54 protein-coding genes, 4 tRNA genes and 1 pseudogene (1 of these 59 running past the window's edge) are annotated in these 55,999 nt (G+C 63.3%); 22 read left to right on the top strand and 37 right to left on the bottom strand.

Features of this window, described 5'->3' with window-relative positions; all coding sequences use genetic code 11:
- Positions 1 to 114: 114 nt before the first annotated feature.
- Complete coding sequence (locus P5705_RS01110) at positions 115 to 1,629, bottom strand: YdgA family protein (protein ID WP_277459100.1); 1,515 nt, start codon at positions 1,627 to 1,629, stop codon at positions 115 to 117.
- 669 nt (positions 1,630 to 2,298) lie between these two features.
- On the opposite strand from P5705_RS01110, the gene P5705_RS01105 reads away from it, so the two are divergent.
- The 4 genes and pseudogenes from P5705_RS01105 (at position 2,299) to P5705_RS01095 (ending at position 7,767) form a co-directional block, all read left to right on the top strand.
- Positions 2,299 to 3,651, top strand: coding sequence for an APC family permease (locus tag P5705_RS01105; RefSeq protein ID WP_277459099.1), 1,353 nt, complete (start codon positions 2,299 to 2,301; stop codon positions 3,649 to 3,651).
- A gap of 66 nt (positions 3,652 to 3,717) precedes the next feature.
- Positions 3,718 to 4,926, top strand: a pseudogene (locus tag P5705_RS26285) (HAMP domain-containing protein); the annotation flags it as partial.
- Positions 4,927 to 5,028: 102 nt separating this feature from the next.
- Positions 5,029 to 5,784 carry a methyl-accepting chemotaxis protein gene (locus P5705_RS26280; protein ID WP_431196910.1) on the top strand — a complete coding sequence of 252 codons (756 nt, stop codon included), beginning with the start codon at positions 5,029 to 5,031 and terminating at the stop codon, positions 5,782 to 5,784.
- A gap of 216 nt (positions 5,785 to 6,000) precedes the next feature.
- Entirely contained in the window at positions 6,001 to 7,767 is a 1,767-nt protein-coding gene (locus P5705_RS01095; protein ID WP_277459096.1) for a phosphoethanolamine transferase CptA, read from the top strand.
- A 90-nt stretch (positions 7,768 to 7,857) separates the two neighbouring features.
- Here the strand turns inward: P5705_RS01095 and P5705_RS01090 are convergent, their stop codons facing one another.
- The 5 genes from P5705_RS01090 to P5705_RS01070 form a co-directional block, all read right to left on the bottom strand.
- A complete protein-coding gene (locus tag P5705_RS01090; protein WP_277459201.1) occupies positions 7,858 to 8,436 on the bottom strand; it encodes a CatB-related O-acetyltransferase in 579 nt (192 codons plus the stop codon).
- Positions 8,437 to 8,524: 88 nt separating this feature from the next.
- Entirely contained in the window at positions 8,525 to 9,409 is an 885-nt protein-coding gene (locus tag P5705_RS01085; protein WP_277459094.1) for a glycosyltransferase family 2 protein, read from the bottom strand.
- Positions 9,410 to 9,568: 159 nt separating this feature from the next.
- Positions 9,569 to 10,915, bottom strand: coding sequence for a TolC family protein (locus P5705_RS01080; protein ID WP_277459093.1), 1,347 nt, complete (start codon positions 10,913 to 10,915; stop codon positions 9,569 to 9,571).
- Complete coding sequence (locus P5705_RS01075; RefSeq protein ID WP_277459090.1) at positions 10,912 to 13,038, bottom strand: peptidase domain-containing ABC transporter; 2,127 nt, start codon at positions 13,036 to 13,038, stop codon at positions 10,912 to 10,914. Before P5705_RS01075 ends, P5705_RS01080 begins: the two co-directional genes overlap by 4 nt.
- Complete coding sequence (locus P5705_RS01070) at positions 13,035 to 14,291, bottom strand: HlyD family secretion protein (protein ID WP_277459088.1); 1,257 nt, start codon at positions 14,289 to 14,291, stop codon at positions 13,035 to 13,037. The genes P5705_RS01075 and P5705_RS01070 overlap by 4 nt, the downstream gene beginning before the upstream one ends.
- 251 nt (positions 14,292 to 14,542) lie before the next feature.
- Here P5705_RS01070 and P5705_RS01065 point away from each other — a divergent pair, with 251 nt between their 5' ends.
- Entirely contained in the window at positions 14,543 to 14,740 is a 198-nt protein-coding gene (locus P5705_RS01065) for a hypothetical protein (RefSeq protein WP_277459086.1), read from the top strand.
- Between the two features lie 124 nt (positions 14,741 to 14,864).
- Here the strand turns inward: P5705_RS01065 and P5705_RS01060 are convergent.
- The 18 genes from P5705_RS01060 to P5705_RS00975 form a co-directional block, all read right to left on the bottom strand.
- Positions 14,865 to 14,940 (bottom strand) — tRNA-Lys (locus tag P5705_RS01060).
- A 60-nt stretch (positions 14,941 to 15,000) separates the two neighbouring features.
- Positions 15,001 to 15,675, bottom strand: a complete 675-nt coding sequence (gene queC, locus P5705_RS01055; RefSeq protein WP_277459085.1) for a 7-cyano-7-deazaguanine synthase QueC — start codon at positions 15,673 to 15,675, stop codon at positions 15,001 to 15,003.
- A 10-nt stretch (positions 15,676 to 15,685) separates the two neighbouring features.
- A complete protein-coding gene (queE, locus tag P5705_RS01050) occupies positions 15,686 to 16,333 on the bottom strand; it encodes a 7-carboxy-7-deazaguanine synthase QueE (protein ID WP_277459084.1) in 648 nt (215 codons plus the stop codon).
- 160 nt (positions 16,334 to 16,493) lie between these two features.
- Complete coding sequence (gene ybgF, locus P5705_RS01045) at positions 16,494 to 17,303, bottom strand: tol-pal system protein YbgF (RefSeq protein ID WP_213657924.1); 810 nt, start codon at positions 17,301 to 17,303, stop codon at positions 16,494 to 16,496.
- Between the two features lie 6 nt (positions 17,304 to 17,309).
- A complete protein-coding gene (pal, locus tag P5705_RS01040) occupies positions 17,310 to 17,807 on the bottom strand; it encodes a peptidoglycan-associated lipoprotein Pal (RefSeq protein WP_008090230.1) in 498 nt (165 codons plus the stop codon).
- A 53-nt stretch (positions 17,808 to 17,860) separates the two neighbouring features.
- Positions 17,861 to 19,111: a Tol-Pal system beta propeller repeat protein TolB gene (gene tolB, locus P5705_RS01035; RefSeq protein WP_240063862.1), complete on the bottom strand. Its 1,251-nt coding sequence runs from the start codon at positions 19,109 to 19,111 to the stop codon at positions 17,861 to 17,863.
- A 47-nt stretch (positions 19,112 to 19,158) separates the two neighbouring features.
- Complete coding sequence (gene tolA, locus P5705_RS01030; protein ID WP_277459076.1) at positions 19,159 to 20,235, bottom strand: cell envelope integrity protein TolA; 1,077 nt, start codon at positions 20,233 to 20,235, stop codon at positions 19,159 to 19,161.
- Complete coding sequence (tolR, locus tag P5705_RS01025) at positions 20,235 to 20,687, bottom strand: protein TolR (protein WP_011535155.1); 453 nt, start codon at positions 20,685 to 20,687, stop codon at positions 20,235 to 20,237. Before tolR ends, tolA begins: the two co-directional genes overlap by 1 nt.
- A gap of 14 nt (positions 20,688 to 20,701) precedes the next feature.
- Positions 20,702 to 21,397 (bottom strand): protein TolQ, encoded by a 696-nt coding sequence (gene tolQ / locus P5705_RS01020; RefSeq protein ID WP_011535156.1) that lies wholly within the window; start codon positions 21,395 to 21,397, stop codon positions 20,702 to 20,704.
- A gap of 2 nt (positions 21,398 to 21,399) precedes the next feature.
- On the bottom strand, positions 21,400 to 21,852 hold the full coding sequence (gene ybgC, locus P5705_RS01015) for a tol-pal system-associated acyl-CoA thioesterase (protein WP_277459070.1): 453 nt from the start codon (positions 21,850 to 21,852) through the stop codon (positions 21,400 to 21,402).
- Positions 21,853 to 21,977: 125 nt separating this feature from the next.
- Positions 21,978 to 23,024, bottom strand: a complete 1,047-nt coding sequence (gene ruvB, locus P5705_RS01010) for a Holliday junction branch migration DNA helicase RuvB (protein ID WP_240063769.1) — start codon at positions 23,022 to 23,024, stop codon at positions 21,978 to 21,980.
- Complete coding sequence (gene ruvA / locus P5705_RS01005) at positions 23,021 to 23,638, bottom strand: Holliday junction branch migration protein RuvA (protein WP_027919956.1); 618 nt, start codon at positions 23,636 to 23,638, stop codon at positions 23,021 to 23,023. Before ruvA ends, ruvB begins: the two co-directional genes overlap by 4 nt.
- A 108-nt stretch (positions 23,639 to 23,746) precedes the next feature.
- Positions 23,747 to 24,271: a crossover junction endodeoxyribonuclease RuvC gene (gene ruvC, locus P5705_RS01000; protein WP_213657929.1), complete on the bottom strand. Its 525-nt coding sequence runs from the start codon at positions 24,269 to 24,271 to the stop codon at positions 23,747 to 23,749.
- A gap of 142 nt (positions 24,272 to 24,413) precedes the next feature.
- Entirely contained in the window at positions 24,414 to 25,166 is a 753-nt protein-coding gene (locus tag P5705_RS00995; protein ID WP_213657930.1) for a YebC/PmpR family DNA-binding transcriptional regulator, read from the bottom strand.
- A gap of 109 nt (positions 25,167 to 25,275) precedes the next feature.
- Complete coding sequence (gene aspS, locus P5705_RS00990; protein ID WP_277459066.1) at positions 25,276 to 27,051, bottom strand: aspartate--tRNA ligase; 1,776 nt, start codon at positions 27,049 to 27,051, stop codon at positions 25,276 to 25,278.
- A 94-nt stretch (positions 27,052 to 27,145) separates the two neighbouring features.
- Positions 27,146 to 27,367: an FmdB family zinc ribbon protein gene (locus P5705_RS00985; RefSeq protein ID WP_003254776.1), complete on the bottom strand. Its 222-nt coding sequence runs from the start codon at positions 27,365 to 27,367 to the stop codon at positions 27,146 to 27,148.
- A gap of 92 nt (positions 27,368 to 27,459) precedes the next feature.
- Positions 27,460 to 27,786, bottom strand: coding sequence for a ribbon-helix-helix domain-containing protein (locus tag P5705_RS00980; RefSeq protein ID WP_431196909.1), 327 nt, complete (start codon positions 27,784 to 27,786; stop codon positions 27,460 to 27,462).
- Between the two features lie 196 nt (positions 27,787 to 27,982).
- Positions 27,983 to 28,456 carry a Dps family protein gene (locus tag P5705_RS00975; protein ID WP_011535164.1) on the bottom strand — a complete coding sequence of 158 codons (474 nt, stop codon included), beginning with the start codon at positions 28,454 to 28,456 and terminating at the stop codon, positions 27,983 to 27,985.
- Between the two features lie 245 nt (positions 28,457 to 28,701).
- On the opposite strand from P5705_RS00975, the gene P5705_RS00970 reads away from it, so the two are divergent.
- Positions 28,702 to 29,292 (top strand): cold shock domain-containing protein, encoded by a 591-nt coding sequence (locus tag P5705_RS00970; RefSeq protein ID WP_277459060.1) that lies wholly within the window; start codon positions 28,702 to 28,704, stop codon positions 29,290 to 29,292.
- 19 nt (positions 29,293 to 29,311) lie between these two features.
- Here the strand turns inward: P5705_RS00970 and P5705_RS00965 are convergent, their stop codons facing one another.
- On the bottom strand, positions 29,312 to 29,518 hold the full coding sequence (locus P5705_RS00965; protein ID WP_011535166.1) for a SlyX family protein: 207 nt from the start codon (positions 29,516 to 29,518) through the stop codon (positions 29,312 to 29,314).
- A gap of 3 nt (positions 29,519 to 29,521) precedes the next feature.
- Positions 29,522 to 29,941, bottom strand: coding sequence for an HIT family protein (locus P5705_RS00960; protein WP_277459059.1), 420 nt, complete (start codon positions 29,939 to 29,941; stop codon positions 29,522 to 29,524).
- 775 nt (positions 29,942 to 30,716) lie between these two features.
- On the opposite strand from P5705_RS00960, the gene P5705_RS00955 reads away from it, so the two are divergent.
- The 3 genes from P5705_RS00955 to P5705_RS00945 all read left to right on the top strand — a co-directional run bounded on the left by P5705_RS00955 (position 30,717) and on the right by P5705_RS00945 (position 34,869).
- The gene (locus P5705_RS00955) at positions 30,717 to 32,021 is read left to right on the top strand and encodes an OprD family porin (RefSeq protein ID WP_277459057.1); all 1,305 of its coding nucleotides are present in this window, start codon (positions 30,717 to 30,719) and stop codon (positions 32,019 to 32,021) included.
- 157 nt (positions 32,022 to 32,178) lie between these two features.
- Positions 32,179 to 33,894, top strand: a complete 1,716-nt coding sequence (locus P5705_RS00950; protein WP_277459056.1) for a proline--tRNA ligase — start codon at positions 32,179 to 32,181, stop codon at positions 33,892 to 33,894.
- Between the two features lie 21 nt (positions 33,895 to 33,915).
- The gene (locus tag P5705_RS00945; RefSeq protein WP_277459053.1) at positions 33,916 to 34,869 is read left to right on the top strand and encodes a hypothetical protein; all 954 of its coding nucleotides are present in this window, start codon (positions 33,916 to 33,918) and stop codon (positions 34,867 to 34,869) included.
- 33 nt (positions 34,870 to 34,902) lie between these two features.
- Here P5705_RS00945 and dinB read toward each other — a convergent pair whose 3' ends face one another.
- Positions 34,903 to 35,961, bottom strand: coding sequence for a DNA polymerase IV (dinB, locus tag P5705_RS00940; RefSeq protein WP_277459198.1), 1,059 nt, complete (start codon positions 35,959 to 35,961; stop codon positions 34,903 to 34,905).
- A 211-nt stretch (positions 35,962 to 36,172) separates the two neighbouring features.
- On the opposite strand from dinB, the gene P5705_RS00935 reads away from it, so the two are divergent.
- The 5 genes from P5705_RS00935 (at position 36,173) to P5705_RS00915 (ending at position 40,876) form a co-directional block, all read left to right on the top strand.
- A tRNA-Met gene (locus P5705_RS00935) sits at positions 36,173 to 36,249 on the top strand.
- A 133-nt stretch (positions 36,250 to 36,382) separates the two neighbouring features.
- Positions 36,383 to 36,459: transfer RNA gene (locus P5705_RS00930), tRNA-Met, on the top strand.
- Between the two features lie 132 nt (positions 36,460 to 36,591).
- Positions 36,592 to 36,668, top strand: a tRNA-Met gene (locus tag P5705_RS00925).
- Between the two features lie 273 nt (positions 36,669 to 36,941).
- Positions 36,942 to 39,584: a bifunctional lysylphosphatidylglycerol flippase/synthetase MprF gene (mprF, locus tag P5705_RS00920; protein ID WP_277459052.1), complete on the top strand. Its 2,643-nt coding sequence runs from the start codon at positions 36,942 to 36,944 to the stop codon at positions 39,582 to 39,584.
- Entirely contained in the window at positions 39,584 to 40,876 is a 1,293-nt protein-coding gene (locus tag P5705_RS00915; RefSeq protein WP_277459051.1) for a virulence factor family protein, read from the top strand. The genes mprF and P5705_RS00915 overlap by 1 nt, the downstream gene beginning before the upstream one ends.
- A gap of 81 nt (positions 40,877 to 40,957) precedes the next feature.
- On the opposite strand, the gene P5705_RS00910 is transcribed toward P5705_RS00915, so the two are convergent.
- Positions 40,958 to 42,868: a potassium transporter Kup gene (locus P5705_RS00910; protein WP_213657938.1), complete on the bottom strand. Its 1,911-nt coding sequence runs from the start codon at positions 42,866 to 42,868 to the stop codon at positions 40,958 to 40,960.
- A 235-nt stretch (positions 42,869 to 43,103) separates the two neighbouring features.
- Between P5705_RS00910 and rimO the strand changes: the two genes are divergently transcribed.
- The 5 genes from rimO (at position 43,104) to tsaA (ending at position 47,025) form a co-directional block, all read left to right on the top strand.
- Entirely contained in the window at positions 43,104 to 44,435 is a 1,332-nt protein-coding gene (gene rimO / locus P5705_RS00905) for a 30S ribosomal protein S12 methylthiotransferase RimO (protein ID WP_248917017.1), read from the top strand.
- A gap of 85 nt (positions 44,436 to 44,520) precedes the next feature.
- Complete coding sequence (locus tag P5705_RS00900; protein WP_277459049.1) at positions 44,521 to 44,979, top strand: GNAT family N-acetyltransferase; 459 nt, start codon at positions 44,521 to 44,523, stop codon at positions 44,977 to 44,979.
- A gap of 121 nt (positions 44,980 to 45,100) precedes the next feature.
- Positions 45,101 to 45,811: an rRNA pseudouridine synthase gene (locus P5705_RS00895; RefSeq protein WP_277459047.1), complete on the top strand. Its 711-nt coding sequence runs from the start codon at positions 45,101 to 45,103 to the stop codon at positions 45,809 to 45,811.
- Positions 45,812 to 45,861: 50 nt separating this feature from the next.
- Positions 45,862 to 46,323 carry a DUF1456 family protein gene (locus tag P5705_RS00890; RefSeq protein WP_277459046.1) on the top strand — a complete coding sequence of 154 codons (462 nt, stop codon included), beginning with the start codon at positions 45,862 to 45,864 and terminating at the stop codon, positions 46,321 to 46,323.
- Positions 46,324 to 46,329: 6 nt separating this feature from the next.
- Positions 46,330 to 47,025 (top strand): tRNA (N6-threonylcarbamoyladenosine(37)-N6)-methyltransferase TrmO, encoded by a 696-nt coding sequence (gene tsaA / locus P5705_RS00885; protein WP_277459045.1) that lies wholly within the window; start codon positions 46,330 to 46,332, stop codon positions 47,023 to 47,025.
- A gap of 113 nt (positions 47,026 to 47,138) precedes the next feature.
- Here tsaA and fpr read toward each other — a convergent pair whose 3' ends face one another.
- Positions 47,139 to 47,918 (bottom strand): ferredoxin-NADP reductase, encoded by a 780-nt coding sequence (gene fpr / locus P5705_RS00880; RefSeq protein ID WP_011535180.1) that lies wholly within the window; start codon positions 47,916 to 47,918, stop codon positions 47,139 to 47,141.
- A gap of 120 nt (positions 47,919 to 48,038) precedes the next feature.
- On the opposite strand from fpr, the gene finR reads away from it, so the two are divergent.
- Positions 48,039 to 48,965 carry a LysR family transcriptional regulator FinR gene (finR, locus tag P5705_RS00875; RefSeq protein WP_277459043.1) on the top strand — a complete coding sequence of 309 codons (927 nt, stop codon included), beginning with the start codon at positions 48,039 to 48,041 and terminating at the stop codon, positions 48,963 to 48,965.
- A 3-nt stretch (positions 48,966 to 48,968) separates the two neighbouring features.
- Here the strand turns inward: finR and P5705_RS00870 are convergent, their stop codons facing one another.
- The 3 genes from P5705_RS00870 to P5705_RS00860 all read right to left on the bottom strand — a co-directional run bounded on the left by P5705_RS00870 (position 48,969) and on the right by P5705_RS00860 (position 51,028).
- A complete protein-coding gene (locus tag P5705_RS00870; protein WP_011535182.1) occupies positions 48,969 to 49,334 on the bottom strand; it encodes a diacylglycerol kinase in 366 nt (121 codons plus the stop codon).
- Between the two features lie 75 nt (positions 49,335 to 49,409).
- Positions 49,410 to 50,060 carry a response regulator transcription factor ErdR gene (gene erdR, locus P5705_RS00865; protein WP_213657945.1) on the bottom strand — a complete coding sequence of 217 codons (651 nt, stop codon included), beginning with the start codon at positions 50,058 to 50,060 and terminating at the stop codon, positions 49,410 to 49,412.
- 257 nt (positions 50,061 to 50,317) lie between these two features.
- Positions 50,318 to 51,028 (bottom strand): tRNA-uridine aminocarboxypropyltransferase, encoded by a 711-nt coding sequence (locus P5705_RS00860; protein ID WP_277459041.1) that lies wholly within the window; start codon positions 51,026 to 51,028, stop codon positions 50,318 to 50,320.
- A gap of 214 nt (positions 51,029 to 51,242) precedes the next feature.
- Between P5705_RS00860 and P5705_RS00855 the strand changes: the two genes are divergently transcribed.
- Positions 51,243 to 51,665 (top strand): quorum-sensing-regulated virulence factor family protein, encoded by a 423-nt coding sequence (locus tag P5705_RS00855; protein WP_240063787.1) that lies wholly within the window; start codon positions 51,243 to 51,245, stop codon positions 51,663 to 51,665.
- Between the two features lies 1 nt (position 51,666).
- Here the strand turns inward: P5705_RS00855 and P5705_RS00850 are convergent, their stop codons facing one another.
- Positions 51,667 to 51,873 (bottom strand): hypothetical protein, encoded by a 207-nt coding sequence (locus P5705_RS00850; protein WP_213657948.1) that lies wholly within the window; start codon positions 51,871 to 51,873, stop codon positions 51,667 to 51,669.
- Between the two features lie 306 nt (positions 51,874 to 52,179).
- On the opposite strand from P5705_RS00850, the gene P5705_RS00845 reads away from it, so the two are divergent.
- Positions 52,180 to 53,298 carry an LOG family protein gene (locus P5705_RS00845; RefSeq protein WP_277459039.1) on the top strand — a complete coding sequence of 373 codons (1,119 nt, stop codon included), beginning with the start codon at positions 52,180 to 52,182 and terminating at the stop codon, positions 53,296 to 53,298.
- A 51-nt stretch (positions 53,299 to 53,349) separates the two neighbouring features.
- Here P5705_RS00845 and recX read toward each other — a convergent pair whose 3' ends face one another.
- The 4 genes from recX to P5705_RS00825 form a co-directional block, all read right to left on the bottom strand.
- The gene (gene recX / locus P5705_RS00840; protein WP_277459038.1) at positions 53,350 to 53,817 is read right to left on the bottom strand and encodes a recombination regulator RecX; all 468 of its coding nucleotides are present in this window, start codon (positions 53,815 to 53,817) and stop codon (positions 53,350 to 53,352) included.
- An 8-nt stretch (positions 53,818 to 53,825) separates the two neighbouring features.
- The gene (gene recA / locus P5705_RS00835) at positions 53,826 to 54,893 is read right to left on the bottom strand and encodes a recombinase RecA (RefSeq protein ID WP_240063791.1); all 1,068 of its coding nucleotides are present in this window, start codon (positions 54,891 to 54,893) and stop codon (positions 53,826 to 53,828) included.
- A 104-nt stretch (positions 54,894 to 54,997) separates the two neighbouring features.
- A complete protein-coding gene (locus P5705_RS00830) occupies positions 54,998 to 55,480 on the bottom strand; it encodes a CinA family protein (protein ID WP_277459036.1) in 483 nt (160 codons plus the stop codon).
- 41 nt (positions 55,481 to 55,521) lie between these two features.
- Positions 55,522 to 55,999, bottom strand: partial view of a lysis system i-spanin subunit Rz gene (locus P5705_RS00825; protein WP_277459035.1) — the 3' portion only. It continues 23 nt past the right edge of the window; the window shows 478 of its 501 coding nt (coding positions 24-501); its start codon lies off the right edge, out of view — the gene reads right to left on this strand; its stop codon occupies positions 55,522 to 55,524.

The following is a 55,999-nucleotide window of genomic DNA, read 5'->3' as shown; positions in this document are numbered from 1 at the left end:
GCAATCGGGGCGATGCAAAAGGGGTTTTTGCGCAGGCCAGCAGGGCGACCGGCGTTGCGCCGATCGCGGGGCAAGCCCGCTCCCACGGCGGGTGAGCGGGCTGCACCTGCGAGATCAGCCTTGCGGCGACAGCGCTGCCAGGTGAGCGCTGATCAGCATGGCGAACTCTTCGACGGTCATCTTCTTGCCGTTGAAGTCGACCATGCCATCGGCGTACTGCAGGCTGGCCACCACATCGCTGCCTTGCACCGTGGCCATGCCGCTCTGTACGGCCATCATGCCGACCATTTCACCGGCCTGACCGGACTGCTGGGCGATGGCCTGGGCATCGGTCTCGCCTTCGAGCAGTGCCTGCAACGTAGCCAGGTCACCGATCATCGGCTTGGACACGCTCAGCTTGCCATGCAACTGCGAAATCAGCTGCTTGCCCAACTGGTCCGGCGGCAGGTCGAAGGAGCTTGGGTTGGCGAAGTCCATCGACAGGCTGAAGCGGCTTTCGCCATTGGCGGTCTTGAATGCCAGGTTCTCCAGCGCCAGCTGTGGCTTGCCGGCGAGCATCTTCTGCACGTCGCCCTGGACCTTGGCCTGTTCTTCAGGGGTCATGTCGAAGGACGGCATGGCCTCACCCTCGGCGGCGGCCTGCTGGACCTCCGGCAGCTTGGTCTGGTACCACTCCATGAGCGCCTGCATGGCCGGGATGTCGATCGACTTCATGGTGAAGACCATCTCACCGCTGCCCACCTTGCGCCCGGCATAGCTGATGTCGGCGACCTTGTACTCCAGGCGGCCGGACAGCTTGTCCTTCGCTTCGCCCTCGGCGCTGTACAGGTTGTTCTGCTGCAGCCCCTTGAGTACCAGCACTTCCTGCTTCGGCCCGCTGGTGATCTGGGCGTCGCCCAGGGCCATGTCGAAGTTGCCGACGTAGATCATGTCATGGTCGGTCTCGGTGAGCTTGCCACCGATCTTGAAGCCATTGAGCAGGATCTTGACCGGTGTCTGCTGCCCGTCGGCGAAGTTCAGTTCCAGGCGCTCGGCGTTGCCGTGGATCGTGACCGCCTTGCCATCGCGATCGCTGCCCATCAGCAGTTGCAGGCCGGAAAAGTCCAGGACCTTGTCGCCGTCCTGCTCGAGCTTGACAGGTGCCAGGCGGATGTCGCTGTCGATGCCGCCGTCATAGCCCAGGCTGACTTGCGCAGTGACCGGCGCCTTGTCGCCGGCGGCGGTGAACCAGCCAGCGGTGAAGTCATCCTTCTCCAGCGCGCTGTTGCTGGTGGCCATCACCGGCATCAGCTTGAATGCCTTGACCCGCGACCAGGGGAACGGACCGTGCTCGATCTGGTCGACCACGCCAACGTCGAAGTTCAGCGCCTCGGCTTCGCCGAGCTGCACGTTCTGAGCCTTGAGGCGGTAGTGCGCGGTGCTGGTGAAGAAGTGCTGCTCCAGCGAAGCCAGCTCGATGGTCATGCTGCCACCGTTGCCGACCAGGGCCTTCTTCAGTTCTTCGTTACCACGCGCGACGGAGCGCTCCAGCTCCGCCGGCAGCTGCTTGCCGGTGTACCAGGCGCCTGCGGTGGTTGCGGCGGCGATGGCGACGGCCAGGCCGCAGAGGATGCCTACTGATTTCTTCATGAATAGAACCGATTGCTGTCCATAGGAGGGCGAATACGCAGCCCAGGGAGGTGGCCACGCAAGGGTGCAAGAATATCACCGAAGGCCCGGGAACGCGGCGCTTTCGCGGGGTTTTCTATCTGTCCGAGCCTTGTCTGATCCTTGTAGGAGCGGTCTTGTGCCGCGAAAGGGCCGCAAAGCGGCCCCGGCGATCTTTGCGGCAACGCTGAACGCCAGGGGCTGCCATGCAGCCCTTTCGCGGCGCAAAGCCGCTCCTTCAGGGAGCAAGCACGACCAAGAGATTGTCAATTTTTACGAACACCGAAATCGACTTACGCTTCATGAAACGACAAAAACAAAGTAAAAAACGACCAAAATCCCGATACCAATAAGGGTCACCTATCCCCTTGTCATGTTTAACTTGACACTCGATCTCCCATCGTTTTTATTTCCCCCACCTTGCACGCGCCCCACTCACGAAGAAGAAAAAAGCGCCGCCATGATGCCCAATCGCCCCAGCCCCCAAGCGCCGCCTTCCTCGTCCTGGCGCTGCCTGCCCTGATACCCGCGCCCACCCCGCGCACTCCCTCGCTCCAACATAAAAGGTGAACAACATGGAGCCTGTCCGCTCGACCTTGCCGTGCCTGCCGCACGCCGTGCCCGTTGCCCAGGATCAGGAGAGCCGCCCGCATGCAGCCTGACCACAGCGCACCCGGCAATGGCCAATTCCGCAAATCCCTGCGCCTCTGGCACGTGGTGATCATCGGCCTGGCCTACCTCACGCCGATGACCGTGTTCGATACCTTCGGCATCGTCTCGGGCATCACCGCCGGGCATGTGCCCAGCGCCTACATCCTGGCCCTGCTGGGCATCCTGTTCACCGCTGTGAGCTACGGCACCCTGGTGCGGCGTTTCCCGCAATCCGGTTCGGCCTACACCTACACCCAGCGCGCCATCAACCCGCACGTGGGCTTCCTGGTCGGCTGGTCGTCGCTGCTGGACTACTTGCTGCTGCCCATGGTCAATGCGCTGCTGGCCAAGCTCTACCTGTCGGCGATGTTCCCCGAGGTCCCGGGTTGGGTATGGGTGACCGGGTTCGTCACCCTGATCAGCCTGATCAACATGCGCAGCGTCAACCTGGTGGCGCATTTCAACCTGCTGTTCGTCGTCGTGCAGGTGGCAATCATTGCCGTGTTCCTCTACCTCTGCTGGCGTGGCCTGGGCCACGGCGAAGGGCTGGGTACCGCCTGGAGCCTGGTGCCGTTCGCCGACGACCAGACCCAGTTCGCCGCGCTGGCCGCCGGCGCGACCATCCTGTGCTTCTCGTTCCTGGGCTTCGACGCAGTGACCTGCCTGTCGGAAGAGACCCGCAACCCGGGCAAGACCATCCCCCGGGCGATCTTCCTCACCGCCCTGATCGGCGGCGCGGTGTTCATCCTGGTGTCGTACTTCATCCAGGCCTACTTCCCGACCATGGCGCGCTTCCACGACCAGGAAGCGGCCCTGCCGGAAATCGCCCTGTACGTCGGTGGCAAGCTGTTCCAGTCGGTGTTCATCGCCTGCACGGTGATCAACACCATCGCCTCGGGGCTGGCCTCGCAGACCAGCGTCTCGCGCCTGTTGTACGTGATGGGCCGCGACAACGTGATCCCGGCCAGCGTGTTCGCCCGCCTGCACACCCGCTACAAGACCCCGGTGATGAACATCGCGGTGGTTGGCCTGATCTCGCTGTCGGCGATCTTCTTCGACCTGGTCACCGCCACCTCGATCATCAACTTTGGCGCCCTGGTGGCCTTCAGCTTCGTCAACCTGTCGGTGATCAACCACTGCTATATCCGCGAAGGCCAGAACAAGGGCCTGACGAACAACCTCAAGTATCTGGTGGCGCCGACGATAGGCTTCTGCATCATCGTCTCGCTGTGGCTGGACCTGAACCAGAACTCGCTGCTGTTCGGCGGGATCTGGGCCGCGCTCGGGGTGCTGTACCTGGCCTGGCTGACCAAGGCCTTCCGGGTCGCACCGCCCAATTACGTCGCTGAATGACACCGGCCCACAACAACGCCCGCGCCTGACCGCGGGCGTTGTGCTTGAACCAAAAGGAACGTCACCATGCCGCTGCGTCGCCTCTCCATCCAGTGGAAGATCACCTTGCTGGCCGGCCTGTGCCTGCTGGCCATCGTCGCCCTGCTGGTCGCCACCTCGCTCACCCAGGCCAGGCGCAGCGCGGCGCTGGTCAGCCAGGCCAACGCCGAGATGCTCGAGCACAGTGCGCGCCTGCGCCTGCAGGCCCACGCCGAGACCCAGGCCCTGCGCATCCAGCGCTATTTCATGGATGCCTACCAGTACGGCAACGGCTTCGCCCGGCTGGTGCAGGTGCTCAAGGCGCGCGGCGACAGCGACCTGCGCGCGGTACTGACGGCCCAGGCTCGCAGCGCCTTGGCGGGCAACCCGAACCTGACCGGCCTGTACCTGGTCTTCGAAGCCAATGCCCTGGACCACCAGGACAACCGCTTCGTCGCCCAGGCCAACCTGGGCAGCAACGACAGCGGCCGCTTCTCGCTGTACTGGTCGCAATCGAGCCCAGGCGCGCTGCAAGCCGAAGCCATGCCCGAGTCGATGCTGGCCGACGCCACGCTCGGCGCCAACGGCTCGCCCTACAATCGCTGGCTGACCTGCCCGCAGCAGACCGCCAAGGCTTGCGTGCTCGACCCGTACTTCGACGAGGTCGATGGCCGCCAGGTACTGATGACCAGCATCGCCCTGCCACTGATCGAGGGCGGCAAGGTGGTCGGCGTGCTCGGCCTGGACATTGGCCTGGACAACTTGCAGCAACTGAGCCTGGATGGCCGCCAGGAATTGTTCGACGGTCAGGGCCAGGTCAGTATCGTCAGCCCTGCCGGGTTGCTGGCCGGCAACAGCCGTGACGCCAGCAAGCTGGCCAAGCCCCTGGAGCAGACCGTGGCCGACGGCCTGCTGCGCGTCGCCCGACCATTCACCCCGATCCCCGACGCCGCGCCCTGGCAGGTCCTGCTGGAGCTGCCCGAGCAGGTGCTGCAGGCGCCGGCGGTGGCCCTCAACCAGCGCCTGGACGCCCATAACCAGAGCGCCAACCTGAGCAGCCTGTTGATCGGCCTGGGGGCGGCGGTCGCCGGCCTGCTGCTGGTCTGGCTGACCGCCCGCGGCGTGACCCGGCCAATCCTCGCCGTAGCTGCGCGGCTGAAGGATATCGCCAGTGGCGAAGGCGACCTGACCCGGCGCCTGGACTACGCCCGCGACGACGAACTGGGCCAGTTGACCGGCTGGTTCAACCGTTTCCTCGACAAGCTTCAGCCGGTGATCGCCCAGGTCAAGGGCTCGCTGCTGGAAGCCCGTGGCACCGCCGATCAATCGGCGCTAATCGCCAGCCAGACCAGCGCCGGCATGCAGCAGCAGCATCGCGAGATCGAACAGGTGGCCACCGCCGCCAACGAGATGAGCGCCACCGCCCAGGACGTTGCTCACAACGCCTCGCAGGCTGCCCAGGCCGCCCGTGGTGCCGACCAGGCCGCCCGTGAAGGGCTGGCGCTGGTCGACGCCAATCGCCAGGCCATCGATCGGCTGGCCAACGGCATGGACTCTGCGATGCAGGAAGCACGCGCACTGGAAAGCCGCAGCGAGCAGATTGGCTCGGTACTGGAGGTAATCCGCGCGATCGCCGAGCAGACCAACCTGCTGGCCCTCAATGCGGCCATCGAGGCAGCCCGCGCCGGCGAGGCCGGGCGTGGTTTTGCCGTGGTTGCCGACGAGGTGCGCAACCTGGCGCAGCGCACCCAGGTGTCGGTGGAAGAAATTCGCCAGGTGATCGAAGGCCTGCAGCAGGGAACCCGGGATGTGGTCGAGGCCATGCACGGCGGCCAGCGCCAAGCCCAGGACAGCGCCACGCAGATGGAGCAGACCCTGCCCGCCCTGCAGCGTATCGGCGAGGCGGTGACGGTGATCACCGACATGAACCTGCAGATCGCTTCGGCGGCCGAGGAGCAGAGCGCGGTGGCCGAAGAGGTGAACCGCAACGTGGCCGGGATCCGCGATGTGACCGAGTCGCTATCGGGGCAGGCCGACGAGTCGGCGCGGATCAGCCAGGCCTTGAACCGCCTGGCCAACCAGCAGCAGGCGCTGATGGAGCAGTTCCGGGTGTAGGTACACCTCTGTAGGAGCGGCTTCAGCCGCGAGCACCCGCACAGCGGGTGCCAGACGCCGCGTCGCCTGCATCGCGGCTGAAGCCGCTCCTACAGGGTCGACACCCCCCAAGACTTTCATGTCCCGTTGACGTTCTTTTCACGTTGCCTGCATTAGCGTCGCCTCCCTTACCCGCCGCTCGCCGGATCCGGCAATTTCAGGTTCATCGAGGCATACGTGTCGACTTCTTCTACCTCCACCCGCAAACGCATGGACTGGGCCGGCCTGGGTTGGCTGCTGCTGTTCTTCTGGTACTTCTCCGGCGTGACCCAGGCCCTGCTGCTGTTCAGCGGCACCACCGGCTTCGCCGGCTTTCGCGACGCTTTCATCCTCAGCAGCCTGTGGCTCGCCCCGGTTCTGCTGCTACCGCGCCTGACCCGCCCGCTGTCCGCGCTGATCGGGTTGGTGCTGTGGGCTTCGTCGCTGGTGGGCCTGAGCTACTTCGGCATCTATCATCAGGAGTTTTCGCAGAGCGTCATCTTCGTGATGTTCGAATCGAACACCGCCGAAGCCAGCGAATACTTCAGCCAGTACTTCAGTGTCACGCTGTGCCTGGCACTGCTGCTCTACACGGTCGTTGCCGTGTTGCTGTGGAGGCGCATCCGCCCGGTCACCCTGCCCCTGCACACGCGCCTGCCACTGGTCGTCGTGTTGCTGGCCGCAATCCTGGTCTACCCCTTCTACAAACAGATGGTCACCCAGGAACGCTCGTTCGCCGATGCCCGGGAAAAGGTCGAGCAACGCATGGAACCCGCCGTGCCGTGGCAACTGGTGGTCGGCTACCGGCAGTACCGCCAGCAACTGGACAACATGCAGGAACTGCTTGACCAGAACGCCGCGCTGCCTCCGCTGCAAGGGCTCAAGGACAGCAACGGCGACACGCCACGCACCCTGGTGCTGGTGCTGGGCGAGTCCACCACCCGCGAACACATGCACGTGTACGGCTACAACCGTGACACCACGCCCAACCTCGATGCCCTGGCCGCCAGCGACAAGGGCCTGACGGTGTTCCGCAACGTCGTCTCGCCGCGCCCCTACACCATCGAGGTGATGCAGCAGATCCTGACCTTCGGCGACGAAGAACACCCTGATCGCTTCCTCACCGACCCGTCGCTGATCAACCTGATGAAACAGGCGGGCTACAAGACCTTCTGGATCACCAACCAGCAGACCATGACCAAGCGCAACACCATGCTCACCACCTTCTCCCAGCAGACGGACGAGCCGGTGTACCTGAACAACCAGCGCAACCAGAATGCCAGCCAGTACGACGATGTGGTGCTGCCTCCCTTTGAAAAGGCCTTGCAGGACCCGGCGCCGAAGAAGCTCATCATTGTCCACTTGCTCGGCACGCACATGGACTACCGCTACCGCTACCCGGCGCAGTACGAGCACTTCAAGGACAAGCAGGGGGCGCCCGCGGCACTCTCACCTGACCAGGTGGAAACCTACAACTTCTACGACAATGCGGTGCGCTACAACGACTTCGTGGTATCGAGCCTGATCAAGCGCTACTCGGCGAGCACCCCGAACGGCTTCCTGCTGTACCTGTCCGACCACGGCGAGGACGTCTACAGCTCCGGCAATCACGACCGCCTGGGCCGCAACGAAGGCGATCCGACCCGGCCGATGTACACCATTCCGTTCCTGCTCTGGACTTCACCGAGCTGGCAGGCCAGCCACCCACGCGACCTGCAGGCGGCGGCCGCACGCCCTTACAGCAGCGCGCACCTGATCCATACGTTGTCCGACCTGGCCGGCCTCAGCTACGACCTTTACCAGCCCGCCAAGAGCGTGGTCAGCGATCAGTTCGTCGCCACACCGCGCTGGATCGGCAACCCCTACGCGAAGAATGGCCTGCATGACTTCGATAAGTTGCCCACTGGCAAGGCGGACAAACAGCAGACTGTCAGCAGTGACACGCCCAAGCCGGGCAAGATATGAGCAGGAAACAGGCGACGAGGAGCCTGGCACCGGCCTTGCCGGTGTTCGCCAGCAAGGCTGGCTCCTACGGGTTTGAATCCATGCCGGCAATCACGCCGTGGTGATTGCCTGGCGTTTGCCCGCATAGTCAAGGAAGGCGTCCAGGTCGCCACTGCTGAGCATGCGCGCCACCGCCTTCACCTCATCGACCGGCCAATCCCACCAGGCCGCCTCGAGCAGCGCCTCGCGCACGGGCTCGTCGAAGCGCCAGCGGATGAACTTGCATGGGTTGCCGCCCACCACCGCGTAGGGCGGCACGTCGCGCGTGACCATGGCACCGGCGGCAACGATCGCGCCATGGCCGATGGTCACCCCGGAGAGAATCATTGCATTGGTGCAGATCCAGCAGTCGCTGCCGATCACCACATCGCCCTTGCTCGGGGCATAGTCCTTGATATCGTCCAGGCCCTTGATCATGGCCGGAAACGGGTAGGTGGTCAGCCAGTCGGTGCGATGCTCACCACCCAGCAAGACCTGCACCCCGGCGGCAATCGAGGTGTAGTTACCGATACGCAGCACCGCATCGTCACCGAATTCGGTGACCACCGGCGTGCCATAGCTGCCCACGCCCACGCTGGCGCGGGGGTAGCTCAAACGGATCTTCTCCGCTGCCCGGTCGAGTTTGTCCATGGCGCGCAGACGCTTGCGCTCGCGGCGATTGATCAGTTTCTGCCAGAGATTCAAGAAAGGTATCCAGGGGCGAAGTTGGAAGGAATCATCAACGGTGGAACAACAGGCGCTTGATACGCCTGAACGTGGTCTTGTTGTAATGACGCAGTGGAATGCCACGCAGCAGTTCCCAGGCGTAGCCCTTGTCCGACACCACCGCGTACTTCAGGGCCTTGTGCACCAGCACCGAACGCCCCCAGGCGTAAGCCGGATGCTCGCGATACGGGGCGATGGTCCTGAGGTCGGCCTCGAGCAGCACCTTGAACTTTCGCGACAGGTTGTTGGGGTGGCGCCGGTAACGCGTGACGCAGACCGGAAGCTCATGGATTTCGTAACCCTGCGAGGCGATGCGCAGGGTCATCTGGAAGTCCTGGACCTTGATCGCCGGGTCATAGAATTTCGCCGCCCGCATCGCTTCCATGCGGTACAACGAAGCCGGTGCACCGATCACCACGGCATCGCGCAGGATCTGCTCGAAGCTGAAGGTCTTGATCTCGCTGCGTTGCTGCACCTTGGTGTCGCGGCCTTCCGTGTCCATGTAGGTGATCAGCGCCCCCACGCACCCTACTTGCGGGTGCTCGTCCAGATAACGGGCACGCACGCTGAGCGAGTGTGGCAGCATGATGTCGTCCAGGTCCGGCGTCGACACATAGACACCACGGGCATGGGCAAGCCCGGTGTTGAGTGCGCCGCTGACGCCCTGGTTGGCTTGGGTGAGGAGCGTGAAGTTGTAGGTTTTCTGCAACTCGCGCAGCATTTCCACGCTGCGGTCGCTCGAGCCATCATCGACGATGATGACTTCGAAGTTCGGGTAATCCTGAGCAAAGATACTCTGCAGGGCTTCCTGCAGGTACTTCTCGGCGTTGTAGCAGGGTGCCACGACGGAGATCAGCGGGGGCTGGGTCTCGCTGTGGTGCTCGCTTCCATGTGTCATTGATCTAAGGCGCCTCTGGCCGCGGTGGAATGGCCTCCCGACGGGCAACATGACAGTGTTGCGCCGGGCGAACGAGATTATACGCGATCAGACAGTGAACACGACAAAGCTGGCACATGCAATGCTGCCCACGGACTTCCGACAGGCCAGGACGGGCCCTCACTGCCCCAGTTGCCCCAGGTCCGCCGCCAACTGCAGCCTCGCGGTATACCACTCGACCACCGAGCTGACCCGGCGCTGTTGCGCACTCGCCAGGTCGTTCTGCGCATTCAGCAACTCGATGATGCTTCCGACCCCAGCCTTGTAGCGCCCCAATGCCACCCGATACGACTGGCTGGCACTGCCGACCAGGCGCCGACTGATGGCCAGGGCCTGGGTGCGCGCCGCGAGGGCCTGGCGGCTGCGCCATACACTCAGGGCAATGCTGCGCTCGGCTTGCTGCAGGTCCTGCTCACGTGCACCGGCCTCGTATTCGGCGGCGCGGGTCCGGCGCCGGGCGAGAAAGCCGTCGAAAATCGGCACGGTAACTTGCAGGCCCACCGTCCAGGTTTCTATCTGCTGGCGCGAAGCCACCTGCTCCACCGGCGTGTCGTCATGCCGATAACTGCTGTACAAGGCTATCTTCGGTCGCCCCTGGGCGCGCTCCGCATCGGCTCTGGCCAGGCTCGACGACCATTCGGCGCGAGCCTTCGCCACGGACGGGTGGTTGAGCCTGGCTTGCTCCATCAGGGCATCGACGCCGGCCATGAAGGCCGCTTCCTGTCCCTCGGGCTCATTCAGGGCCTCGAGCCGCAGCGGCGTGGACGGCGAAAGGCTGAGCGCACTGGCAAGCGCCCCCTGGGCCGTGGCCAGGTCACCCTCGGCCAGCACCCGCTCGAGCCGGGCCTGTTCGTAGGTGGTCTGTGCCTGCAAGCGGTCGGCCTGCTCACCCGCGCCAGCCTGATGCTTGGCGGTCGTCACCTTGAAGCTGTCGGCGGCCAGCGCCTCGATACTGCGACGCGCTTCGAGCAACGCATCATTGGCCTGCACCTGGTAGAACGCCTTGCTGGTGTCGAGTACCACCTGCTGGATCTTCGCCACCCGGCTGCTGCTCGCCGCATTGAGCAGTTGCCGGGCACTTTCCACCTTGGCTTCGCGCAGGCCGAAGTCGTACAGCACCCAGTTGAGGTTCACGCCATAGCTGCTGGTACGCGCATCCAGCGTCGAGTTTGCGTCGGAGAAACCCTCGTAACGGGTCTTGCGGTTGGCCCTGCCAGTGCTGGCGACGCCCTGCAGCGTCGGCCAGTAGGCAGACTGCTCGGCCTCCATGCTGGCCTGGCTGCTCAGTTGCATGCGCCAGGCCGCCTCGATTTCAGGGTCGGCGCACAGGGCCATGGCCACGGCCCGCGACAAACCCAGCGCCTCCCCGGGGCGCAAAGGCCCGGGGCACGCCTGCAATGCGCCGATGGCCAGACACGGCAGGCTCGACAGCGCAAGCAGCGCGGCCAAGCGGCGCCACCCGTTCATCGCGCCGCGTCTTGCCGGGGGCCATTGTCGGCCAACCGACCGTTGACCAAGGCCACCACACGCCGGGCCGAGCGTATGGTGTCCGGTCGGTGAGCAACGATCACCCGCGTGATGTTCAACGTTTGCAGGGCCTGGTTCACCGCATTCTCACGCTGGATGTCCAGGTGACTGGTGGCTTCGTCGAGAAACAGCAAGCGGGGTTTGCGATAGAGCGCACGCGCCAGCAGGATGCGTTGCTTCTGCCCACCCGACAGCACCGTGCCCATGTCCCCGACCAGGGTGTTGTAGGCCATCGGCATGCGCACGATATCCTCATGCACCGCGGCCAGCCGGGCGCATTGCTCGACCCAGCCCTGGTCGACGTCACTGGCGAAGAAGCTGATGTTGTCGCCGATCGAGCCGGCGAACAGCACGTCGTCCTGCAGCACCGTGGCGCTGATGCCCCGCAATCGGTCGAGGTTGTTCGCGTCCACCGGTTCACCGTCGAGCAGCACCTGCCCCTCGACCGGTGGCAGGATGCCAAGCATGACATTGAGCAAGGTGGTCTTGCCGCACCCGGACGGCCCGACAATGGCCAGCGACTCGCCCGGCTCGACGGTCAGCGACAGACCATCGAGCACCCACGGCTCAAGGTCCGAATAGCGAAACCGCAACTGACGCACTTCCAGCCGCGGCACCGGGCCATCCGGTGGTACATCCACCAGCCCTCCCCGCCCCTCGGCCTGCTGCAGCACGATGTCTGCCAGGCGCTCGCCATGCAGGCGCAGCATCACCACATCCACCAGCTTGTCGATCAGCCCCGCCACCCGGCCATTGAACTGGTCCTTGTAGGCGTTGAAGGCGATCAGCATGCCGGCGCTGAACACCCCCTCGATCACCTGCCTGGCGCCCAACCAGATCACCAGCAGTGTCACCGTGCCGAACAGCAAACCGTTGAACGCGCGATATAACAGTTGCAGTTTCTGCGGGCGCAGCCCGGCGTTGATCTCGTCCACCAACAGGCCGCCCCAGACGGTGGCGCGCTGCTCCTGGCGAGCGAACAGCTTGAGGGTGCGCACCCCGCGCATGGTTTCCAGGAAGTAGCTCTGTTGCCTGGCGGCACGCACCAGCTCTTCCTCGCTGGCCCGCCGCAATGGGCCGAACCAGGCCCAGCGCGCCAGCGCATAAAGCAGCATGGCGGCGACCGCGATCAAGGCCAGCGGCGGGCTGTAGAGGAACATCAAGGCCAGGGTCACCACCGTCATCACCCCGTCGAGCAAGGACTCGATGAACGACGTGGTCAGGGTGCGCTGGATCGCCTTGAGCGAGCCGAAGCGCGAGACGATATCGCCCAGGTGGCGGCGCTCGAAGTACGCCACCGGCAAACGCACCAGGTGGTTGAACACATTGATCTGCCACTGGCTACCCAACAGCGTGCCGAGATACATCAATGCCCAGGACCGCGCCAGCGACAGGGCCTGCTGGGCCACCAGCAACAAGCCGAAACCGAGTGCCAGTACGGCCAGCAGGTCGCGGTCGGCGCTGACCAGCACCTTGTCGATCACCGTCTGCAGGAAGAACGGCGTGAGGATCATGCACACCTCCAGCGCCACGCCCAACGCCAGCACATGCCCCAGCCCCCCGCCAAAGCCCTGCACCCGGCCGAGCAAACGCCGCAGCGGCAACGGGGTCTTCGTCTCGCCGGGCTGGAAATCATCGTGTGGCCACAGCTCGAGGGCGACGCCGGTAAAGGCCTCCGACACCGCCTGGCGGGTCAGCCGGCAAACGCCACGCGCCGGGTCGTGCAGCGTCACCCAACGGGGCCCGACCTCCTTGAGCACCACGAAGTGGTTGAAATTCCAATGCAGGATGCAGGGCAGCTTGAGCTGCTCCAGCGCCTCCAGTTCCAGGCGCAATGGCCGGCTGGCCAAACCCAGTTGCGCCGCCATGGCCATCAGTTGCTTGAGGGTCGCCCCCTTCATCGAGGGCGACAGCTTCTGACGCAGCGACGGCAGGTCGTGCACCTGCCCGTGGAAAGCCGCGATCATCGCCAGGCAGGCCTGGCCGCATTCGGCCGCCTCGACCTGGAGGATGACCGGCAACTTGCGGCCGACGCCGAAATTCAGGGATTGGGCAATGCTCACAGTCGTTTCCCTATGCCGCGCAGCGGTTCAAGCAGCCATTCATAGAGCGGCAGGTTTTCCAGCATGATGTCGGCGTCCAATTGCATCCCCGAACGCAAACGCTCCTCGCGCCCGCGGGCGAACAGGCTCTGCCGCTCCAGGGTGACTCGCACCCGGTACAACGGCCCCTGTTCGCGCAACGCTTCGGAGGCCACGCCCACGGTCATGATTTCATCGGCGGGCAATGCACTGCGCGACACCGAAACCACCGTTCCCCGGGCCAAGCCGAAATGCTGATAGGGATAGGCCTGATAACGCAGCATCACGGCATGGCCAGGCCGCACGAAACCGGCTGAGCGGCTGGGCACATACAGTTCGGCGTAGAGTTGGCTGTTCCGGGGCACCAGACTGAACAGGGGGCGGCTGACGTCGGCGCGGGCACCGTTGACCACGCCGATGGCGGTCACTTCCCCGGCGGCCGGCGCGGTGATGACGATCTGCCGCTTCACCTCGCTTTCCAGCAGGCTGCTCTGGCTCTCCAGCAATCGTCGGTCGAGGTCCGCCAGTTGCTTGGTCTGGTTGAAGGGCAGTTCGGCAAGTTCGGCGCGCAAGGCCGCGCTGTCGTTGCGCAGGGCCAGCAGCGAGCGGTTCAGCTCCTCGGCCCGCAAGCGCACTTCGAGCACCGCATCCTGCTTGGCTTGCAGCAGATCGCGGGAAACGAAGTCCTGGCGCTGCAGTTCCGAGTAGCGTTCAGCGATGCCCTGGGCCAGGGCTTGCCGTTGAGCAGTCAGGGCTATCTGCGCGGCAACCTTGTCCTGCTCGCCCTGCAGCATCGCCAGGCGCCGCTGCTTGCCCTCGCGCTCCTGCTGATGCAGCACCTTGGTTTCGGTGATTTCGTCGGCCAGGCTGCTGTTGCGGCGCTGGATCAGGCGGCTGATGGCGACCTGGTTCGCAGCGGCATCGCCGTTGTGGGTGTCGCTGACCAGGGTCAGCAATGCCACCCCCGCCTGTACCTGCTGGCCCTCGCTGACGGCAAGGTCCTGGACCACGCCAACCTGAGGGGCGAATACCTTGACCAGCCCCCCTTCAGGCACCAATACACCCGTGACAGCCTCGCGGCGGGTGTAGCTGGCAAGGCCGAGAAACAGCGCCAGCAGGACGCAGAACAGCACTGCGCCGGCACCCGCCAAACGCAACGACGGCGGCGAGACCAGCACCACGTTGCCCAGCTCCTTGTCCCTGCCTGCGTGCAGCGCTTCCTTTCGAAATAGCATTCCCTGACCACGATTCCGGCAAACCTGTACAACCAGCCTAAACAGGCAGAAACCCGTCGGCACTAGTACAGGTGGACTATTGCGCGAAGCTCATGGTGGTCGGCTGGAGGGCGCCACGACAGTGGCATCACGACATTAGGTCACCCGTGCTATTGCCGGAGACAGGCGGGGCGGGAAAGTATTTCGTCATGCCCTGGACCACAGGGCGTGCCCCAGACGGAACAACACCAACGAGAAAGAGGAAGCTCTCAATGAACACCGAACAAGAAAACCTCCGCACCCTCAGCACCGACGAACTGGACCAGGTCAGCGGTGGCTTCTCGGTCGAGGCCTTTGGCTACCATGTCGGCGCCGACGTCGTGAACTATGGCCAGGGCGACATCCTCCATGTCAGCTGGGGCTCGGACAACTCCTACAACTTCAGGGAGTTCCAGCTGTGCGCGCAGTGACGGGTCGCCGGCGGACATTCGACTGAAGCGCCATCGCCAGAGGTTCGACAGCCTTGGGCGGGCTGAACGGTGAAAACGAAAAACCCCGCTCCATTGCTGGAAGCGGGGTTTTTCATACTGCATATGGTGGGTCGTGTAGGATTCGAACCTACGACCAATTGGTTAAAAGCCAACTGCTCTACCAACTGAGCTAACGACCCGTTGGATGGCGCGTATATTACTGATTTCTCAGAGGAAATCAACACCCCACAGGAAATTTTTCAAAAATACCGGGTCGGGTCCTCTACACCGGCAGCCTTGAAGCCATCGGCACGCAAGCGGCAACTGTCGCACTTGCCACAGGCACGTCCCGCGTCATCGGCCTGGTAGCAGGACACGGTGAGGCTGTAGTCCACGCCCTGGGCGATGCCGGCCTGGACGATCTGGGCCTTGCTCAAGTTCTGCAAGGGCGCCTGGATACGGAAGCCCTGCCCCTCGACACCGGCTTTGGTCGCAAGGTTGGCCATGCGCTCGAAGGCCTCGACGAACTCGGGGCGACAGTCCGGGTAGCCGGAGTAGTCAACCGCGTTCACCCCGATGAAGATGTCGCGAGCTTCAAGCACTTCGGCCCAGCCCAACGCCAGCGAAAGAAACACGGTATTGCGCGCTGGCACGTAAGTCACCGGAATGCCCTCACCCGGCGCCTCAGGCACGTCGATGCTGCTGTCGGTCAGGGCCGAGCCACCAATGCCATTGAGGTTCAAACCGATCACCTTGTGCTCGACAACGCCCAGATCGCGAGCGACCCGGGCCGCGGCATCGAGCTCGGCACGATGCCGCTGGCCGTAGTCGAAGCTCATGGTGAAGCAGGCATAGCCTTCGGCCTTGGCCAAAGCCACCACGGTGGCCGAGTCCAGGCCACCGGAAAGCAGGATTACCGCGCGTTTGTCAGTCATGTCTTTTCTCTCAGCGTCCGGGTTCGTCGTTCCACAACAGCTTGTGCAGCTGCAGTTGGAAACGCACGGGCAGGTTGTCGGCGACGATCCAGTCGGCCAGGTCAGTGGCGCTCACCTGATGGTGGCTGGGCGAGAACAGCACTTCGCCCGCCCGCTCGGCCAGGTTGAACTGAATCAGCTTGGAGACCGCCCAGTCGTAGTCATCGCGGGAACAGATGACGAACTTGACCTGGTCATTGCGGGTCAGCAGCTCGATGTTCTCGTAGCGGTTGCGGTGAGACTCCTCGGAGCCCGGGGTCTTGAGGTCGACCACGCGACTTACCCGGGTATCGGTGCCAGCGATGTCGAGGGCGCCACTGGTTTCCAGCGACACCTCGTAGCCCGCGTCGCACAGGCGCTGCAACAGCGGCAAGGCGTTGGGCTGGGCCAGCGGCTCGCCGCCGGTGACACAGACGTAGCGCGGCTTGAAACCGGCCACCTGCTCGAGAATCGAGTCGAGGGTGCGCACAGTGCCGCCACTGAAGGCGTAGGCGCTGTCGCAGTACTGACAACGCAGGGGGCAACCGGTGAGGCGCACGAATACCGTGGGCAGCCCAGCCGTTCGCGTTTCACCCTGCAACGAGTAAAAGACTTCGGTGATGCGTAATGTGTCTTGCATGATCGCCACGGGCGTGACAGCTGAACAGGCTGTCCGCCTCCGTCAGGCACTGTCGCGGACTCGACATGGCGTTATCCGCGGCAGCGTGTTTACAAAAAATGGGGTACGGATTCTAACGAAAAAACCCGCGACAGGCGCGGGTTTCTTTCAAACGTGTTGCTCAGAGCTTTTGCAGGTCGCGTTGTGCCAGTTGCGCGGCGGAGGTGCCGGGGTACTGGGTGATGACCTGCTGCAGGATGCCCTTGACCTTGTCGGTGTGGCCCATGCGGCGCTCGACGTCGGCCAGCTTGTAGAGCGAGTCCGGCACCTTGCTGTGCTGCGGGTACAGCTGGCTGACCTTGGCGAAGGCCTGGCCGGCACCCTGCAGGTCGCCCTTGGCGAGGTTGACTTCGCCTAGCCAGTACTGGGCGTTGCCGGCGTACTGGCTGTTGGGGTACTTGCGCAGGAAGGCAGCGAAGGCCTGGCTGGCCTTGTCGAAGTCCTTCTGCTTGATCAGGTCGAAAGCAGCTTCATAGAACAGCTTCTCTTTCGCCGGATCACCCGGCTCGCCACTGGCGGCCGGTGGCTGCGCGGCGCTTGCGCCGGCGGCGGCACCCGTGGCGGCGTTGACGGCCCCACCGGTGGAAGAATTGTCAGGAGTCGCGGCAGGCGCGGCACCGCTGCCGATGCGGCGGTCGAGATCCTGGTAGCGCTCGAGGTTTTCCTGCTTCATGCGCGACACATCGTTTTGCAGCTCTTCGATGATGCCTTGCTGGCGGGAAAGTTGGTCCTGCATCTGTTGCAGCTGCATGAACAGCTGGCCGTTTGCAGAAGCAGGGGCCGAAGCCCCTGCCCCGGCATAGGCGCCGCTCGTGCCATAACCCGCAGGTGGATAGCCACCCGCGTTGTCATCTACTACGGGAACTGCAGCCCACGCCGAGAAGGGCAGGCTGAGTGCGAGGACGGTCAAAGCACGACGGCACATACGCATAAGAACTTACTTACGCAGTTCTACGCGACGGTTTTGAGCCCAGGACTGCTCGTCGTTACCGGTGGCAACTGGACGCTCTTCGCCGTAGGAAACCAGTTCCAGCTGAGCAGGGGAAACGCCCTGCAGAACCAGGTAGCGTTGAACGGCCTTGGCACGACGCTCACCCAGAGCCATGTTGTACTCGCGGGTGCCGCGCTCGTCGGTGTTGCCTTCCAGAACAACGCGGTTGCCGTTGGACTTCAGGTCCTTGGCGTGAACGTCCAGAGCGCGCATGGCTTCTGGCTTCAGGTCCGAGCTGTCGTATTCGAAGTAGAAGGTGGTGATTGCGCGCAGGGCGGCTTCTTCGCTCAGGGAACCGTCAACAGCGCCAGTGTTGGCACCGTAGCCAGCGTTCGGATCAACAGCGCCTTCACCAGCGTTGTCACCGCCTTTCGAGGAGCAACCTACAGCTACAGCCATGGCCAGAGCCAGCGCAGCGAATTTACCAAACTTCAGCATTTCCATCGTGAAACTCCTAATGAAACCCCAGTGTGTTAAGCAAAAGTATTACGCCGCAATCAGTTCAGGTAAGGGGACCAGGACGGTTCTCTGACTTCACCTTGAGCGGTAGGAAGTGGGAGCCTCACGCGGCCATTAAGCGACACGAGCATCAAGACTCCCCGGCCCTGCTGGCGGGTGGCGTAGATTAGCATGGTGCCGTTTGGCGCAACAGTGGGAGACTCATCAAGACTGGTCTCGGTGAGAATCTTTACACTTCCGCGCTGCAAGTCCTGGGCCGCCACCTTGAAGTTGGTGAAACCCTGCTGGCGATGGATCATCACCAAGGTCTTTTCATCCGCCGACAGTTTCGGGTTGGCGTTGTAGTTACCCACGAACGTCACACGCTCGGCACCACCACCGCTGACCGACTGCTTGTAGATCTGCGGCTTGCCGCCACGGTCGGAAGTGAAGTACAGGGTGTTGCCATCCTTGCCCCAGAACGGCTCGGTATTGATACCCGGGCCCGCGGTGACACGGCTGATCTGGCGCGAGGCCACGTTCATCACATAGATGTCCGGGTTGCCGTCCTTGGACAGCACGAACGCCAGGCGGGTACCGTCAGGCGACCAGGCCGGCGCACCGTTCAGGCCTTCGAAGTTGGTGACCTGCTCGCGGCGACCGGTGTCGATGTGCTGGACGAAGATGCGCGGGCGCTTCTGCTCGAACGAGACATAGGCGATCCGCTTGCCATCCGGTGCGAAGCGTGGCGACAGGATCGGCTCACGCGACTGCAGCAGGGTCACTGCACGGGCACCGTCGTAGTCCGAACGCTGCAGGGTGTAGCGGGTGTTGTTGGTCGAGAATCGTTCGGCGGTCACGTACAGCATGCGGGTGGAGAAAGCGCCCTTGATGCCGGTGAGCTTCTCGAACGACTGGTCGGCGATGTAGTGCGCCATGTCGCGCAACTGGTCGACGCCACCAGCGACGCTGCCGGTCAGCACTTGCTGCTCGGTGGCGACGTTGAACAGGGCGTAGCTCACCTGCAGGCGGCCGCCGGACGGCACGATGCTGCCGACCATCACGTACTGCGCGCCCAGCGCTTTCCAGTCACGGAAGATCACTTCGCTGGCCTGGGTTGGCAGGCTGATCATGTTCTGCCGCGGGATCGGCCCGTAGTAACCGGAGTTACGCAGGTCGTTGCTGATGATGTCAGCCATGTCTTCCGGCAGCACGCTACCGCCCTGCACGCCGAACGGCACTACCGCGATGGGGGTGGCCCGGTCGCTACCGCTGGTGACCAGGATGTTCTTTTCCTCTGCCATGGCCATGCCTGCCACGCAGCAGAGCAAGACCAGGAGTCCTCTCAGACGTTTAATCACAACGCTAGATCCTCAGGTGTAAATGTCATCTTGAATGAACGATATGGATTGAAATCGCTCGGCTTCAAGCCCTGCATCTCGGTCAACCGACCAATGTTCTTCACTGCGGCCACCGCCGAGCTGTCGAACGGGCCGTCGCCACTGGACTTGGCCACGCTCACATTGGTGACGGTGCCGTCCGGCAACATGTTGATCTGCAGAACTACCGTCATGCCCTTGCGCGCAGATGGCGGACGCGCCCAGCCCTCGGCCGCGCGCATGCGGATCAGGTCGTCGAAGTCGCCGGCCACCTGGTCACCCTGCTCGTCGGCCAGCGCCTGCTGCCGCTCGGTGGTGTCGGACAGCAGCTCGGCCAATGCCTGGGCTTTCTTGTCTTCCGCCGCCTTGCGGGCCGCTTCCTGTGCCTTTTTCTTCTGGGCGTCTGCAGCGGCCTTTTTCTTGGCCTCTTCAGCTGCCTTTTTCTTCGCGTCCTCGGCTGCCGCTTTCTTCTTGGCGTCCTCGGCTGCTTTTTTCTTCGCGTCTTCGGCGGCTTTCTTCTTCGCCTCTTCCGCAGCTTCTTTCTTGGCTTCTTCTTCGGCCTGCTTCTTGGCCTCTTCCTCAGCCTTCTTTTTGGCGATGTCGGCCTGTTGCTTCTCAGCGGCCTTCTTCGCTTCTTCGGCTTTCTTCGCTTCAGCGGCTTTCTTCTGCTCGGCGGCCTTGGCGGCTTCCTCTGCTTTCTTCGCTTCGGCGGCCTCGCGGGCCTCCTCAGCTTTTTGAGCGGCGTCGGCTTTCTTTTGTTCCGCGGCCTTCACGGCCTCCTGCTCGATCTTCTTCTGCTCCAGCTGCTCGACCTCGGTCTGGCGCGATGCGGTTTTCTTCGCTTCCCCGGCAATCTTCTGATTGGTCTGGGTGGTCGCCTGGCTCTTCGACTTGAGCTGGTAGAGCGTGGCCTGGACGATAGGCTTGGACGGCGGCAGCTCGGGCGTCATGGCAAAGCTGACGAACAGCATGCCGAACACCAGCACGTGCAGGCCAATGGCCCAGACACTGGGCCAGAAGTAGCTTTCCGAGGCGGATGGCTCTCGCTGCTGCATCAGGGCGCCTCGGTAATCAGGCCAACGTTACCGACACCGGCCTTCTGCAACCCACCCATGGCGCCCATGACCGCGCCATAGTCGACGGCCTTGTCACCACGAATGAAGACCTGGGTCTGTTTGCCCTGGTCGCGACCAGCGGCGATGATCTTTGTCACCGCACCGGTCATTTCCGGCAGGGTCATGGCCTTGTCCATCTGCTTGTCGGTGTCGACTTCGCTACCGAGGTTCCAGTAGTAAGTCTTGTCGGCCTTGATCGAGATAGTCAGAACCTGGACGTTGTTGTCCTGCGGCAGGGCTTCGCTGGAAACCTTGGGCAGATCCACCTTCACGCCCTGGTTGAGCATGGGGGCGGTCACCATGAAGATGACCAGCAGCACCAACATCACGTCGATGTAGGGCACCACGTTCATCTCGGCGACCGGCTTGCGTTTGTGGCGAACTCGGGCCATGGGTTTCTACCTGATCACTCTTCGCTGGTGTGTACTTTACGGTGCAGGATCGCCTGGAACTCATCGGCGAAGGTGTAGTAGCGGCCGATCAGTACTTCACTGCGCGCGGCAAAGCGGTTGTAGGCGATGACCGCCGGAATCGCGGCGAACAGGCCGATCGCGGTGGCGACCAGGGCCTCGGCAATGCCGGGAGCCACGGTGGCCAGGGTGGCCTGCTGGGCGCTGGCCAGGCCGCGGAAGGAGTTCATGATGCCCCAGACGGTACCGAACAGGCCGATGTACGGGCTGGTGGAACCGACGGTGGCGAGGAACGGCAGGCTCTGCTCGAGTTTTTCTTCCTCACGGGAGATGGCGACGCGCATGGCACGGCCGACACCTTCCATCACCGCGTCCGGGTCGACACCCGGTTGCTGGCGCAGGCGCGAGAATTCCTTGAAGCCGGCACGGAATACCTGCTCGACGCCCGAGTCCGGATCCGGATTGCTGCCCGCCTGGCGATACAGCTTCGACAGGTCGATGCCCGACCAGAAGCGCTCTTCGAAGGCGTCCAGCGCACGACGACCGGCGCGCAGCATGGTGCTGCGCTGGAAGATCATGATCCAGGACGTTACCGAGGCGGCCACCAGGGTGAGCATTACCAGCTGAACCACGACACTGGCATTGGCGACCAGGCTCCACATGGAGGTATGGTCGACGACGTTTGCTTCCACGCTTATTCTCCTGCGTTGGATTGAGTACCCGCACCATCCGCCAGGAACGCATCGCGCAGCGCTGGGGGAATGGCCCGGGGTTTGAAGGTGTCGGCACGCACGGCGGCCACCAGGAACTGCCCCTCGCAGAGCAGCGTTGCATCTTTTTCCCGCCAGACCTGCTGCACGAAGCGCAGGCTGGCGCGATTCAATTCAAGTACTTGCGCGGTTACCCGCAGCTCATCGTCCAGCCGCGCCGGCGCGTGGTAGCGCGCTTCGCTGGAATGGACCACGAACAGTAGATTTTCACCGGCCAGTTGCACCTGGGAGAAGCCCAGGTGACGCAGACGCTCGGTGCGCGCACGCTCCATGAACTTGAGGTAGTTGACGTAATACACCACGCCACCCGCGTCGGTATCCTCGTAATAGACGCGACAGCGGTGTGCGAACGATTCCAGCCCATTTTGCGCGCGCATACTCTAGTGCTTACTCCTGTGCTTGCCAATCCGCCCCGGCAACTGTTTTTGCATCGATAATGTCGTATTGCCAGTTCGCCGTGCACATGCCAGCGGTAGGACCATGAAAATCCCGATTCGATCTGTCATTCGTCGTCTTGGGCGGCATATTCGCCACCTTCGCAGAAGCGCCCGGGAATATTCAGGCCGAAATGCAGGTAGGCATGCCGGGTGACCACGCGACCCCGCGGGGTGCGCATGATGTAGCCCTGCTGGATCAGATAGGGCTCGAGCACGTCCTCGATGGTGTGGCGCTCTTCGCCGATCGCTGCGGCAATGTTGTCGAGCCCCACCGGACCGCCGTCGAACTTCTCGATCATGGTCAGCAGCAGACGCCGGTCGGAGTGATCGAAGCCACGCTCGTCAACATCCAGCAGGTTCAGCGCCATGTCGGCGACGGCCTTGGTGATCTCGCCCTTGCCACGTACTTCGGCGTAGTCGCGCACCCGCCGCAGCAGACGGTTGGCGATCCGTGGCGTGCCCCGCGCCCGCCGGGCGATCTCGAAGGCGCCCTTGTCGTCCATCGGCAGACCGAGAATACCAGCCGAACGGCTGACGATGGTGGCCAGGTCCTTGTTGCTGTAGAACTCCAGGCGCTGGACGATACCGAAACGGTCGCGCAGCGGGTTGGTCAGCATGCCGGCACGGGTGGTGGCGCCAACCAGGGTGAACGGCGGCAGGTCGAGCTTGATCGAGCGCGCGGCGGGGCCTTCGCCGATCATGATGTCCAGCTGGAAGTCCTCCATCGCCGGATAGAGCACCTCTTCCACCACTGGCGACAACCGGTGAATCTCGTCGATGAACAGCACGTCATGAGGTTCGAGGTTGGTCAGCATCGCCGCGAGGTCGCCGGGGCGCTCGAGGATCGGGCCCGAGGTGCTCTTGACCGACACGCCCATCTCCTGGGCGATGATGTTGGCCAGGGTGGTCTTGCCCAGGCCCGGCGGACCGAAGATCAGGGTGTGGTCGAGGGACTCGTTGCGCCCGCGCGCGGCCTGGATGAACAGTGCCATCTGCTCGCGCACCACCGGCTGGCCGATGTACTCGTCCAGGCGCAGCGGGCGGATCGCACGGTCCTGGACTTCTTCACGGTCGCGGCCGCTGGCGGCGATCAGGCGGTCGGTTTCGATCACTTGGTAATCATCCCTTTAAGGCTGCGACGGATCAGTTCCTCGCTGCTCAGACCGGCCTTGTCCTTGATCGCGGCGATCGCCTTGCTCGCTTCCTGCGGCTTGTAGCCCAGGGAGACCAGGGCACTGACCGCATCGGCCTCTGCCGAGGACTCACTGGCCACCGGCAGCGGACCGTCGGAGACCAGGGTGAACATCGCCGGGGAGGTTTCCCACGCCTTGAAGCGGTCCTTGAGCTCGACCAGCAGGCGCTCGGCGGTTTTTTTGCCGACACCCGGCACGCGCACCAGGACCGAGGCGTCCTGGGCCTGCACGCAGCGCACCAGTTCGTCCACTTCGAGGCCGGACATCAGCGCCAGCGCCAGCTTCGGCCCCACGCCATTCAGGCGGATCAGCTCGCGAAACAGCTCGCGCTCGCGCTTTTCCGCGAAGCCATAGAGCAGGTGGGCGTCTTCACGCACCACCAGGTGGGTGTGTACGGTCACTGGCTCGCCGACCTTGGGCAGGCGGTACAGGGTGGTCATCGGCACTTCCAGCTCGTAGCCCACGCCATTCACGTCGATAATCAGGTGCGGCGGCTGTTTCTCCGCCAGGGTGCCGCGCAAACGTCCAATCACGTTCCGATCCTTCCTCTCGGGCGCCGGTCGAAAACCGGTCCACCCTATCAGCAAATGCGCCAGGTGAGGGTGCCACCCGGACAAAATGTGTATCAGCGCATGAAGCGGTTACAGACGCAAGCGCCCGCCGCGCCGCCGCGCAGTCGCCAGCCCATGGGGAATCAGGCTGGAACGGGTGTGGGCATGGCACAGGGCGATGGCCAGGGCGTCGGAAGCGTCGATCTGCGGCTTTTGCGTCAGCTTGAGCAGGTGCATCACCATCATCATCACCTGCTCCTTGTTGGCGCCACCGGTGCCGGCCACGGCCTGCTTGACCTGGCTGGCCGTGTATTCCGCGATTTCCAGGCCGGCCTCGGCGGCGGCGACGATCGCCGCGCCACGCGCCTGGCCGAGCTTGAGTGCCGAATCCGCGTTGCGCGCCATGAACACCCGCTCGATGCCCATGGTCACGGGGCCGTGCTGGCGGATGATTTCGCTCACGCCACGGAAGACGATCTGCAGACGCTCATGCAGCTCACCGCCGCCGGTACGGATGCAGCCCGAGGCCACATATTCGCACCCACGGGCAGTTTGGCGGACAACGCCGAAGCCCGTGATGCGCGAACCGGGGTCGATACCAAGAATCAGAGTCATAACGCCTGCGATACAAGTGCAATCTTTACCGGCCTATTCACGGGCAAGCCCGCTCCCGCAGGTTCCCACCACTCCTCAGAGCAGCGACTCGCCTGGGGGAGCGGGCTTGCCCGCGAAAAGGCCGTCTAGGTTAACGACAACCTTAGCCCAGCGCTTCCATGATCTCGTCGGAGATCTGCGCGTTGGAATAGACGTTCTGCACGTCATCCAGGTCCTCGAGCATATCGATCAGCTTGAGCACCTTCTCGGCGCCCTCCTGATCCAGCTCGGCACTGGTGGTCGGCTGCATGACGATTTCAGCGTCAGAAGCCTTGAAGCCGGCCTCTTCCAGCGCATTACGCACGGCATAGAAGCTGTTGAACGAGGTGAACACATCAAAGGAGCCGTCGTCGTTGCTCACCACATCGTCGGCGCCGGCCTCCAGAGCCGCATCCATCAGGGCATCTTCTTCCACCTTCAATTCGGCGGCGAAGCTGATCTGCCCCTTGCGCTCGAACAGGTAGGCCACCGAACCGTCGGTGCCCAGGTTACCGCCGCATTTGGAAAAAGCGTGGCGAACGGCCGCTGCGGTACGGTTACGGTTGTCGGTCATGGCTTCGACCATGATCGCCACGCCGCCCGGGCCGTAACCTTCGTAGCTCAGCTCTTCGACGTTGTCGCTTTCGTTGGTGCCAGCACCGCGAGCCACCGCGCGATCGATGATGTCGCGACTCATGTTCGCACCCAGCGCCTTGTCCAGGGCCAGGCGCAGACGCGGGTTGGAGGCCGGATCAGCACCACCCTGCTTGGCCGCGACGGTCAGTTCACGGATCCACTTGGTGAAGATCTTGCCTCTCTTGGCATCCTGGCGTTCTTTGCGGTGCTTGATGTTCGCCCACTTGGAATGACCGGCCATAACGACTCCAAATCCTTGTAACAGAAACAGGTTCCGCCCCGAAGGGCGGAACGCGAAAAATCCTGCGCATCAGCGCGGGGGCACCCCGCTACCAGGGTGCCCCGGTCGATCACTCGACCTTGGTCTGCTCGCGCAGACGGATGTGCAGTTCGCGCAGGGCCTTGGCGTCGACCATGCCCGGGGCCTGGGTCATGACGCAGGCGGCGCTCTGGGTTTTCGGGAAGGCGATCACTTCACGGATCGACTGGGCGCCGGTCATCAGCATGACCAGGCGGTCCAGGCCGAAGGCCAGGCCACCGTGAGGCGGTGCGCCGAACTTCAGGGCGTCGAGCAGGAAGCCGAACTTCTCTTCCTGTTCAGCCGCCTCGATACCCAGCAGGCGGAACACCGCCTGTTGCATCTCTTTGCGGTGGATACGAATCGAACCGCCACCCAGCTCGGTGCCGTTCAGGACCATGTCGTAGGCACGCGACAGTGCGGTGGCCGGGTTGGCCTCCAGCTCTTCGGGGCTGCACTTCGGCGCGGTGAACGGGTGGTGCAGCGCGGTGAAGCTGCCGTCTTCGTTCTCTTCGAACATCGGGAAGTCGACGACCCACATCGGCGCCCACTGGCAGGTCAGCAGCTCGAAATCGTGGCCCAGGCGGATACGCAGCGCGCCCAGGGCTTCGCTGACGATCTTGAACTTGTCGGCACCGAAGAACACGATGTCGCCATCAACGGCGCCTACGCGATCGAGGATGTTGTTGAGGTTGGCCTCTGGGATGTTCTTGACGATCGGCGACTGCAGACCCTCGACACCCTTGGCGCGCTCGTTGACCTTGATGTAGGCCAGGCCCTTGGCACCGTAGATGCCGACGAACTTGGTGTACTCGTCGATCTTGCTGCGTGGCATGCTGGCGCCGCCCGGCAGGCGCAGGGCGGTGACGCGGCACTTCGGATCGTTGGCAGGGCCGGCGAATACCTTGAAGTCGACATCCTTGAGCTGGTCGGCAACGTCGATCAGCTCCAGCGGGATACGCAGGTCCGGCTTGTCGGAACCGTAGCGGCGCATGGCCTCTTCGAAGGTCATGTGCGGGAATTCACCGAACTCCAGGTCCAGGACTTCCTTGAACAGCTTGCGGATCATGCTCTCGGTGAGGCCCATGATCTCGGACTCGTCGAGGAAGCTGGTCTCGATGTCGATCTGGGTGAATTCCGGCTGGCGGTCGGCACGCAGGTCTTCGTCGCGGAAGCATTTGGCGATCTGGTAGTAGCGGTCGAAGCCAGCGACCATCAGCAGCTGCTTGAACAGCTGGGGCGACTGCGGCAGGGCGAAGAAGCTGCCTGCGTGGGTGCGGCTCGGTACCAGGTAGTCGCGCGCGCCTTCCGGGGTGGCACGGGTGAGGATCGGCGTCTCGACGTCGAGGAAGCCGTTCTCGTCGAGGAAGCGACGGATGCTGCTGGTGATGCGCGAACGCAGGCGCAGCTTGTCGGCCATTTCTGGGCGACGCAGGTCGATGAAGCGGTAGCGCAGGCGGGTTTCCTCGCCGACGTCGGAGTATTCGTTCAGCGGGAACGGCGGGGTTTCCGCTTCGTTGAGCACGTTCAGCTGGTAGCCGAGGATCTCGATGGCACCGGAGGCCATATTGGTATTCACAGCGCCTTCAGGGCGCTTGCGTACCTTGCCGGTGATCTGCACGACGTATTCGCTGCGCACGCGGTCGGCGGCGGCGAAGGTTTCGGCGCGATCCGGGTCGAACACGACCTGGGCCATGCCTTCGCGGTCACGGATGTCGAGGAAGATCACCCCGCCGTGGTCGCGGCGACGATGGACCCAGCCGCAAAGGGTGACTTCCTGGCCGTCCAGGCTCTCGTTCAGTTGGCCGCAATAATGGCTGCGCATCATGATGGTGGTTTCGCTTCTCGTGATTCGTGTGTTCGGTGGAGGTCTTGGCCGCCCAAGGGGCTAATACTGCAAGACCTGGCGGGTGCAATTCAACTCAGTCGGCCTTGTCGCCGCCTGCCAGATTCTTCTTGGCCCCAGTCTTGAAGTCGGTCTCGTACCAGCCGTTGCCGCTCAGGCGAAAGCCGGGGACCGACAGCAGCTTCTTCAATGCCGGCGCCTGGCACGCCGGGCAATCGGTCAACGGCGCGGCGCTGATCTTCTGCAGCACCTCCATCCGGTGCTCGCAGGATGCACATTGATAGTCGTAAAGGGGCATGGTGTCTCTCGTCAACCACATCGCAGGCTGCCCTGGGCAGCAAAGAGCGGGATTATATATGGTTAAGCAGAGCCGTGCAGCCCGCCTGGCGATCAGTGCGCATCCGCAGCGTCCTGCAGCCAGGCCACGCAGATGACGCGAACCAGGCCACTGAAATTCCGCACCCCGCCGTGGCGCAAGTGCACCTCACGATCCACATAGGACAGCACCGTGCTGACCGAACAGCGGTTGGCCGCCGCGATCCGCTCCAGAATCCGCCAATACACGGCTTCAAGCCGCAGGCAGGTGGCAAAGCCGTTGAGCCGCACCGAGCGTGAGACCGGCCCGGCCTGGGCCATGTCGAAATCAGCCTTGAACGGATCGATGCAGGGTCGACCTGAGCCCCTCCCCTGCCTCGAACCTTCGCCCATACCGCACATCAGATTGCCCATCGCTTCGCTCCATCGCCACGAAATCACGCCCTGTCGCTCATGTGACAGGGCTCCTTTGCGTGCCAATGAAACGCGTTCAAGCCTCTGCGTAGCAGCGGCAAAGCCTTCCCCGTAAACGAACAGGCCCAGCAACACGAAGGTTGCCGGGCCCGCTTTCAACGGCCTTGCGAGGCCGGGGCTTCGATCATTTGCCGTCGAGCAATACGCGCAACATCCAGGCGGTCTTTTCATGCACCTGCATGCGCTGGGTGAGCAGGTCGGCAGTCGGCTCGTCGCTGACCTTGTCCACCACCGGGAAAATGCTCCGTGCGGTGCGCACCACCGCCTCCTGACCCTGGACCAGCTGGCGGATCATCTCATCGGCCGGCGGCACCCCTTCCTCCTCCTTGATCGAGGAGTGACGGGCATAGAAGGCGTAGGAGCCGGGCGCCGGGAACCCCAGGGCGCGAATGCGCTCGGCGATGGAATCGACAGCCAGGGCCAGCTCGTTGTACTGCTCCTCGAACATCAGGTGCAGGGTACGAAACGCGGGGCCGGTTACGTTCCAGTGGAAGTTGTGGGTCTTCAGATACAGCACATACGTGTCCGACAGCAGCCGGGACAGCCCTTCGACGATGGACTTGCGATCTTCTTCACTGATACCGATATCGATTGCCATGAAGTTCCCCTTTCCATAAGGCTTGATTGATCAAGCGGGCCCCGGAACTGTACCAAGAGATGCGCACCAGCGCCTCACGGTTTGAGAAGCCTGCGCCTTTGCTGTTAAATAGGCAGGGTGCCACCCGTGCGGATTGTCAATGCCGGGTGCATAGGCTGGCCCGCCACGTTTTCGCGCCTACACCACACGCGCACCGTGCAGCCAGCTCATCCTGTGATCGGCCTTATCAATGTGAGCCAAACCAAATGTTCAAGATCGTCCATCTGGTGACGGGCGTGGCTGCCTTGCTGCTATCGCTCATACCCAGTCTCAGAACCGATGCGACACCCTTCCTGCAACAACCTGAAGCCGTGTACCTGGCACTGCTCGGCCTGCTCAACCTGATCCTCGCCCCGGCACTGCCGCTGTACTACAAAGGCATGCGCCAGCAGCTGCAACTGGCTGCCAGCCTGCTGCTGGTGCTGGCGGTTATCCTGCAGACCATCACCCTGCTGGCCCGCCCGGAGCTTGGCAACCTGGCAGCACTGGCCTGCGCCATGCTCGCCACCGCCCTGCATCTGGCTGCCGGCTTCGCCCGCAGCGTGCGCAAGGCTCGCAGCCTGGGCACTGCGCTGGAGGCCGGCAAGCGTGATACCGGCACCGTGAAATGGTTCAACACGTCGAAAGGCTTTGGATTCATCTCCCGCGACTCGGGTGATGACATCTTCGTGCACTTTCGCGCCATCCGTGGCGAAGGCCACCGCGTACTGGTCGAGGGCCAGCGCGTGGAGTTCTCGGTGATGCACCGCGACAAGGGTCTGCAAGCCGAAGACGTGGTCGCGGTCTCGCGCCGCTGACCATGCACCTCCACCGCCCTCAGTAATGAGGCGGTGGAGGCTCCTCCCCGCCGCCAGCGTACTGGCCGACCATCTCTTCATAACGCTTGATCAGTTCGGCCACCTGCAACTGCAAGCGCTCGATCACTCGACTCTGCTCCACCACCTCGTCATTGAGTGCCTGGATGGTGTCATCCTGGAACGCCTGGCGGGTCTCCAGCTCGACGATGCGCATTTCCAGCGACATTGCTCAGGCCTCCTTGAAGCTATCGCCAAGCAACTCACTCACCCGCTGGCGAATGCCCTCCACCTGTTCCGGCGTGTAGTCGACAGCCGGCACCTTGCCCCACACCGGCGCAGGCCAGGCAGCATCACCATGGCGGCGAACGATGACATGCATGTGCAGCTGGCTGACCACGTTACCCAGCGTCGCGATGTTCATCTTGTCGGCGGCAAACGCGTCCTTCAGGGCCTCGGCCAGGGCGGTGGTCTCTTCCCACAGCTGGCGCTGGTCAGCCTCGTCGAGCTCGAACAGTTCACTGACATCGGGGCGACGCGGCACGAGGATGAACCAGGGGTAGTTGGCATCCTTGCTCAGCAGCAGGCGGCACAGCGGCAAATCGCCCAGCACCAGGGAATCCTGCTGCAGGCGCGAATCGAGGGTGAACACGGCAAACCTCCTTAACAAGGCGAATCGGCCCACGACAACCGGCGGGCACAGAGGCGCAAGGATACCTTGCTTCCTCTGCCGCCACACGGCCGAACACCAACCTGAAGCGCTCGCGCACACTTTTGGAGCACCAGAGGCCATGTCGAAGCACGACTGCGGTAACACTTCGCTACTTTTCGCACCAGAATGATGCCACCCCTCCCGCCGCCACCACACATTCGTCACATAAAACAGGCAGGATCAACAGTTGTCGGTAACACCTTGACTTTCAAGGCAGCTTTGCCACGAAGCAAGGCGCATTTCAATGGCATGCCGGCGCGCCGGGAAACCCCCGTATTTACGGAGGTTTCAGCCATGTCCATCAGGCGAATGTGAAAATTTCATCAACCGTTCGTAATTTTGAGCACGCTTGTTGCATTCACTCGACGCCAAGTCGGCACGACACCTGCATTGCCGGTGTACGCGACAAATAACTACAGCGGGTTTGGAATTACCAGGGAGTTTCACAAGCCCTACTTTGTGTTTACACATTAATGACGGCTTGGAAACAGCGCTGGCGTTGTACGCCCCCTTAAACCGGGACGTGATTTGCGACAGGGACATAACCATGAGCGACAAGGCCATAAAGTTACCGAAAGGTTGATTACAGCCATATCGCCAAGAATAGTCAGCGTGATATACATTTTCGCCGACATAACAAGAAAGAGCTGCCCCTATAACTAAAACACCCCGGGCGCAGCGGTACTCTTCCTAAAAACCAAAGGAGCAAATCACGATGCGCGTGATGAAGTGGAGCATGATCGCCCTGGCCGTAGCGGCAGGGACCTCGCAGCTGGCTGTCGCCTCTTCGCAGGATGAATCCAAGGGTTTCGTCGAAGACAGCAAACTGAACGTCAAGATGCGCAACCTGTACTTCAGCCGTGACTACCGGAACACCGAGTCCGCCGCCAACAAGGCAAACGGCTTGCACCATGACCAGCGCGAATGGGGCCAAGGCTTCATCGGCACCTTCGAGTCGGGCTTCACCCAAGGCACCGTCGGTGTCGGTGTGGACGCCATCGGCCTGCTCGGCCTCAAGCTCGACAGCGGCCGTGGCTATGCACGTAGCGGCCTGTTCCCTACCGGTAGCGACCAGCGCTCCCAGGACGATTACTCGAAGGGCGGCGCAGCAGTCAAATTCCGCATCTCCGATACCGTTCTGAAAGTTGGCGACCAGTTCACCGCACTGCCAGTATTCGCCACCGACGACAGCCGCCTGCTGCCTGAGACCACCCAGGGCGCCCTGATCACCAGCAACGAGATCAAAGGCCTGACCCTGCACGCCGGTCGCTTCACCAGCATGACCGCGCAAAGCCAGACCTACAAGGACAGTATCAGTGACGGCGCGGGCCGCCGCGGCCTGAAAGAAGCTGATGTACTGGGCGGCTCCTACACCATCACCGATGGCCTGTCGACCAGCCTCTACTACTCCAAGGTCGAAGACTACTGGCGCAAGTATTACGCCAACGTCAACTGGGCACTGCCAATCTCCGACAAGCAAGGCCTGGTGTTCGACTTCAACATCTATGACACCAAGAGCGAAGGCGCTGATCTTTATCGCGCTGCCGCCGATGGCGACAAGATCGACAACCGCGCCTACAGCTTCTCCGGCGCCTACAACATCGGCGCCCACACCTTCACCCTGGCCTACCAGAAGGTCACCGGTGATGGCGAGTACGCCTACGGTGTCGACGGTGGTGGCACCATCTTCCTGGCCAACTCGGTCGCCCGCTCCGACTTCAACGCCGAAGGCGAGAAGTCCTGGCAGGCTCGCTACGACCTGAACTTCGCCGAGTTCGGCGTTCCAGGCCTGACCTTCATGACCCGCTACGTCCGCGGTACCGGCGCCCACACCGCCGACACCAACGACGGCAAGGAATGGGAACGCGACGTAGACATCAAGTACGTCCTGCAGGAAGGCCCTGCCAAGGACCTGAGCTTCCGTGTCCGCCAGGCCACCTACCGCTCCTCCGACGCCGTATACTCCAACTCCCTGGACGAACTGCGCCTGATCGTCGAGTACCCGCTGAGCATCCTGTAAGCCTTTGCTTGCATCGCTTTGCGAATGAAGAAGCCCGGCGATCGCCGGGCTTTTTCTTGGCTGACAGAACCGCACGACTGCTGCATTCTGTACGCTTTCGTTTCGCCCCCGTACAATGCGGGGTCATTTCACATTCAGGCAATCGACACGGCTCACCATGCGCACCAGTCAATATTTGCTCGCGACACAAAAAGAAACCCCGGCAGATGCAGTGGTCATCAGCCACCAGCTCATGCTGCGCGCCGGCATGATCCGCAAGCTCGCCTCTGGCCTGTACACCTGGCTGCCAATGGGTCTGCGGGTCATGCGCAAGGTCGAAGCCGTGGTCCGCGAGGAAATGAACGCCGCCGGCGCCCTCGAAGTGCTGATGCCGAGCATCCAGCCCGCGGAGCTGTGGCAGGAATCCGGCCGCTGGGAACAGTACGGCCCTGAACTGCTGCGCCTGAAAGACCGCCACGACCGCGACTTCTGCGTTGGCCCCACGCACGAAGAGGTCATTACCGACCTCGCGCGCAACGAGCTGTCCAGCTATAAACAGCTGCCGCTGAACATGTACCAGATCCAGACCAAGTTCCGCGACGAGATCCGTCCGCGCTTCGGCCTGATGCGCGGCCGCGAGTTCATCATGAAGGACGCCTATTCCTTCCATGCCGACCAGGCTTCCCTGCAGGAAACCTACGACCGCATGCACCTGGCGTACAGCAACATCTTCACCCGCCTGGGCCTGGACTTCCGCCCCGTGCAAGCCGACACCGGCTCCATTGGCGGCAGCTACTCCCATGAATTCCACGTGCTTGCCTCTTCCGGCGAGGACGACGTGATCTTCAGCGATACCTCCGACTACGCCGCAAACATCGAGAAGGCCGAGGCCATTCCACGGGAAACCGTGCGCCCCGCCCCGACCGAAGAGCTGCGCCTGGTCGACACCCCCAACGCCAAGACCATCGCGGAACTGGTGGAAAACTTCGGCCTGGCGATCGAGAAGACCGTCAAGACCCTGATCGTGCACGGCGCCGAGGAAGGCAAACTGGTCGCCCTGATCGTCCGCGGCGACCACGAACTCAACGAGATCAAGGCCGCCAAGCTGGAACAGGTCGCCGATCCGCTGGTCATGGCTTCCGACGCTGAACTGCGCGCCGCCATCGGTGCTGGCGCAGGCTCCCTCGGCCCGCTGAACCTGCCGCTGAAATGCATCATCGACCGTTCGGTCGCCCTGATGAGCGACTTCGGCATCGGCGCCAACATCGACGACAAGCACTATTTCGGCGTGAACTGGGAGCGCGACCTGCCGGTCCCGCAAGTCGCCGACCTGCGCAACGTCGTCGCTGGCGACCCAAGCCCGGATGGCCAGGGCACACTGGTGATCAAGCGCGGCATCGAAGTGGGCCACATCTTCCAGCTGGGCACCAAGTACAGCGAGGCGCTGAAGTGCCAGGTACTGGGTGAGAACGGCAAGCCGGTGGTGCTGTCCATGGGTTGCTACGGTATTGGTGTGTCCCGCGTGGTCGCAGCCGCCATCGAGCAGAGCTACGACGACAAAGGCATCATCTGGAACGACGCCCTGGCACCGTTCCAGATTGCCCTGGTGCCGCTGCGCTACGAAACCGACGTGGTTCGCGAAGCCACCGACAAGCTGTACGCCGAACTGACCGCCGCCGGCTTCGAAGTGCTGCTGGATGACCGCGACAAGAAGACCAGCCCCGGCATCAAGTTCGCCGACATGGAGCTGATCGGTATCCCACACCGCATCGTCGTCAGCGACCGCGGCCTGGCCGATGGCAACCTGGAGTACAAGCATCGCACCGAATCGGAAGCCCAGGCGCTGCCGCTCAATGAAGTGCTGACCTTCCTGCAGGCCCGCATCCGCCGCTGATCAACCGTTGCGCGAGTGAACATGTCCAAGCGAAGTACCTACACCCTGGGGGGCGCCGCATTGTGCGGCGCCCTGCTCCTCGGCGGCTGCGCCAACCAGATGTCCCAGCGCAGCGACCACGAGGAGCGTGTCGAGCGCAAACTGCTCGAACACAGCCTGCAAATCGATGTCGGTGAGCCCAAGGTGATGGAGCTTCCGCAGCGGCGCGTGCGCATTCATGAACAGAAGCGCTTCGAGGTCACCGAGTTCGAGGTGACCCGCCGTTACGACCGCTACACGCCCTACCAGCCCTGGCGGGAGATCTACGAGATCCCGCTGGGTGCGGTGGCGGTGGTTGCCGGCATCGGTGCCAACGTGGTCAATGTGTTTGCCCTGGGCAACCTGCCGGATAGCGTCACCCATGACTGGCTGAGCTATGGCGTGGCCGGGATCAACCCGTTCATGAACGCGCCATCCAACGGTCGCGCCCAGCAGAACCTGGCGGGCATCAGCGAAGTCGAGAAGGGCAAGCGCGAGGAACTGGTCAACCTGCCCTGGAGCGAGCGCCTGGTCGAAGTGAAGGCCGGCAAGCTGAGCCATGAGCTGACCACCGACAGGAACGGCGTGCTGCGCCTGAACCTGCTGGACAGCCCATTCTCCGAGCAGAACCTCAACCACATCGGCACCCTGCACCTGCAGGTGGTCGATGAAGAAAACGGCGTGCGCGGCGATGCCAGCCTGCTGGTCAGCGGCACTCTGCGCAACAAGTTGCTCGAAGCCCACGACCTGATCTTCGACGACTTGGAGGACGACGATGTCGGCCAATGGGTTCACCGAGTCAAGCGCCTTTCGGAGCTGGGCCTGGAGGAAGAGGCCAGCGAACTGGAGCAGAGCCTGATCGAGCTGACCCGCAACGATCCGGAGCTGCAACAGGAGTTCGTGCAGTCCTTGACCAAGGCGACCGGGCGATTGGTTGCCGACCCAGGCGCGCAATAACAACGAGAAGGGGCTGCTTTGCAGCCCCTTCTTTTATATGTCCCCGAACAACTCCAGTTGCTCATGCGCCCCGCGCAGATCACGCAACCTCACACCCACCCCTAACAAACGCACCGGCTTGCCACCACGGGCAAATGCCTGGCTGAGCAACTGCCGGTAACTCTCCAGATCCCTCCCCGCCCCCGCCTGCTCCATCGTGGTCTGGCTGAAATCATGAAACTTGACCTTGACGAAGGGTTTGTCGGGCCGATAGCTGCTGTCCATGCGCGCGATTCGCTCGTTCAGGCTGGAAAGCAGGTCTGGCAGCTTCTCAAGGCAACTGTTCAGGTCGGGCAGGTCATGGTCGTAGGTATTTTCGACACTGACCGATTGCCGCCGGCTGTCGTTCTGCACCGCACGCTCGTCAACCCCTCGCGCCAGGCCCCATAGCCGCTCGCCAAAACTGCCGAACTCGCGAACCAGCGCCAGCCTCGGCCAGTCGCGCAACGACAGGCAAGTGTCGATCCCCAGCCGTGCGAGCTTGTCCGCTGTTACCTTGCCGACCCCATGCAACCGCGCAACCGGCAACTGCGCAACGAACTCCTCGACCTGATCCGGGGTAATGACGAACAGGCCGTCGGGCTTGCGCCAGTCACTGGCAATCTTGGCCAGGAACTTGTTCGGCGCCACGCCAGCGGAAACCGTGATGTGCAGTTGCTGGGCCACCCGTCGACGGATGTCTTCGGCAATACGCGTGGCGCTGCCGGCGAACCACTGGCTGTCGGTGACATCCAGATAGGCTTCGTCCAACGACAAAGGCTCGATCAGATCAGTGTAGTCCCGGAAAATCGTGTGAATTTCCCGCGAGGCTTCGCGGTAGGCCTCGAAGCGCGGCTTGACGATCTCCAGGTCGGGGCAAAGCTTCAAGGCATGTCCGGACGCCATCGCCGAGCGTACGCCATAGGCCCGCGCCTCGTAATTGCAGGTGGCAATCACCCCGCGCTGCCCCGGCTGCCCGCCCACCGCCATCGGCCGACCGGCCAGGCGCGGGTCGTCGCGCATTTCGATGGCGGCGTAAAAACAGTCACAGTCGATATGAATGATCTTGCGCAGGGACATGGACGACAGCCAGTACTGTAAATTCATACAGATGTTACCCTAGCCGCCACCCCACGAGACAGCCCGCAAGCGACAATCGGCCTGAAAGCCCCGCCCGGGCTGGCCCGCAGGCCGATTCAAAGCGCTAAGGGTTTGAACGAAAACGGTTTTTCTGAAATTAACGCTTGACACAGGGAAACAAATCCGTAGAATTCGATCTCACAGGCGCGGGATGGAGCAGCCTGGTAGCTCGTCGGGCTCATAACCCGAAGGTCGTCGGTTCAAATCCGGCTCCCGCAACCAGATTCAAGAAAAGGCCACTGTTTCGACAGTGGCCTTTTTTATTGCCTCTCAAAAGTTTCTCTAGAAAAACTTCGCCGAATCAAAGATTAACGTTTGACATTCCATCGAAAAACCGTAATATACGGGCTTCTGACGCGGGATGGAGCAGCCTGGTAGCTCGTCGGGCTCATAACCCGAAGGTCGTCGGTTCAAATCCGGCTCCCGCAACCAGATTCAGAAAAAGGCCACTGTTTCGACAGTGGCCTTTTTTATTGCCTCTCAAAAGCTTTTCGAAAAAACTAAGCTGAATCAAAGATTAACGTTTGACATCCCATCGAAAGCCCGTAGAATGCGCACCTCTGACGCGGGATGGAGCAGCCTGGTAGCTCGTCGGGCTCATAACCCGAAGGTCGTCGGTTCAAATCCGGCTCCCGCAACCATATTCGTCAGAACAAGCCCCGCCTATCGAAAGATAGCGCGGGGCTTGTTGCATCTGCCCTACCCTCTTTTCCTCGCGCTGCCCAGGCGCTATCTTCGCCAGCCCCGGCTCGCAGGGTGTTGCGCCACCTTCCGCGCAGCTGAATGAACTATCTTTAACTATCCTGAAACAGATTAACGACACGGCCCGGAGTAATATCTGGACACGTTTTCCAAAGGGACTTTCACTTGGCCGTACCTTGCCCGCACCTCGCGCTGACCGCACGGGGTAATCCATGACCGCCCCCACTCCCGACACCCAGGCACCGCTGACTGCGGCCTTGCCGACGGCTGCCCATCGCTTGCCCTGGCTGGAGCGCCTGAGCAAGTATCGCCAGCCACTCGGGCTGGCGGTGACCCTGCTGTTGTTCGCCATGGGCCTGATCGCCTGTCGTCATCTGCTGAGCGAACTGGACATCTATGCGTTGCACGACGCCATGCTCAGCGTGCCGACTCACTCGCTGGCAGGGGCATTGCTGGCCACCCTGGTCGGCTTCGTGATTTTGCTGGGTTATGAATGGTCCGCCAGCCGCTACGCCGCCGTGCAACTGCCGGCGCGTACGCTGGTCCTGGGTGGTTTCAGCGCGTTCGCCATCGGTAACGCCATCGGCCTGTCGATGCTCTCGGGCGGTTCGGTGCGCTACCGGTTGTACGCCCGCCAAGGGTTGGGCGCCGCGGAAGTCGCCCGCATGACGGTGTTCGCCAGCCTGTCGCTGGGTTGTGCATTGCCCCCCCTGGCCGCGCTGGCCACCCTGAGCGACCTGTCGGCGGCAGCCAGCGCATTGCGCTTGCCCGCACCGTTGCTCGGTGGGATCGCCGTGGCCGTCCTGGTCGCAACCATAGCCCTGGTCATTGGCCTGTATCGCCGTCGCCTGCCCGAACAACCCTTGGCGCACAGCCTGCTGGTGCAATTCGGTCGCCGTACGCTGCGCCTGCCCAACGGTCGCCTCACGGCATTGCAACTGCTGATCACCGCACTGGATGTTGCCGCCGCAGCCACCGTGCTTTACATGCTGCTACCGGAAGCACCGCCCTTTGGGGCCTTCGTGCTGGTCTACCTGCTCGCCCTCGCAGCCGGCGTGCTCAGCCACGTGCCGGGCGGCGTCGGGGTGTTCGAGGCGATCCTGCTGGCCGCCTTCGCCAACCAACTGGGCGCCGCACCACTGGCTGCGGCGCTGTTGCTATACCGCCTGATCTATGTGGTCCTGCCGCTATTGGTAGCTTGCGTGCTGCTGCTGGCCAACGAAGCCCGCCGCCTGCTGTTCGCCCAGCAAGCGATCCGCGCCGCCTCCGGCCTGGCCGCCCCGGTACTGGCGATCCTGGTGTTTCTCTCCGGCGTGGTGCTGTTGTTCTCCGGCGCCACGCCAGAGATCGACAGCCGCCTGGAACACATGGGCTTCCTCATTCCACACCGCCTGATCGACGCCTCGCACTTCGGCGCCAGCCTGATCGGGGTGCTTTGCCTGCTGCTCGCCCAAGGCCTGCGTCGGCGCCTGTCGGCCGCCTGGCTGCTGACCACCGTGTTGCTGCTGGTCGGCGCCGTGCTGTCGCTGCTGAAGGGCTTCGACTGGGAAGAAGCCTCGCTGATGTGCTTCACCGCCGCCCTGCTGGCGCTGTTCCGCCGCTCGTTCTACCGCCCAAGCCGCCTGCTGGAATTGCCCTTCTCGCCGGTATACCTGGTGGCCAGTGCCTGCGTGGTCGGTGCTTCGGTATGGCTGCTGCTGTTCGCCTACCAGGACGTGCCCTACACCCACAAGCTGTGGTGGCAGTTCACGCTGGACGCCGATGCGCCTCGCGGCTTGCGCGCCGCGCTGGGCAGCGCCGTGCTGCTGGTGATCGTCTCGCTCACCTGGCTGCTGCGCACCGCCCGGCCGGTAATCCACCTGCCCAACGAAGAAGAGCTGCAACGGGCCAACCGCGTCTTGCTGGCCTCCGACCAGCCCGACGGCGGCCTGGCCCTGACCGGCGACAAGGCGCTGCTGTTCCACCCCAGCGACAACGCCTTCCTCATGTACGCCCGCCGTGGCCGCAGCCTGGTGGCGCTGTACGACCCGATCGGCCCGGCCCAGGAACGCGCCGAGATGATCTGGCAGTTCCGCGACCTGTGCGACCTGCATCACGCCCGCCCGGTGTTCTACCAGGTGCGCGCGGAGAACCTGCCGTTCTACATGGACATCGGCCTGACCGCGATCAAACTGGGCGAGGAGGCGCGGGTCGACCTGCGCCGCTTCGACATCGACGCCAAGGGCAAGGAGATGAAGGACCTGCGCTACACCTGGAACCGAGGTGGTCGCGACGGCCTGAGCCTGGAAATCCACGAGCCCGGCCATGCGCCGCTGGCGGAACTCAAGGAGATTTCCGATGCCTGGCTCACCGGCAAGAACGTGCGCGAGAAGGGCTTCTCCCTCGGCCGTTTCAGCCCCGAGTACCTGCAGCACTTCCGCATCGCGTTGATCCGCTTCCAGGGCCGCCCGGTGGCCTTCGCCAACCTGCTGGAGACCCACAGCAACGAGCTGGCCAGCCTGGACCTGATGCGCGCCCATCCGGAAGCGCCGAAGCTGACCATGGAATTCATGATGGTTGGCCTGATCCTTCACTACAAGAGCCATGACTATGGCCGTTTCAGCCTGGGGATGGTCCCCCTTTCCGGCTTGCAGCCACGCCGCGGCGCACCCTTGACCCAGCGCCTGGGCTCGATGGTGTTCCAGCGCGGCGAGCAGCTCTACAACTTCCAGGGCCTGCGGCGCTTCAAGGACAAGTTCCAGCCGGACTGGGAACCCCGCTACATGGCAGTGCCGGCCGGGCTGGACCCGCTGGTGGCACTGGCCGATACCGCCGCCCTGATTGCTGGTGGCCTGACTGGATTGGTGAAACGTTGATGATCCGACGCTATTGGTTGTATGTACTGATTCCACTCGTCCTGGCCGCCCTGGCCGGTGGCACGGCCTTCTGGCTGTGGACCCGCCCGGCGCCCGAGGTTCGCCTGGAGCAGTTGACCCTGAAGGACGGCAGCAGCTTGACCCGTGCCACACCTGGCGTACATGCCAAGGCCCGGGTCGCCATCGGCGTGCCCCAGGAGCAGGCCTTGAGCGACAAACAGCTGCTCGACCTGAGCCAGGCCGGTGAAGCCCAACTGGTGCAGGTGATCCTGCCTCCGGCCGACTGTACAAAACAGCAAGCCGCCATGGACGAGGCCATCACCCAGCTGGCCGACAAACCCACCCTGGTCGCCGGCATCGGCCCAGGCGCCGCCCAGGCCTGGCGCTGGCTGGCCGCACAGAGCGACGACAAGGCACGCGCCATCTCGGTGGATTTCACCGTCGAGCAACCGGGCTGCCAGGCCGCCCTGCCCAAAGCCGCCGCCCATGGCCACTGGAACGTGGCCTGGAACGACAACCCGGACGACGCCAGCGCCGCCTTCGTGCGTGACCAGGCCAACGCCGAAACCAGCATCGCCGACTACGACATCCACCTGCCGCAGGTGCTCAAGGCCCAACTGACCCAGGCCCTGGTCGGCCAGGACGGTAACGCCCTGGCCATCCCGGTGGTGGAAGTCCCGGCCGGCCAGACTACCGACACCGTCACCCTGTTCCTCTCCGGTGACGGCGGCTGGCGCGACCTGGACCGGGATGTGGCTGGCGAGATGGCCAAGCTCGGCTTCCCCGTGGTGGGCATCGACACGCTGCGTTACTACTGGCAGCACAAGACCCCGGAGCAAAGCGCCGCCGACCTGTCCGAACTGATGCAGCACTACCGCCAGAAATGGGGCACCAAACGCTTCGTGCTGACCGGCTACTCGTTCGGCGCCGACGTGCTGCCGGCCATCTACAACCGCCTCTCCGCGGAAGACCAGAAGCGCATCGACGCCGTGATCCTGCTGGCCTTCGCCCGCAGCGGCAGCTTCGAGATCGAAGTCGAGGGCTGGCTGGGCAAGGAAGGCCAGGAGGCCCCGACCGGGCCGGAAATGGCCAAGCTGCCGGCTTCGAAGGTGGTGTGCATCTATGGTGTGGAGGAAACCGACGAAAGCGGCTGCACCGACAAGACTGCGGTGGGCGAGCGCATGAAGCTGCCAGGCGGCCATCACTTCGACGAGAACTATCCGGCACTGGCCAAGCGCCTGATCGACGAGATCGAGACGCGCCAGGGGAAGTCCAGCGTCGCTGAGAAGTGATATGCAAAGGGGCCGCATCAGCGGCCCCTTCTGTTTATACCGGTTCGCACCTGTAGGAGCCGGCTTGCCGGCGAACCGATCTCAAATCTCGACCTGAGTCCCCAACTCGATCACCCGGTTCAATGGCAAATTGAAGAACCTCAGGTTGCCGTTGGCGTTCTTCAGCAGGAACGCGAACAGGTTCCCCCGCCACCGCGACATCCCTTCAAGACGCGATGCGATCACCGTCTCACGGCTGAGGAAGTAGGTGGTGCGCATCGGGCTGAAGTCCAGATCGTCCAGATGGCACAGTTTCAACGCCGCCGGCACATCCGGCTCGTCCATGAAGCCGAAGTGCAACAGCACCCGGAAGAACCCGTCACCATAGGCTTCGACCTCGAAACGCTCATGCTCCGGCACCCGCGGCCGATCCTCGCTGACCACCGTCAGCAGCACCACCTGGCTGTGCAGCACCTGGTTATGCAACATGTTGTGCAGCAGCGCGTGTGGCACGGCATCGGCCCGAGCGGTGAGGAACACGGCCGTGCCCTCGACCCGGTGCGGCGGCTGCACCCGGATGCTGCTGATGAACACCGGTAGCGGTAGCGCGCCTTCGTCGATGCGGTCGACGAGGATCTGCTTGCCGCGTTTCCAGGTGCTCATCAGCACGAACAGCACGATCCCCGCCAGCACCGGGAAGGCACCGCCCTGGACGATCTTCGGCACGTTGGCGGCGAAGAACAGCCCGTCGACCAGCAGGAAGCCCACCAGCAGCGGCACCGCCAACACCGGTGGCCACTTCCACAACAGCAGCATGACCGCCGACACCAGGATGGTGGTCATCAACATGGTGCCGGTCACCGCCACGCCATAGGCGGCGGCCAGGGCGCCAGAGGATTCGAAGCCGATCACCAGCAGCACCACGCCGACCATCAGCGTCCAGTTCACCGCGCCGATGTAGATCTGCCCCTGCTCGTCGCTGGAGGTGTGCTGGATCTGCATGCGCGGCACATAGCCCAGCTGGATGGCTTGACGAGTCAGGGAGAAGGCCCCGGAGATAACCGCTTGCGAAGCAATCACCGTGGCCATGGTGGCCAAGCCGACCAGCGGCAGCAACGCCCAGCTCGGCGCCAGCAGGTAGAACGGGTTGCGCGCGGCCTCCGGGTTCTGCAGCAGGATCGCGCCCTGACCAAAGTAGTTGAGCACCAGGGCCGGCAGCACCAGGGCGAACCAGGCGCGGGCGATCGGCTTGCGGCCGAAGTGGCCCATGTCGGCGTACAGCGCCTCGGCACCGGTCAGCGCCAGCACCACCGCGCCAAGAATGGCCACGCCCATGCCTGGGTGGACAATGAAGAAGTTCAGCGCCCAGCCCGGATTGAAGGCCTTGAGCACTTCCGGGCTCTGCGAGATGCCGTGCACACCCAGCGCCCCCAGCACCACGAACCAGGTGACCATGATCGGGCCGAACAGCTTGCCGATCTTCTCGGTGCCGTGCTTCTGCACCAGGAACAGCGCCACCAGCACCACCAGCGAGATCGGTACCACCCAGTGGTCGATGCCCTCGAAGGCCAGGCCCATGCCCTCCACCGCCGACAGCACCGACACCGCCGGGGTGATCATGCTGTCGCCGTAGAACAGCGAGGCGCCGACCAGGCCGCAGCCAACCATCAGCGCCCGCAGCTTCGGATACTCCGCCGTCGCCCGCCGCGCCAGCGCGGTAAGCGCCATGGTGCCGCCCTCGCCCTGGTTGTCGGCGCGCAGGATGAACATCACGTATTTGAACGACACCACCCACAGCAGCGACCACAGGATCAGCGACAGGATGCCCAGCACCCCGTCGTGGTTGACCTGTACGCCATAGCCACCGGTAAAGACCTCTTTGAGGGTGTACAACGGGCTGGTGCCGATATCGCCATAGACCACCCCGACCGCTGCCACGAGCAGGCCCAGCGACCGCGCCGCCCCCTGCTTGCCTTCGTGCCCGCCCTCGGCGTGACTGCTTGCCTGAACCATCGACCACTCCCGAGAAGGCCCTAACAGACCAATAGAATCCTCACCCGCGCCAGGGCATGCCAGCCACCCGGACGCAACGGCGCGAAGCATAGCGCAGCGTTCGTCGCTTTTCTGCTGGTAAAGCGACCTTGTGCTCGCTAGAATTGCGCACTTTTTGATCAGAGGCGCCCAAAGCGCCCTCCAGGATCGCCCCCGTTACCGGCCGGGCGACCTGTATTCAATACCGAGGTTAGCCATGTCCACCACTCCCGCCACCCCGAAGGTCGGCTTCGTTTCCCTGGGTTGCCCCAAGGCCCTGGTCGATTCCGAACGCATCCTGACCCAGCTGCGCATGGAGGGCTACGAAGTCGTGCCCACCTACGAAGACGCCGACGTGGTGGTGGTCAACACCTGCGGCTTCATCGACAGCGCCAAGGCCGAGTCGCTGGAAGTGATCGGCGAGGCGATCAAGGAGAACGGCAAGGTCATCGTCACCGGCTGCATGGGTGTCGAGGAAGGCAGCATCCGTGACGTGCACCCGAGCGTGCTGTCGGTCACCGGCCCGCAGCAGTACGAGCAGGTGGTCAACGCCGTGCACGAGGTGGTCCCCCCACGCCAGGACCACAACCCGCTGATCGACCTGGTGCCGCCCCAAGGCGTCAAGCTGACCCCGCGCCACTACGCCTACCTGAAGATTTCCGAAGGTTGCAACCACAGCTGCAGCTTCTGCATCATCCCGTCGATGCGCGGCAAGCTGGTCAGCCGCCCGGTCGGTGAAGTGCTGAGCGAGGCTGAACGCCTGGTCAAGGCCGGCGTCAAGGAGATCCTGGTGATCTCCCAGGACACCAGCGCCTACGGTGTCGACGTCAAGTACAAGACCGACTTCTGGAACGGTCGCCCGGTCAAGACCCGCATGCTCGAGCTGTGCGAGGCCCTGAGCAGCCTGGGCGCCTGGGTGCGCCTGCACTATGTCTACCCGTACCCCAACGTCGACGACGTGATCCCGCTGATGGCCGCGGGCAAGATCCTGCCGTACCTGGACATCCCGTTCCAGCACGCCAGCCCCAAGGTGCTCAAGTCGATGAAGCGCCCGGCCTTCGAAGACCGCACCCTGGCGCGCATCAAGAACTGGCGCGAACAGTGCCCGGACCTGGTGATCCGCTCGACCTTCATCGTCGGTTTCCCCGGCGAGACCGAGGAAGACTTCCAGTACCTGCTCGACTGGCTGACCGAAGCCCAGCTCGACCGCGTCGGTTGCTTCCAGTATTCGCCGGTCGAAGGCGCCCCGGCCAACGACCTGGGCCTGGAAGAAGTGCCGGATGACGTCAAGCAGGCGCGTTGGGACCGCTTCATGGCCCACCAGCAGGCGATCAGTGCCGCTCGCCTGCAGCAGCGCATCGGCAAGGAGATCGAAGTGCTGATCGACGAAGTCGAGGAGCAGGGCTCGGTCGGCCGCAGCTTCTTCGACGCGCCGGAGATCGACGGCAGCGTGTTCATCGATGGCGACCATGGCTTCAAACCAGGCGACAAGGTCCGTTGCCGCATCGTCGATGCCGATGAATACGACATGTGGGCCGAGCCCATCTGAACGATGCCCACCTGAAGATACCCCGCCCACTGGCGGGGTATTTTTTTGCATCTATGTTTTCCTCAATGGCCCAGAGGATCATCGGATGTCGAGCACCGTCACGCTGCAGACGCCCCACCTGAGCGACTACCCCGAGCTGGTCCGGGTCTGGGAGGCCTCGGTCCGCGCCACTCACGACTTCCTGCCGGATGGCTATATCGTGCTGCTGCGCGAGCACGTGCTCTGCAAATACCTCGACGCCGTGATGCTGGTCTGCTGCAAGGACAGCAGGCGGCGCATCCTCGGTTTTGCCGGTGTGGCAAACGGCCGCGTCGACATGCTCTTCGTCGCGCCCGATTACCGCGGCCAGGGCATCGGCCGGCGCTTGCTGCGGCATGCGGTAAACGAACTCAACGCCGAGCGACTGGACGTCAACGAGCAAAACCCACAGGCCTTGGGCTTCTACCTGCATGAAGGCTTCGAGGTGTATGGGCGCTCGGAAACAGACGGCCTTGGGCAGCCCTATCCCCTACTGCATATGAGGCTTGTTCGTACAACGCCCTAGGACCTCTCCCAACGAAACCGTCTCCCCTCTCCTAAAAGGCGGAAATGACATCGATTTGCAGCCGCAGGCCTGCTCGGGCAGGTACAATGGAAACTTTCCCTGCCTCGTGAAACCCGTGTCCATGTCCGAACCCATTCGCCTTTCCAAACGCCTCATCGAACAGCTTGGCTGCTCCCGCCGAGAGGCCGAACTGTACATAGAAGGCGGTTGGGTCACGGTCGACGGCGTGGTGATCGAGCAACCGCAATTCAAGGTCGCCGACCAGCGCGTCGAACTGTTGCCCGGCGCCCGCGCCGAAACCCTGGAGCCTGTGACGCTCCTGCTCAACCAGCAGGCGGGCCAGGACACGACAGCCGCCCAGGCCAGCATGACCATGGCCAGCCTCAGTGAAGCGCACCGCGAAGGCGTGCGCCCGCTGCACGGGCATTTTGCCCGCCAGGCTTGCGTCGCTCCGCTGCTACCCGGCGCCACCGGCCTGCAGCTGTTCACCCAGGACTGGCGGGTAACCCGCAAGCTCGACGCCGACCTGCGCCGCATGGAGCAGGAATACATCGTCCAGGTCAGCGGCCAAGCCAAGCCCGGGGCACTGGAGCGTCTCGCCCGCGGCGTCGAGCGCAAGGGCGTGGAGCTGCCACGGGCCAAGGCCAGCTGGCAGAACGAACAGCACTTGCGCATGGTCCTGAAGAACCCGCAACCGGGGCTGATCGAGCAACTGTGCGAGACCGCTGGGCTGAAGGTCCTGGCCATGCGCCGCATCCGCCTGGGCGGCGTGTCGATGGGCAAGCTTGTGCCTGGGCAGTGGCGCTATCTAGCCGCCACCGAACGTTTCTAGCCTCACCGTCGCGCCCCGACTGGCGCGGCACCTGAACAGGATTTGCTGCAATGAACCACAACGATGTACTGCGCAGCCTGCGCTACATGCTCAAGGCCAACGACCAGAAGATGGCCGAGATCCTCAAGCTCTCCGGCCTGGAGGTCACCGCCGAGGCCATCGCCGGCTACGTGAAGAAGGAAGAAGAACCGGGCTTCGTACGCTGCCCGGAAAAAGTCATGGCGCATTTTCTCGACGGCCTGGTGATCCACCGTCGCGGGCGTGACGACAGCCGTGCGCCGCAACCCATCGAAGTGCCAGTGACCAACAACACCGTGCTGAAGAAACTGCGGGTGGCTTTTGAATTGAAGGAAGACGACCTGCACGCGGTACTCAAGTCGGTGAACTTCCCGGTCTCGAAACCTGAGCTCAGCGCCCTGTTCCGCAAGGTCGGCCATGACAACTACCGCCCCTGCGGCGACCAGTTGCTGCGCAACTTCCTCAAGGGCCTGACACTTCGCGTGCGCGGCTGACGGGCGATGCAGCATACGGTCTCGCCGGTCGGCATTGTCCGCTCCTGCTTCAAGGAGAAGTTCGCCATCCCGCGCCAACCGCAGCTGGCGCCCGCTGCCCGTGGTGTGCTGGAGCTGTTGCCACCGTTCGACAATGGCGATGCTGTGGCGGGCCTGGAGCAGGTCAGCCATGTCTGGCTGCTGTTCCTCTTCCATGAAGCGCTGGAGGACAAGCCACGGCTGAAAGTACGGCCACCCCGCCTGGGGGGCAACAAGAGCATGGGGGTGTTTGCCACCCGGGCCACCCACCGTCCCAACGGCATCGGGCAGTCGGTGGTACGCCTTGAGGGCGTCGAGCCCGGGCGTTTGCTGCTATCGGGTATCGACCTGCTGGACGGTACTCCCGTACTGGATATCAAACCTTATGTGCCCTATGCCGACAGTATTGCCGGTGCGAGCAACCTGATGGCCAACGATGCACCGGAGGCCATCGCCGTCGAATGGTGCGAGAGCGCTCTACCCCAGGCCCGCGATCATGCACAACGCCTGCAAGAACCGTTGGTGGAACTGATCGAGCAGTGCCTGGCGCAAGACCCACGTCCCGCCTACCAGGTGCCACCGGCAGAACGGGTTTACGGGGTGAAGTTCTGGGATGTGCAGATCAGGTGGCATTACCCGCAGCCGGATCGGATCCGGGTGCTGGAAGTGGTCCGGGAAGGCTGAACCCTTTCGCCGGCAAGCCGGCTCCTACAAGGGCCCTGTATGGCAACCGCGATCTCGCAGGCATAAAAAAACGCAGGCTCACGCCTGCGTTTTTGCGTTTACCGAAGTTCGCCTTACTTCTCGACGAACGCACGCTCGATCAGGTAGTCACCCGGCTCGCGCATGCGCGGGGAGATCTTCAGGCCGAAGCTGTCGAGCACTTCGCTGGTCTCGTCGAGCATGCTCGGGCTGCCGCAGATCATCGCACGGTCGTCCTGCGGGTTGATCGGTGGCAGGCCGATGTCGCTGAACAGCTTGCCGCTGCGCATCAGGTCGGTCAGGCGACCCTGGTTCTCGAAGGGTTCGCGGGTCACGGTCGGGTAGTAGATCAGCTTGTCACGCACGGACTCGCCGAAGAACTCGTTCTGCGGCAGGTGCTCGGTGATGAACTCGCGGTAGGCGACTTCGTTCACGTAGCGCACGCCGTGGACCAGGATCACCTTCTCGAAGCGCTCGTAGGTTTCCGGATCCTGGATGACGCTCATGAACGGCGCCAGGCCAGTGCCGGTGCTCAGCAGGTACAGGTGCTTGCCCGGGTTCAGGTCGTCGAGCACCAGGGTACCGGTGGGCTTCTTGCTGATGATGATCTCGTCGCCTTCCTTCAGGTGCTGCAGCTGGGAGGTCAGCGGGCCATCCGGCACCTTGATGCTGAAGAACTCCAGGTGCTCTTCCCAGTTCGGCGAGGCGATCGAATAGGCGCGCATGAGCGGACGGCCGCTGTCCTGCTGCAGGCCGATCATCACGAACTGACCGTTCTCGAAGCGCAGGCCCGGGTCGCGGGTGCACTTGAAGCTGAACAGGGTGTCGTTCCAGTGGTGCACACTGAGGACACGTTCGTGGTTCATGTTGCTCATCTAAGGGGCTCCTGAAGAAAGACGCGGCGCGCGCAAGACGCGCAGTTGCGCGATAGTTTAGGGGCAGCGACAATATCTGTTAACTGAATTATCAAGATATGTGTTATCGGTTATATAGATATGCGATTCACACTCCGTCAACTCCAGGTCTTCGTCGCCGTCGCCCAGCACCAGAGCGTGTCCCGGGCCGCCGGCGTGCTGGCCTTGTCACAATCGGCCGCCAGCACCTCTATCACCGAACTGGAGCGGCAATCCAGCTGCCAATTGTTCGACCGCGCCGGCAAGCGCCTGAGCCTCAATGCCCTGGGCCATCAGTTGCTGCCCCAGGCCGTCGCCCTGCTCGACCAAGCCAAGGAAATCGAGGACTTGCTCAACGGCAAGTCGGGGTTTGGCTCTCTGGCGGTCGGCGCCACCCTGACCATCGGCAATTACCTGGCCACCCTGCTGATCGGCAGCTTCATGCAGGTGCACCCTGAAAGCCAGGTCAAGCTGCACGTGCAGAACACCGCACATATCGTGCATCAGGTTGCCCACTACGAAATTGACCTGGGTCTAATCGAAGGCGATTGCAACCATCCCGACCTCGAAGTGCAGCCTTGGGTGGAGGATGAACTGGTGGTGTTCTGCGCCCCGCAGCATCCATTGGCCAAGGTCGGCCAAGCTGGCATAGAGCAACTCGCCAATGAAGCGTGGATTCTTCGTGAACAGGGATCAGGCACCCGGTTGACCTTCGACCAAGCCATGCGCCATCACCGCGCCAACCTGAACATCCGCCTGGAGCTGGAGCACACCGAAGCGATCAAGCGCGCGGTCGAGTCTGGCTTGGGGATTGGTTGCATCTCACGTCTGGCGCTGCGTGACGCCTTCCGACGCGGCAGCCTGGTGCCGGTGGAAACCCCGGCACTGGACCTGTTGCGGCAGTTCTACTTCATCTGGCACAAACAGAAGTACCAGACCTCGGCCATGCGCGAGTTTCTTGAGTTGTGCCGCAGCTTCACAGCAGGCGTAGGGCGCAGTGACGAAATCGTCCTGCCGCCGATCGCTTGAGCGCTAGCCCAGCAGGATCACGCCCCAGACCACGGCCACCATGCTCATTGCCACCAGTTGCGCGGCGCTGCCCATGTCCTTGGCGTTCTTCGACAAGGGGTGGCGCTCCAGGGAGATGCGGTCGATGGCCGCCTCGACGGCGGAGTTCAACAACTCCACGATCAGCCCCAGCAAGCACACGGCAATGAGGATGGCCCGCTCCACGCGGCTGACCGGCAACCAGAAGGCCGTCGGGATCAGCAGTACATTGAGCAGCACCAGCTGGCGGAAGGCGGCCTCGCCCTTGAAGGCGGTGCGCAGGCCATCCAGCGAGTAGCCGGCGGCGTTGAAGATGCGTTTGAGGCCGGTCTGGCCCTTGAATGGCGACATGGGTGCGTCACTTCACCGTTGAAAGGCCTGAAGGCTAGTTCAGTTCGAGTCAAAAAAGCGTGAACGTTCGGGCACTTAGCTGCCCGAAACCGATTCAAGTTGTTGCAGCAACAACGCCGCCTGGGTTCGCGTGCGCACACCCAGCTTGCGGAAGATCGCCGTCACATGGGCCTTGATGGTCGCCTCCGAGACATTCAACTCGTAGGCGATCTGCTTGTTCAACAGGCCTTCACAAACCATGGTCAGCACACGGAACTGCTGGGGCGTGAGGCTTGCCAGGCCTTCGCTGGCGGCCTTGGCTTCGGCCGATACATCGACCTTTTCGAACGCCTGCGGCGGCCACCAGACATCGCCGTCGAGCACGTTGCGCACCGCTTCCTGGATCTTGCTCAGCTCGCTGGACTTGGGGATGAAACCACTGGCGCCGAACTCGCGGGACTTCACCACGACCGCTGCCTCCTCCTGGGCCGAGACCATCACCACCGGGATCTGCGGGTACTGCCCGCGCAACAGGACCAGGCCAGAGAAACCGTAGGCACCGGGCATGTTCAGGTCCAGCAGGACCAGGTCCCAGTCGGCTTTCTCGGTCAGGCTGGTTTCCAGTTCGGCGATGCTCGCCACCTCCACCAGGCGCACATCCGGGCCCAAGCCGAGGGTAACGGCCTGGCGCAGTGCGCTACGGAACAGCGGGTGGTCATCGGCAATCAGGATTTCGTATGTGGCCATCGATCTAGGGATCCTGTTCTGTGCCAGGCACGGGGGTGTGGAATACGCCTGGCGGGCAACTCAAGGCACGAGCGGCAAGGCCGCCGGCCGGGATGGCACGGCGAAGTCCGGGGGTAACGGCAGCTTCGTCATGCCTGAAGCGGCGCCAAGGATGCCGAGCACGCCCCGGGTGGTCAAGCCAATTGCCCGGTCGTCCCCGCCTACCCTGGCTGCCAGCCCGGACAGTATGTACCAATCCGTCACACCTGCCCCTTGGACTATAGGAAGGTATGCAAACGCCGATGCACCTCGTCCTGCTCGTCCAGCGGCAGGCGGCGCTTGCCGCTGAGGTAGTGCAGGCTGAACACATCCAGGTAGGCGTCCAGGGCCTGGGAGGCCTGGTTGTCGCCGGCCAGGTCCAGGCACATGGCCGCCACTTCCGCGGTGCAGAAGTGGTCGTCGCGCTTGGAGCGGCGCAGGCGATAGCGCGACATCTGCTCGGCCTCCAGGCTCAGCACCGGGAAACGGTCCAGGTAGGGGCTCTTGCGGAACATCTTGCGCGCTTCGGTCCAGGTGGCGTCGAGCAGGATAAACAACGGCCGTTTTCCCGGCTGGCGCACGACTTCGTTGACCACCCGTTCCTCGGCCACGAACTCGCCGGGAAAGACAATATACGGCTGCCACTGGGGGTGCTCCAGCAATGCGAGCAGCCCTTCGTCCACCGACGTGCGTAGCCAACCAAAGGCCGAGGTATCCTCGATCAGGTCGGCGATCAGCCAGCCGGTATTGGTCGGTTTCAACGGCTCGGTGTCATGCATCAGCAGGCACACGCCGGACTCGGCCTGCACCCGCGGTTTCCAGGCGCACAGGCAATGGGTGGCGATCACCCGGCAATCCGGGCAACGCTCGGCCCGGGAACCACGGGCGACAAAGGGTTTGATGCTGCGCGCCAGGCGCTCGGCGCGCAGCCGCGCTACCGCGTGGCTCATGGCTGCAGACCTGGGTATTGAAAGAGGATGAACACGGGTACGACTCGGCGGGTAACAAGGCCCCAGTCTACCAGACGGTGTGTCATTTGCCGTGCAGGCGTGCCGAGGGCTCCTTTATAATCACACGCTTTGGCGGCCGGGAAACCCTGCGGTTCCATGGAACGCCGCCCGCCGGCGCAGGTCAAAGCGCCAGTCATCGAACCAGGAGAGATCCATGCTGCGTGTTATTGCCCCGACCCTGAGCCTGCTGCTCGCCCTGCCTCTGGCTGCCCAGGCGGCGTCCAAGCAGGAATACGAGCTGACCCAGATGCTGGAGAAGGTCGCCAAGGAAAGCAGCGTCGGTACCCCACGGGCCATCAACGAAGACATCCTCGACCAGGGTTACACCGTCGAGAAGGGCAAGGCCCTGGTCAATCACCTGAGCGTGCGCGAGAGCCATGCAGAACGCATGCTCGCCAACCCGCAGCAGGTTCGCAGCCAGCTCGGCGATAGCGTCTGCCGCAACAATGGCTACCGCCAGCTGATGTCCAAGGGCGCAGTACTGGTCTACCGCTTTACCGTCTACAAGACCAATCAACCGGTCATGGACCAGGCCTTCGATGCCGCCAGCTGCGCAGCAGGTAACAAGAAGAAGTGATTCAGGCGGTCTGATCACTGTGGCTGGCGCGTAGCGGCTCTTCATCGGCACGCAGCTCCGCCAGCAACGCCTGCACATAGCGCGAGTGGGGCTCGGCGCCCTGCAGACGGCGCAGGCACTCACCCTCCAGGCTCAGATGATGAGCCCGGGCTTCCCGCGCCAGGCACTGCAACAGCTGCCCATCCACCTCGATCACCAGCCGATGCATACCGCACCTCCCCGCCTCGCGTGCAACAGCCCTTCCAGTAAACCAAAGCCTCTGCGGGTTGGACTGCAAACCGACCGACGGCCTGTTCACTTCTGGGGCGGCACGAAGCCCTGCCAGCGTCTAGATTGAAAGCGAGTACCCCACAACGACAACAAGATGGACTTGCCACTGCAACATGGCCTTGAAGGCCTACTGCAATGCCCGAGGCGCACACTCGGGCCACAGCAGCCAGCGACACACGCAGTGTCGCGGCCGGGACACGGTCATTGACCCGGTCAGAGGTTTTGCTGCAGAAGGAGACGTTGAATGCCCTACCAAACGAACGAACGCCTGTTCAACCATTTCAGGGACAACGGTATCGACCTGAGCCATATCGACTCACAGTTGCAACTGGTCGCGCCGAACAGCCCCAACCTGCCGCTGTACCGCGACATGATGCTGACCATCCTGCGCATGGCCCACGACGACAGTAACCGCTGGAATGCCAAGATCACCCTGCAGGCCCTGCGCGAACTCGATCATTCGTTCCGCACGCTGGAACGCTACAAAGGGCGGCGCAAGGTCACCGTGTTCGGCTCGGCACGCACCCCGCTCGAACACCCGATGTATGCCCTGGCCCGTGAACTGGGAGCGACCCTGGCGCGCTCGGACCTGATGGTCATCACCGGCGCAGGGGGCGGCATCATGGCCGCCGCCCATGAAGGCGCGGGTACCGAACACAGCCTGGGGTTCAACATCACCCTGCCCTTCGAACAACACGCCAACGCCACGGTCGACGGCACCGACAAGCTGCTACCGTTCCATTTCTTCTTTATTCGCAAGCTGTTCTTCGTCAAGGAAGCCGACGCCCTGGTGCTGTGCCCGGGTGGGTTCGGCACCCTCGACGAAGCCCTTGAAGTGCTCACGCTCATCCAGACCGGCAAGAGCCCACTGGTGCCCGTGGTGCTGCTGGACTCGCCCGGTGGCAGCTTCTGGCGAGACTGTCTCGATTTCATCAGCAAACAGCTGGAAGAGAACCGCTACATCCTGCCCAGCGACCTGAAGCTGCTGCGCCTGGTGCACAGCGCCGATGAGGCAGTGGAGGAAATCAATCAGTTCTACAGCAACTACCACTCCAGCCGCTGGCTGAAGAACCAATTCGTGATTCGCATGCTCCATCGCCTGAGCGAAGCGGCGCTGCACGACATCGAGGAAGGGTTCGCCGACCTGCGCCTGAGTGGCAGGTTCCACCAGCAAGCAGACAGTGGCACCGAACACGAAGAAGGCAATTTCAGCCACCTGACGCGCCTGACCTTCGCCTTCAACGGGCGCGATCAGGGGCGCTTGCGTGAGCTGGTGGACTTCATCAACCTGCCGGAAAACTGGGCCAAGCCCCAGCCCATACACACCACTCAGCGAGCACGGGAAGCCTTGAAAGTCAGCTGAACGCAAAATGGCCCGCAGCGCTGCCCGGTTCAAGGGCAGCCCTGCGGGCCATCAGTCGTGGAGGTCGCGACCGCTGAGCAGGCGCCCGATCATCTCCATGGAAAAACCACGGTAGGCAAGAAAGCGGGTCTGCTGTGCGCGGCTGCGCGGGTCTTGCGGGCGTTGTCCGGCGAACTTGCGCTGCCAGACGTCCTCCAGTCGGGCTGCCCAGTCCACTTCGCTTTCGCGCAGTGCCTGGTCGATATCGCCACGGTCGAGGCCACGCTGGCCAAGCTCCTCGCGAATACGCGCGGGGCCATAACCGGCACTGGAACGATAACGGATGAAACTCTCGAGATAGCGGGCTTCACTGAGCAGGCCTTCTTCGGCGAGCCGATCGAGCGCTGGCTCGATCAGCTCATCCGGTGCGCCACGCTGACGCAACTTGCGGGTCAGCTCGACGCGACCATGCTCGCGTCGAGCGAGCAGGTCCATGGCGGTCCGCCGAACGGCGACGGGGGTGTCGAGTACGGCGGACATGGGGCAGATCAATAACCGGCGTCGGCGTCAGCCATATCGTCGGCATCGGCTTCGGCGGCAGCTGCCTTGGCGGCTGCGGCTACGGCGCCAGAGGTCAGCAGCTTCTCACGGATCTGCTTCTCGATCTCGGCGCCAATGGCCGGGTTCTCTTGCAGGTACTTGGCGGCGTTGGCCTTGCCCTGACCGATCTTGTTGCCCTGGTAGCTGTACCAGGCACCGGATTTTTCCACCAGGCCTTGAGTCACGCCCAGGTCGATGATCTCACCGTTGCGGTAGATGCCCTTGCCATAGAGAATCTGGAACTCGGCCTGACGGAAGGGTGGCGAGACCTTGTTCTTGACGATCTTGACGCGGGTTTCGCTACCGACCACCTCGTCGCCTTCCTTGACAGCGCCGGTACGGCGAATGTCCAGGCGCACAGAGGCGTAGAACTTCAGGGCGTTACCGCCGGTGGTGGTTTCCGGGCTGCCGAACATCACGCCGATCTTCATGCGGATCTGGTTGATGAAAATGACCAGGCAGTTGGCGTTCTTGATGTTGCCGGTGATCTTGCGCAAGGCCTGGGACATCAGGCGGGCCTGCAGGCCAACGTGCATGTCGCCCATCTCGCCTTCGATCTCGGCTTTCGGTACCAGGGCAGCCACGGAGTCGACGATGATCACGTCGACCGCGTTGGAGCGCACCAGCATGTCGGTGATTTCCAGCGCTTGTTCGCCGGTGTCCGGCTGGGAGACCAGCAGGTCGTCGACGTTGACACCCAGCTTGCCGGCATACTCAGGGTCGAGGGCGTGTTCGGCGTCGACGAAGGCGCAGGTGGCGCCGTTCTTCTGGGCTTCGGCGATGACCGACAGCGTCAGCGTGGTTTTACCGGAGGATTCCGGGCCGTAGATCTCGACGATACGGCCCTTGGGCAGGCCGCCGATGCCGAGGGCGATGTCCAGGCCCAGGGAACCGGTGGAGATGGCGGGGATGGCCTGGCGCTCGTGATCGCCCATGCGCATGACGGCGCCCTTGCCGAATTGGCGTTCGATTTGACCCAGGGCCGCAGCCAAGGCGCGCTTCTTGTTGTCGTCCATTGAAATCCTCACGTGATCGACTTGGCCCTGACGGCCGGAACAACTGTATAAGTAGCCAGTATTATTCCACAGGGATTCGTTTCCGCAAACCCCCACCGGGCGATTTACTCCGCGCCAAGCTGTAACAAGCCGTCTAGCGCGGCGATCACCGTCTGTCGGCGCACCGCTTCGCGGTCGCCTTCGAAGTGGCGGCGCTCGCTGATCACGTGCCCGCCATCGGCCCAGGCCAGCCATACCGTGCCCACAGGCTTGGCCGGCGAGCCGCCGTCGGGCCCGGCCACGCCGCTGACCGCCACGGCGAAGCGCGCACCACTGGCCGCCCGGGCACCGCGCACCATCGCTTCGACCACTTCCTGGCTGACGGCGCCTACCTGGGCGAACAGCGCTTCGGGTACATCGAGCTGGCGGGTCTTCTGGGCGTTGGAGTAAGTGACATAGCCGGCCTCGAACCAGGCCGAACTGCCGGGGATGCGGGTAATGGCCTCGGCGATGCCGCCGCCGGTGCAGGATTCGGCGGTGCTCACCTGGGCGTTCAAGTGCCGCAGGTGTGCGCCCAGGCGGGCGGAAAGCGTGGTGATCGGGTCCATTTTCTAGCTCCTGGCAAGATTGCGCCCTACCCTACCACCCTTCACGGCGCCAATGCGCGGACGTAGGCCTGGCAGGCGCGCAGGGCGATCAGTCCGCGGTCGCCGTCGTCGGTGATGGCGACAATTCGTCGAGCATGCGCCGGGTCAAGTCGGGCGCGTACGGCGCCATGATCCACGCCACCGGTGGCGGTGGTGGCAGGCACTGCGGCGCAGCCGGCGTCGCGTTCGACCAGGACCGACAGCCGAAGGTCGGCAGTAGCAAGGCGATCACGCAGGCGAGCCTGAGTCTGTTGGGCATCGGTAAGCTCCTGGTAATGACGGGTTTCATCGTTGTGCAGGCGTTGCTCGAGCGCCTGTCGCCGGTCGCGCTCGGCAAGCAGCTGTTCATTGAGCGCTTCGACCTGCTCGACCTTCTGCTGCGCCTGCAGCCCCTCGGACTCGGCCAGCAACCGCTCGTAGCGCCAGCCCTGGACCTGCCAGGCCAGTGCCGCGCTAGACAGCACCAGCACGGCGCACAAC

The organism is Pseudomonas entomophila (assembly GCF_029478665.1).
GTDB classification, from domain to species: domain Bacteria; phylum Pseudomonadota; class Gammaproteobacteria; order Pseudomonadales; family Pseudomonadaceae; genus Aquipseudomonas; species Aquipseudomonas entomophila_F.
The sequence above is the reverse complement of the archived record's forward strand: the minus strand, read 5'-3'. Positions and strand labels throughout refer to the sequence as shown.

Coding starts and splice junctions, on each gene's coding strand:
- P5705_RS00890 (WP_277459046.1), top strand. CDS start 45,862: ATGAACCACAACGATGTACTGCGCAGCCTGCGCTACATGCTCAAGGCC.
- pal (WP_008090230.1), bottom strand. CDS start 17,807: ATGGAAATGCTGAAGTTTGGTAAATTCGCTGCGCTGGCTCTGGCCATG.
- P5705_RS01080 (WP_277459093.1), bottom strand. CDS start 10,915: ATGAACGGGTGGCGCCGCTTGGCCGCGCTGCTTGCGCTGTCGAGCCTG.
- P5705_RS00965 (WP_011535166.1), bottom strand. CDS start 29,518: ATGTCGCTGGAAATGCGCATCGTCGAGCTGGAGACCCGCCAGGCGTTC.
- queC (WP_277459085.1), bottom strand. CDS start 15,675: ATGACTGACAAACGCGCGGTAATCCTGCTTTCCGGTGGCCTGGACTCG.
- P5705_RS00860 (WP_277459041.1), bottom strand. CDS start 51,028: ATGAGCCACGCGGTAGCGCGGCTGCGCGCCGAGCGCCTGGCGCGCAGC.
- tolB (WP_240063862.1), bottom strand. CDS start 19,111: ATGGCCATGGCAGAGGAAAAGAACATCCTGGTCACCAGCGGTAGCGAC.
- P5705_RS00955 (WP_277459057.1), top strand. CDS start 30,717: ATGCGCGTGATGAAGTGGAGCATGATCGCCCTGGCCGTAGCGGCAGGG.
- tolR (WP_011535155.1), bottom strand. CDS start 20,687: ATGGCCCGAGTTCGCCACAAACGCAAGCCGGTCGCCGAGATGAACGTG.
- P5705_RS00970 (WP_277459060.1), top strand. CDS start 28,702: ATGTTCAAGATCGTCCATCTGGTGACGGGCGTGGCTGCCTTGCTGCTA.
- P5705_RS01105 (WP_277459099.1), top strand. CDS start 2,299: ATGCAGCCTGACCACAGCGCACCCGGCAATGGCCAATTCCGCAAATCC.
- P5705_RS00980 (WP_431196909.1), bottom strand. CDS start 27,786: ATGTGCGGTATGGGCGAAGGTTCGAGGCAGGGGAGGGGCTCAGGTCGA.
- queE (WP_277459084.1), bottom strand. CDS start 16,333: ATGCAAGACACATTACGCATCACCGAAGTCTTTTACTCGTTGCAGGGT.
- P5705_RS00870 (WP_011535182.1), bottom strand. CDS start 49,334: ATGTCGCCATTCAAGGGCCAGACCGGCCTCAAACGCATCTTCAACGCC.
- P5705_RS01085 (WP_277459094.1), bottom strand. CDS start 9,409: ATGACACATGGAAGCGAGCACCACAGCGAGACCCAGCCCCCGCTGATC.
- P5705_RS01090 (WP_277459201.1), bottom strand. CDS start 8,436: ATGGACAAACTCGACCGGGCAGCGGAGAAGATCCGTTTGAGCTACCCC.
- aspS (WP_277459066.1), bottom strand. CDS start 27,051: ATGATGCGCAGCCATTATTGCGGCCAACTGAACGAGAGCCTGGACGGC.
- P5705_RS00830 (WP_277459036.1), bottom strand. CDS start 55,480: ATGGACCCGATCACCACGCTTTCCGCCCGCCTGGGCGCACACCTGCGG.
- P5705_RS00915 (WP_277459051.1), top strand. CDS start 39,584: ATGATCCGACGCTATTGGTTGTATGTACTGATTCCACTCGTCCTGGCC.
- P5705_RS00975 (WP_011535164.1), bottom strand. CDS start 28,456: ATGGCAATCGATATCGGTATCAGTGAAGAAGATCGCAAGTCCATCGTC.
- finR (WP_277459043.1), top strand. CDS start 48,039: ATGCGATTCACACTCCGTCAACTCCAGGTCTTCGTCGCCGTCGCCCAG.
- P5705_RS00895 (WP_277459047.1), top strand. CDS start 45,101: ATGTCCGAACCCATTCGCCTTTCCAAACGCCTCATCGAACAGCTTGGC.
- P5705_RS00845 (WP_277459039.1), top strand. CDS start 52,180: ATGCCCTACCAAACGAACGAACGCCTGTTCAACCATTTCAGGGACAAC.
- tolA (WP_277459076.1), bottom strand. CDS start 20,235: ATGCAGCAGCGAGAGCCATCCGCCTCGGAAAGCTACTTCTGGCCCAGT.
- P5705_RS00900 (WP_277459049.1), top strand. CDS start 44,521: ATGTCGAGCACCGTCACGCTGCAGACGCCCCACCTGAGCGACTACCCC.
- recA (WP_240063791.1), bottom strand. CDS start 54,893: ATGGACGACAACAAGAAGCGCGCCTTGGCTGCGGCCCTGGGTCAAATC.
- fpr (WP_011535180.1), bottom strand. CDS start 47,918: ATGAGCAACATGAACCACGAACGTGTCCTCAGTGTGCACCACTGGAAC.
- P5705_RS01070 (WP_277459088.1), bottom strand. CDS start 14,291: ATGCTATTTCGAAAGGAAGCGCTGCACGCAGGCAGGGACAAGGAGCTG.
- ybgF (WP_213657924.1), bottom strand. CDS start 17,303: ATGCGTATGTGCCGTCGTGCTTTGACCGTCCTCGCACTCAGCCTGCCC.
- P5705_RS01110 (WP_277459100.1), bottom strand. CDS start 1,629: ATGAAGAAATCAGTAGGCATCCTCTGCGGCCTGGCCGTCGCCATCGCC.
- recX (WP_277459038.1), bottom strand. CDS start 53,817: ATGTCCGCCGTACTCGACACCCCCGTCGCCGTTCGGCGGACCGCCATG.
- P5705_RS01065 (WP_277459086.1), top strand. CDS start 14,543: ATGAACACCGAACAAGAAAACCTCCGCACCCTCAGCACCGACGAACTG.
- mprF (WP_277459052.1), top strand. CDS start 36,942: ATGACCGCCCCCACTCCCGACACCCAGGCACCGCTGACTGCGGCCTTG.
- tsaA (WP_277459045.1), top strand. CDS start 46,330: ATGCAGCATACGGTCTCGCCGGTCGGCATTGTCCGCTCCTGCTTCAAG.
- P5705_RS00985 (WP_003254776.1), bottom strand. CDS start 27,367: ATGCCCCTTTACGACTATCAATGTGCATCCTGCGAGCACCGGATGGAG.
- erdR (WP_213657945.1), bottom strand. CDS start 50,060: ATGGCCACATACGAAATCCTGATTGCCGATGACCACCCGCTGTTCCGT.
- ybgC (WP_277459070.1), bottom strand. CDS start 21,852: ATGCGCGCGCAAAATGGGCTGGAATCGTTCGCACACCGCTGTCGCGTC.
- P5705_RS00910 (WP_213657938.1), bottom strand. CDS start 42,868: ATGGTTCAGGCAAGCAGTCACGCCGAGGGCGGGCACGAAGGCAAGCAG.
- rimO (WP_248917017.1), top strand. CDS start 43,104: ATGTCCACCACTCCCGCCACCCCGAAGGTCGGCTTCGTTTCCCTGGGT.
- P5705_RS00995 (WP_213657930.1), bottom strand. CDS start 25,166: ATGGCCGGTCATTCCAAGTGGGCGAACATCAAGCACCGCAAAGAACGC.
- P5705_RS00850 (WP_213657948.1), bottom strand. CDS start 51,873: ATGCATCGGCTGGTGATCGAGGTGGATGGGCAGCTGTTGCAGTGCCTG.
- P5705_RS00950 (WP_277459056.1), top strand. CDS start 32,179: ATGCGCACCAGTCAATATTTGCTCGCGACACAAAAAGAAACCCCGGCA.
- P5705_RS00945 (WP_277459053.1), top strand. CDS start 33,916: ATGTCCAAGCGAAGTACCTACACCCTGGGGGGCGCCGCATTGTGCGGC.
- P5705_RS26280 (WP_431196910.1), top strand. CDS start 5,029: ATGCAGCAGCAGCATCGCGAGATCGAACAGGTGGCCACCGCCGCCAAC.
- P5705_RS00855 (WP_240063787.1), top strand. CDS start 51,243: ATGCTGCGTGTTATTGCCCCGACCCTGAGCCTGCTGCTCGCCCTGCCT.
- ruvC (WP_213657929.1), bottom strand. CDS start 24,271: ATGACTCTGATTCTTGGTATCGACCCCGGTTCGCGCATCACGGGCTTC.